The sequence below is a fragment of the Jidongwangia harbinensis genome (assembly GCF_020216025.1).
Lineage (GTDB): Bacteria > Actinomycetota > Actinomycetes > Mycobacteriales > Micromonosporaceae > Actinoplanes > Actinoplanes harbinensis.
In genome coordinates this window covers 457,017-514,687 of the sequence record NZ_JAIWNC010000001.1, presented here as the reverse complement: position 1 = coordinate 514,687, position 57,671 = coordinate 457,017, and the positions used below count along the sequence as shown (strand labels likewise).

Sequence of the window (57,671 nt, the reverse complement as noted above, 5' to 3'; positions counted from 1 at the left end):
ACGCGCTGAACGGGAAGTACGCCCCGCGTGGCTCGGCCGGCAAGTTCATCACCGTCTATCCGGGCGATGCCGGCGGCTGTGCCCGGACGGTGCGCGAACTGGGGGAGCGGCTCCGGGGGCAGCCGGGCCCGGACATCCCCGGCGACCTGCGCTGTGGCGACGCCCCGGTGTTCGTGCGCTTCGGCGGCTTCCGGCCGCGCTACTGCTGGCACCGCGGCCGGCGGGTCCGGGCGATCGAGGCGCCGGACGGGACGCTGGTCCCCGACGAGGCGGGCCCGCGGTTCCGTCCGCCGCCATGGGTGCAGCCGCCGGGGTTCCTGGCGCCGTTCCTGGCCGCGCGCGACCGCGAGGAGCGGGTGGACCTGCCCTACACCTGGGAGCGGGCCCTGCATCTGTCCAACGGGGCGGGCGTCTTCCTGGCGCGGGAGCCCGGCTCGGGGCGGCCGGTGGTGATCAAGGAGGCCCGGGCGTTCGCCGGCCTGGATGCCGGCGGCAATGACGCCCTTGCCCGGCTGCGCCGGGAGTGGGACCTGCTCACCGCCTGCCGCGGACTACCGGCGGTGCCGGCCGCCCACCGCTTCCTGGACCAGGAGCGGCGCGGCTTCCTGGTGCAGGAGTTCCTGGCCGGAGTGCCTCTCGACCGCGCGGTGGCCGCCCGGCATCCGCTCGCCACGCGGGACGCCTCCGGCGCCGACCGGGACAGGTACGCGGACTGGGCGCGCCGGATGTGCGAACAGGCCGAGGCCGCGGTCGCCTGCCTGCACGACCGGGGCATCGTCTTCGGCGACCTGCACCCGGGCAACCTGATCGCCGGCCCGGACGACCGGGTGCGCCTGGTCGACTTCGAGGCGGCCTTCCGGCTCGGTGAGCCCTGGCAGCCCGCCCTGGGGCACCCAGGCTTCGCGGCTCCGCCCGGCGTGTCCGGCGCCGACGTCGACCGGTACGCGCTGGCGGCGCTCCGCCTGTCGTTGTTCCTGCCGCTGACCGGCCTGGTGCCGTTCGCGCCGTCGAAGCCGGCCGAGCTGGCCCGCGCGGCCACCGAGCTGTTCCGGCTGCCGGCCGGGTACCTGGCGGAGGCAGCCGAGACGTTAATCGCCGCCCACCCCGGGCCGGCCGGGCGGACGCCTCGCCCTGCCGGCCCTGGATCCGCATTCACCGATCCGACACCTCACCCTGCCGGCCCTGGATCCGCATCGGCCGATTCGACGCCTCGCCGGGCCGGTCCCGGATCCGCACCGGCCGACCGGCCGCCGGCCGGCGACGTGGCCTCGATGGCCCGGGCGATCCTGGCCGGCGCGACGCCGGAGCGGGAGGACCGGCTCTTCCCCGGCGACATCGCGCAGTTCCATCCCGGCGGCGCCGGTCTGGCGTACGGCGCGGCCGGCGTCCTCTACGCGCTCTGGGCGGCCGGCGTCCCGCCCCACTCCGATCACGTCGCCTGGCTGGCCGGGGCCGCCCGGCGCCGGCGCGATGCCCGGCCCGGCCTGTACGACGGGCGGCACGGCGTCGCGTACACGCTGGCCTGCCTGGGCCTGCCGGACGAGGCCAGGACGGTCGCGGCCGAGCTGTCCCGAGAGGGCCTGCGGCGGCTGGACGTGGACCTGTTCGGCGGGCTCGCCGGGATCGGTCTGGCCCGGCTGGGGCTGGCGGAGATGACCGGCGACACCGCCTACCTCGCGGACGCCGCCGAGATCGCCGCGGCGATGACGGACCGGCCGGAGCCCGACCGGGCCGGCCTGATGCGCGGCGCGTCCGGCCCCGCCCTGTTCCTGGTGCGGTTGTTCGAGGCGACCGGCGACGCCGGCTACCTGGACCGGGCGGCTCGCGCGCTCCGGCGTGACCTGGCCGGATGCGTGACCGATCCGGACGGCCGCCGATACGTGCGGCGCGGCGCGAGCCGGCTCTCGCACCTCGCGGCGGGCGCCGCGGGTGTCGTGTGCGTGCTGGACGCGTACCTGGCGCAGCGCGACGACGAGGAGTTGCACACGGCTGCCGAGCAACTCGCGCGCGCCACCGACGCGCCGCTGTACGTGCAGTCGGGCCTGTTCAACGGCCGGGCCGGTGCGCTGCTCTGCCGCGCCGGCCGGTCCCGGGGGAGTCCGGCCGTGCCGCACGACCGGGTGGCGGCCGACCACCTGCGCAGGCTGAGCTGGCACGCGCTGTCCTACCGCGGCGAGGTGGCCTATCCGGGCGACCGCCTCCTGCGTCTGTCGATGGATCTGGCCACCGGCACCGCGGGCGTGCTGCTCGCGGTGGCGGCGGCGACCTCCGGCGACGCCGTGCACCTGCCCTTTCTGGCCGTTGATCGAGGGAAGTGAACCGTGCGGTTGAGCCCACGCCAGGAACAGATCCTCGAATTGGTGGCGCAGGGTTACTCCGACAAAGAGATCGCGCGCCGGCTGAATATGTCGGTGCGCACGGTCGGAACCCATTTGAGTCGACTGTACGCACGTTATCAGGTGCACAGCAGAAGCGCCGTCATCGCCATGTGGATCCGCTCCGGTAGGTAATTTCACGGACTCCTTTCGTCCCGCGCTTCTTGCCAGCATGGGAACAGGACACGGAGAACACGTGAGGAGGTGAATTGCGATGCAGAAGGAGGATCTGGAGCGGGCTCTCGAGATCGAGGAGGCCGACTTCGAGTTCGTCGGAACGCTCGAGGACGTGACCGCGGGCTGGAGCAGCTACACGTACGACGTCAGCTGGGGCGACCGCGACGACTGACCCCGGGTGAACGTGACGTGAGAGGTGGTGCGGGCGCGACGTCACAACCCCGCCCCCCCCGTGGGGGGGGGGGGGGGGCGCGCCCCCCCCCCCCCCCCCCCCCACCACTGTCACCGAGCTTGCGAGGGGGGTGAATGCGATGCAGGAGAAGGTGGAGCTGGAGCGCGCCTTCGAGACCGACGAGCCCGATTTCGAGTTCTTGGGAGCACTCGAGGACGTGACCTACGGCTGGGGCACGTACGTGTACGACGTCAGCTGGGGCGACTTCGAGGAATAACGCGGCTGACCATTCGAGGAGGGGGTTTCGATGACGGCGCGGTCGGACAGCAGTCGGCACCTTCGTCATTTCTTGTTGGGCGGCGTGCCGCTGACGCCAGGCGCCTGGGTACGGACGGCCGAGCTCGGCGCGGCGCTGGTCGCTGCGGTGCGGATCGGACGCGTCTTCGCCGCCAGCGGATTGGCCGCCGCCCTGGCCGAGATGCCGCCGGTGTCGTCACGAAAACCCGCGCGGCGCGACACCGGGCGGGCCGCGATCTTCTGCGCCCGCTCGGCGGGCTGGCGGTTGCAGGGCCTGCTGCGCACCGTCACCGGCTGGCACCGGTGCCTGCACGAGTCGCTGGCACTGGTCGCCGGCCTGCGCACGCTGGGCTTCCCGGTCGAGGTGGTGATCGGCTACCCGGTCATCGAGCGGCCGGACAACCGCGACGAGTTGCACGCCTGGCCGGCGCTGGGCGGCACGCCGCTGGTCGGGCGGCCCGACTCCAGCCGCACCAACTACCTGGAGCTGGCCCGCTATCCGGGGCCGGGGACCACGGCGGTGCGGCCATGATCGTCACCGGTTTCGGGATGTCCGGCTGGCTGGCGGCCGGCGGACCGGCGGACGGCGTGGTGCGGCGCCGGCACGGCGCTCCGGGCAATGCGTGGGACGGCTCCCGGCGGGGCGGGGCCGGGGCGGAGCGGCTCGCCGGCGAGTTCGTCCAGGGCCCGGCCGCCGCGGGCGGAACGCCGCCGCGGGTGCTGCTCACCGGCTGGGTCGACCTGGACGCCCCCGGCTCCGACCCGCTCGCGCACCTGCAGGATCTGGTGGACGCGAACGGGCCGGCGGCGGTCCGCCGGCTGCGCGGCGACTTCGTCCTCGCCCACCTGGCCCGCGACGGCGGCCTCGCGCTGTACCGGGGTGTCAGCTCGCTGATCCCGCTGTTCTGGCGCGCGGACGAGCACGCGCTGGCCTGGGCGACCGACCCGATGCACCTGGTGGCCGGGTCCCGGCCCGGTCTGTCCGACGTGGACGGAAGCCTGCTGCCGATGGTCGTCGCCGAGATGGGCATGCCCGCCGACCGGTCCTGGTTCGGCGCTGTCCGCCGGCTCCCCAACGGCCACCGGTTGACCTGGGAGGCCGGCGTCGGGCGTCCGGTGCTCTCCCGGTTCGACCAGTTCGAGCCCGTCTCGTCGATGCCGGCGACCCTGCCGGCGGCCGCGGACGCGCTGACCGACCGGCTGAGCCGCGCCTGCGGCCGGCTGCTGTCCGGCGACCGGCGTTCGGTGCTGCTGCTCAGCGGCGGCATCGACTCCGCCGTGGTGGCGTGCGAGGCCGGCCGGCGGGGCGCGGCCATGACCGGACTGCACTTCACGCTCGAGTCGTTCCCGGGCTTCGATGAGGACCGGGAGGCGGCGGCCGCGGTCGCCGCCGCCCACGGTCTGTCCTTCGTGCCGTACGACCTGACCAAGCACGTCCGTCACGACGGTGGCTACCTGGACCAGGCCACCGGCCGGGCACTCCCGCAGACCCACGTGCCGCAGCCGGGCCCCTGGGCGGCCGCCGAGCAGGCCGGGTCGGATCAGGCGACGTTCATCCTGTCCGGCCTGCTCTCCGACCAGATCCTCGCCGACGACCAGTTCCGGGAGAGGTTCGAGGTGGCCGGGCTGTCGATGCTCAACCCGCTGGTGGCCGGGGAGCCGTTCTGGCAGACCGCCAAGAGCCTGGCCGGCTCGACCTTCGCCGCGCCGGGCGGCGTCGGCGTGCTCCGCTACCTGCGTGACCGGCTGGTCGGCCGGTCGACGGTCGCGCTGCCCGGCCGCGACGCGATGGTGCGCCCGCTGGGCTTCACCGCCGCCGCGGCGGAACGGGTCGCGGCCGGCATCCAGGCATCGGTCGAGGCGGCCCGCGGTGACCTGCGCGACGCCGACCGGCGGCGCCGGCGACTGCCGCGCGGCATCACGCCGATGTTCCTCGTCAACGAGGCCTGCAACACGCCGAACCTGCAGGCCGCATGGCTCAACACCTACCTGCCGCGGCGGCAGCTCTTCGCCACCCCGTTCGCCGACCGGGACGTGATCGAGTTCGCCCTCGCGTTGCCGGCCCGCTACCGCACCGGCTTCGACTACGGGGTGACGGTCGACAAACTCGCGCTGCGGATCGGCTATGCCCGGCAGGGGATGCCGGAACAGGTGAACCAGCGGATGCACCAGGCCCGGATCGACGCCATCCCCGCCGTCTTCGTCCACCAGCACGTGCCCGTCTGGCGTGGCCTGCTGGGACCGGAATCGCTGCTGTGCGAGCTGGGTGTGATGGACCGCGACTTCGCCCGGACGCTGGCGCCCCGGCTGGCCTACCGCAACGGCGAGAAGATCGCCCGGCTCTGCGCGATGGAGCTGTGGCTGCGAAGGGTGGCGTCATGATTGTCCGGGCCCGGCTCACCCCCGGGATCACCTTTCACGAGATGCCCTTCTGCGGGGTGCTGCTGGACACCCGGGTCAACGTGGTGTTCCGGCTCTCCCCGGAACTGGCCGGCATCCTGCGCCGGGCGCTGCACGGGCGGCCGGCCGTCGGCCCGTACGAATCCTTGACCGGCCTCGAACCGGAGTCCGGCCGCGACGAGATGGCGGCGCTGCGGCCACTGGCCGAGCGGGGCCTGATCCAGCCGGTGACCGGCACCCGGGAGGGCCGGGACGATGGACGCTGACGTGGTGATCGTCGGCGCCGGCCCGGCCGGCCTCATGCTCGCCTGCGAGCTGCGCCGGTGGGGCGTCGCGACCGTGGTGCTGGAGAGCCGGCCGGAGCGCGACACCCGGCTGCGGGCCCAGGGCATCACCCGGCTGGCCGCTCAGGCGCTGGACCGGCACGGCCTGCTGGAGCGGGTGACCGCGGCCCCGCCCGCGCCGGATCTGCCCCCGGCGGGCGAACGCCTGCCGGCGGTCCTGCCCGGGGTGGCCCAGCAGGTCGTCGAGAAGGCCCTGGAGGAGCAGGCGCTCCGTCTCGGCGTCGTTCTGCTGCGCGGCACCGAGGTCAGCGGCGTGCGCGCCGGGGCCGATCAGGTCGTGGTGGCGACGAGCGCGACCGGCCGGGCGGGGGTGACCGGGCGCTATCTGGTCGGGTGCGACGGCAGCCACAGTGTGGTCCGCCGCGCCGCCGGCTTCCGCACCGACGGCACCACTCCGCGGATCACCGGCTATCAGGCGTTGGTGACCGTGGAGGCGCCCGCGACCCGGACCCTGCCGCCGGGCACCCACCGCACCGGCACCGGCATGGTGACCTGGCGCCCGGGACCGTGCCGGGTGGTGTCGATCGAGTTCGTCCCGCCGCCGGACCGGGACGGCGAGGTGACGCTGGGCGAGGTCGAGGCGAGCGTACGACGCACGACCGGCATGGCGCTGACCCTGACCGCGCCACGATCGCTCGCCCGCTTCACCGACGCCACCCGGCTGGCCGGCACGTACCGCCTCGGTCGTGTCCTGCTGGCCGGCGACGCCGCCCACGTGCACCCGCCGAACGGCGGGCAGGGACTCAACCTGGCCCTCACCGACGCGGTGAACCTCGGTTGGAAGCTGGCCGCCACCGTGCTCGGGTGGGCGCCGCCGGGGCTGCTGGACACGTACGAGGCGGAACGGCGGCCGGTCGCGGCGAAGGTCATCCGCAACGCGCTGGCCGACATGACGCTGATCGACCCGGATGAGCGGATCACTCCGGCGTACGAGTTCTACCGGGAGCTGAAGAACTCACCGGCGATCCGGCCGCTGCTGTTCGACCTGGTGTCCATGACGCATCTCGCCTACGACGTGGGCGCGGACCCGGAGAAGTCGCATCCGCTGCTCGGCCGGACCGTAGGCGACCTGACCGTCCGCTCCGGCGACGACGCCGTCCGTCTGGCCGTGTGCCAGCGCACCGGCCGCGGCCTGCTGCTCGACCTGACCGACCGCCCCGACCTGCGGGCCGTCGCCGCGCCGTGGGCGGACCGGCTCACCGTGCTCGGCGACGTGCGGGCCGATCGGGTGTCCGGCGCCGCGGCGCTGTTGGTCCGCCCGGACGGCTGCGTCGCCTGGGTGCAGCCGGCGGACGGGCCGCCGCAGCCGGCGAGCCTGGACACGGCGCTGCGAACGTGGTTCGGCGAGCCGGCCGGGGCAGTGCGATGAGTCGGGTGGTGCTGCTGAGCGGCGCGCCGTGTGCCGGCTCGCGGGTCGAGCGGATCGCCGCCTGGTGCGCCCGGCAGTGCCTGCGGTCGGGCGCCGAGGCGGAGGTGTTCACCGGCGACGACCTGGACTTCCCGTCGTTCCGGCCGGACCGCCCGGACCGGGACGTCCGGCAGCGCCGCTACCTGTCCGCGATGGCGGACTGCGACGGCGTCGTGCTGCTCTCACCCGCCTACCACGGCACCCTCTCCGGCCTGCTGAAGAACGCGCTCGATTACGTCAACGACCTGGCCGGCGACCACCGGCCGTACCTGGACGGCCGGGCGGTGGGCTGCGTCGCGGTGTCCGCGGGCGGGCAGGCGGCGACCACCACCCTGGCCACGCTGCGGGTCGTCGCCCACGCCCTGCGCGGCTGGCCCACCCCGATGGGGGTGGCGCTCGCCGGTCCGCGGGCCGCGCTGGACGCGGACGGCGACCCGGCCGACCCGGTCAGCCGGGACCGCCTGCGGCTGATGCTGGACCAGGTGCTCGACCTGGCCGAGTTCTCCCGCGGACGGCGCGGGTCCCGGACGGCGGGAATCCCGGCGCCCGCGGACCCGGCGGGGGTCTGAGATGGCCGTCGCCGAGCTGCTGGTGATGCCCCCGGCCGGGCCGGCCGTGCGCGTCCTGGCCGCCGTCGCGCTGGTCGTCGCCGGTTGCGCGGCGGCCGGCGCGGTGGCCCGGCGGCTCGGCCAGCCCCCGGTGATCGGGGAGATCGCGGCCGGCATCCTGCTGGGCCCGTCGGTGCTCGGCGCCGTTTGGCCGGCCGGCGAGCGGTGGCTGTTCGGCGCCGACCTGATGGCCGGGCTGTCGCTGCTCGCGCAGCTCGGCGCGATCCTGTTCGTGTTCCTCGCCGGTGCCGAACTGCGCCCGGCGGCGATCCGCGCCGAGGGACGGCTCACACTCGCGGTGAGCCAGGCCGCGTTCGCCGTGCCGTTGGGCGTCGGCGTGCTGCTGGCCCTGCCGGCGCACGCCACGCTGGCGCCGGCCGGGGTCGGCACGGCGCCCTTCGCGCTGTTCCTCGGCGTGGCGATGACGATCACCGCGGTGCCGGTGCTGGCTCGGATCCTGATGGACACCGGCATGTGCGGCAACCGGGTGGCGGTCGTCGCGATGACCTGCGCGACCACCGGCGACGCGCTCTGCTGGGTGGTGCTGGCCGCGGTGCCCGCGCTGCTGGCCGGCGCGGCGGTCCGCGCGGCCGCTACCACCGTGGTGCTGACCCTGGCGGTCGTCGCGGCGGTGCTGTTCGCCCTGGTGCAACCGGGGTTGCGGCGGATGTCCGCCGACGGCGGGCGGTACGGCGTACCGGTCGTGCTGGCCGGCCTGCTGCTGACCGCGGCGGTCACCGAGTGGGCCGGGGCGCACGCGATCGTCGGCGCGTTCCTGTTCGGGGTCGCGTTCCCCGGCGACTCGCCGCTCGGCCACCGGGTCCGGGGCGCGGTCGAGGGCCTGCTCTTCCCCCTGCTGCTCCCGTTGTTCTTCGTCCACTCCGGACTACGTACCGACCTGGGCGGGCTCACCTCGCCGGAACTGTGGCTCTGGTGCGCCGTGATCCTGCTCGTCGCGGTCGGCGTCAAGTCGGCCACCGTCTGGCTGACGGCACGTCTCGCGGGCGCCGACCGGTCCACCGCGGCCCAACTGGGCGTACTGCTCAACTGCCGCGGCATGACCGAGCTGGTGGTCCTGAGCATCGGCCTGGAGCTGGGCGTCATCCACGGCACCACGTACACCATCTTCGTGATCATGGCGCTGGTCTCCACCGCCATGACCGCGCCCCTGTTGCGCCGGATCCGCGGCACGGACGTGCCGCCGTACACCTGGGAGGATCACCATGACCAGAACGACGCCGCCGGAGTCGCTGATCGGCGCGCTTTCCGCGGATGAGGCGGAGGCGCTGCGTGCCTGGCTCGGCGGCCGGGACGGCGCCGTGAACCTGACCGGCGTACTCCGCGACCACGAACGGCCCGTCGACGATCCGGCGCGTCCGCGGGACGGCGATCCGCACGCCGTACGGTCGGTCGGCGTGATCGGCGGCGGCACCGCGGGCTATCTCACCGCGCTGGCGCTGCGCGCCCGCCGGCCGTGGCTGGACGTGACGCTGGTCGAGTCCTCGGCCATCCCGATCATCGGGGTGGGTGAGGCCACCGTGCCGTCGATGCTGCTGTTCCTGCACCACTATCTCGGCATCGACCCCGCCGACCTGTACAAGCAGGTGCGGCCGACGTGGAAACTGGGCATCCGCTTCGACTGGGGTCCGGACCCGCGGGGATTCATGGCCCCGTTCGACTGGGGCGCCAACTCGGTCGGCCTGCTCGGCTCGCTCGCCACCCAGCAGGACATCAACGCGGCGTCCCTGCTGTCGCTGATGATGGCCGCCGACCGCACGCCGGTGCTCCGGGCCGGCGGCGAGCTGATCTCGCTGCTGCCGTACCTGCCGTTCGCCTACCATCTGGACAACGCGACGTTCGTCGACTACCTCGTCCGGCTGGCGCGCGAGCGCGGGGTGCGGCACGTCGACGCCAAGCTGGCCACCGCGCGGCGCCGCGACTCGGACTGGATCGACCACCTGCTCACCGAGGACGGCGAACGGCTGGAGTTCGACCTCTACGTCGACTGCACCGGTTTCCGCTCCATGCTGCTCGGCGACGCGCTGGAGACCCCGTTCCAGAGCTTCGGCGACAGCCTCTGGACCGACTCGGCGGTGACCGGGAACCGGCCGCACGGCGGCCACCTCAAGCCGTACACCACGGCGACCACGATGTCCTCCGGCTGGTGCTGGACCATCCCCACCCCGGACAGCGACCACCACGGGTACGTGTACGCGTCGGGCGCCCTGTCCGACGACGAGGCAGCGGCCGAACTCGCCCGGCGTTTCCCCGGCGTCGGCACGCCCCGGCAGGTGCGCTTCCGGAGCGGGCGGCGGGAGCGGGCCTGGCGCGGCAACGTGATGGCGATCGGCAACTCCTACGGGTTCGTCGAGCCGCTGGAGTCCAGCGGCCTGCTGATGATCACGCTGTCCGCCATGTCACTGATCTCCGCCCTGCCCGCCTCCTGGTCGGACCCGATCAGCCGGGACGTGGTCAACGCCGCGCTGGCCGCGAAATGGGACGCGATCCGGTGGTTCCTGTCCATCCATTACAAGTTCAACACCAAGTTCGACACCCCCTTCTGGACCGACGTACGCGCCCGCGCCGACATCTCCGGCCTCCAGCCGCTCGTCGACGCCTATGCCGCCGGAGCGCCGCTGCGGTTCCGCGATCCGGTGATCCGGGGTTTCCTGCAGTCGACCTCACCGACGTTCTACGGCCTCCCCGGCATCGACTGCCTCCTGCTGGGCCAGCGGGTGCCCACCCGGCTGCTGCCGAGCCGGGAGCCGATCGAGCGCTGGCGGGCCCGCAAGGCCGCCGCGGACGCGCTGGTCGCCCACGCCCTGCCGCAGCACGAGGCGCTGGCGGCCGTGGAGTCCGAGGCGTGGCTCAACGCCGAGCTGTTCTCCGGCCGGGACAGCTGGGCCGGACCCAGCGCCCGTGTCCAGTTGGTCTAGGCCGGCGTGTCCGGGCTCGCGATCGAGGCCGTGGGGCTGGTCAAGCGGTTCGGGGCGACCACGGCGCTGGCCGGCCTCGACCTGTCGGCCCGGCCCGGCACCACGCTGGCAGTGCTCGGGCCCAACGGCTCCGGCAAGACCACCGCGGTGCGGATCATGTCGACGCTGCTGCTTCCCGACGGCGGCACCGCCTACATTCACGGCCACGACGTGCGGCGCCGGGCCGGGCAGGTCCGCGAGATGATCAGCCTGACCGGGCAGTATGCGTCGCTCGACCCGCGGCTGACCGGCTTCGAGAACCTGGTCCTCATCGCCCGGCTGCGCGAGCTGTCCCGTCGGACGGCCCGGCGCCGGGCGGACGACCTGGTGGACCGGTTCGGGTTGCGGGAGGCGGCAGGCCGGCTGGTCCGCACGTACTCCGGCGGGATGCGGCGCCGCCTCGACCTGGCGGCCTGCATGCTCGTGCCGCCGCGGGTGCTGTTCCTCGACGAGCCCACCACCGGCCTCGATCCACGCGGCCGGATCGCGCTGTGGGAACTGGTCCAGGAGTTGGCCGGCGACGGCGTCACGGTGCTGCTGACCACCCAGTACCTGGAGGAGGCCGACCGGCTGGCCGACGAGATCGCCATCCTCGACCGGGGCCGGGTGGTCGCCGTGGGCGGTCCGGACACCCTCAAGGCGAAGATCGGCGGGCGTACGGTTCGCCTGCGGCTGGCGGACCCGGCGGCCCGGGAGGCGGCCGCCCGGATCGTCGCGGCGGTCACCGGCGTCACCCCGGGACGGGATGCGGGCCAGGCGGGGCTGGTCGTGCCCGCGGCCGCTCCGCACGTCGCCCCGGAGCTGCTGCGCCGCCTCGACGAGGCGGGCATCGTCCCGTCCGAGCTGACCGTCCGGCTGCCGAGCCTGGAGGAGGTCTTCTTCACCCTGACCGGCGACCCGGAGGGCCGGCCGTGACCACGATGACGCCCGGGCGGGCCGCCCGGCACGGTGTCACCCTGGCGGCCCGGTGCCTGCTGCACCTGCGTCACTCACCCGGGCAGCTGCTCGACATGGTGGTACAGCCGATGCTGTTCCTGGTGCTGTTCGTGTTCCTGTTCGGCGGGGCGGTCGCCACCGACTGGCGGCTCTATCTGCAGTTCGTGCTTCCCGGCGTCCTCGTGCAGGCGGTCCTGCTGGCCACCGTCGCGGCCGGGGCGATGCTGAACGCCGACCTGACCACGGGCATCTTCGACCGATTCCGGTCACTGCCGATCGCCCGGTCCGCCCCGCTGGTCGGCGCCGTGCTCGGCGACTCGGTGCGCTATGTGCTCACCACGGGTGTGGTGCTGGCGTTCGGCGTGCTGCTCGGCTTCCGGGTGCGTACCTCGCCGCTCGCCGTGGTCGCCGCGTGCGCGCTGGTGCTGGTCGCCGCGTTCGCGGTGTGCTGGATCTCCACGCTGATCGGGGTCCTGGCCCGCACCCCGCAGCGACTGCAGATGCTCCTCGCACTGGTGATGTTCCCGCTGACCTTCGGCAGCAGCGTCTACGTGCCGACCGGCACACTGCCCGGCTGGCTGCGGGTCTGGGCCGAGCTGAATCCGGTGTCGGCCCTGGCGGACGCCGTCCGGGCCCTGTTGCTGGGCGGCCCGGCCGCCGGCCCGGCACTGCGTGCGCTCGTCGCCTCGGGGCTCGTGTTCGCCGTCTTCGCGCCGCTCACGGTGGCGGCGTACCTTCGTCGCATGCGACATTGATCGCCAGCTCGATCGGCTCCGCCATAGTCGGAACGCGGATCGACACCTGGACCCGCACCGCCGGCTCCCCGGCGTCCGCCCGGTCCCCACCGGCGGTGCCGGTCGGCGCCGTGGCGACGTGCACCACGGCGCCGTTGTGGCCGTCCGGGCGGGCCGAGATCCGACCGGCCCGTTCGGCGAGCGCCCGGCTGTGGAGATCGACCAGTTTCCCGGCCGGCAGCTGGAGCGCCCGCTCGTACCCGGAAACGATCTCCAACCCGGGCAACCGGCGCGCCCGCTCGTAGTCGGCCAGGTTGCTGTGCCCGCTGAGGTGCAGCCGCCGGGCCATGCCGCGCAGGGACAGCCCCTTGGCGATCCGGTGATACCGCATCGCGACGCCCAACTCCGCGGCGGCGCTGTGCCCGCCGCCGTCCTCGGTCGCCGATGACCGGAAGCCGGCCGTCACGACCATCCACCTTCTCCGATCACCGACCCCGGCCGGCGCTCGTTCATCCCCGTTGCTGTCATCCCTGCCGACCTCGTCACGAAACCCGATGGACCCCCGTCGTGCGCCCTGGTGTGGTGCGCACCTCCGCCGAGAAGCGGAACCGTTGCCTCCTGCCGTAGTTGTCAGACAGCCGTTGGCGGGCCTCCCGCGGGACACCTGCTCGGTGCGCGGACCGGCGGTGCGCCGAAGATCGTTTGTCTCGTCATGGTTTCTCCGTCCTCAAGGATTGCCGTGCGCACCCTGTCTAGCGGCTGGAGCGTTGTTTGACCCCTGCTCCGGGCCGTCAGACAACAACTTCGGACAACGAATGGACAACCGAAGGTCGACGATGGACGCGCGGCACCGGCGCTTGTCGAGAGTCCGAAGCGGAATCGGTGCGTGCCGGAGCGGCGTCGACCAGCATGTGCCGGCCGGTGGTGACGAGCGCGATCTCCGATCCGAACCTCACCCGCTTCTTCTCGATTGTTCGTTTTCGTCAGTGTCCGGAGCTGACACCCGGCAAGGGCGGAGTTCGGACGAATCCGGACGCGGGCCTTTCGGGCCGGCCTTCGGTCCCGGCGCGAGCCGGCAGCCGCCACGGCGGCAACGGCGGACACGCCGAGGCCCCGGTACTCCTGATGGTAGGAGCCCGAGGCGTGCACTCGGCGTGGCAGGCGGTCTTGTCGGTGGTGGCGACGAAAGCGACTAGGCAGCGCTTCCCGCCAGGGCCTTGGTCTTCAGCTGCTCGTACTCGCTCGCGTTGATGGCACCGGAGTCCAGCAGGGCCTTCGCCGACGCGATCTCATCGGCGACGCTGCCTTTGCTCCCGTTGGACGTCGCGACCTGCCTGATGTAGGCATCCTGCCGCTTCTGCGCCTCCGCGTGGGCGGCGAGCGCGCGCTCGGTCATGCCGCCGCCGCGGGCGATCAGGTAGATCAACATGCCGAGGATCGGCAGCACGATGAGGAACAGGGTCCACAGCGTCTTGGCCACCCCGCCCAGGTCCCTGCTCCGGAAGAGGTCCCCGAAGATCCAGAACAAGGACATGAACCAGGCGAAGAAGATGAAGAACTCGAACATCGCCAGCAGGAACGAACCATTGTCGTCAAACACGGAACTACCTCTCCGGGTCGGCGCCGACTGCCTCAGCGCGTCAGGGATCGATGTCTCCTCCAGTGCACCGCTCGCCGGCCGTCCCCGCCTCATCCGCCTGGGATCACTTCGGTGCCCGGACACGGCCTCGGGCGGCTCGGTCCGACCCGACGCTGCGGCCCGCAGACGTCGAAGATCACCCGGTCGACGGGTACGGTGCGGAGAAGTGCGGACCATCGAGGACAGGACCGGTGCCGCGTGAATCTCACTCGCGGTGACGTATACACGGTCGTCAGAAATGACCCCGCCGGGTGAGATGACGTCAACGGGTAACACCTCTCGGGGGACCCGCCGAGTCGGTGATTTCTCTTTCCGTCCCTGCCGCGCGGACCAACGAGAATCCGGTCTACTGAGGATGGAAAAGGCTCGCTGTCAGGTGCACCGCGCCGACGACCAGCAGCAGGAGGCCGGTGGTCACCACAAGAGCGCGGGTAAGGAAAATTGCTATCCGATACCCGTTCCCGTCCTCGCGGATCTTGATGCTGAGAAGCTGAAGGTTGCTGATGAGCACCGCACGTGCGAGTTGCTTGCTCGCCGTGGCGATGGCGATGCCGCCGAGGGCGACCAGGGCGAAGACCAGTCTACCCATCCTCAGAATGCGCCACGATAGTCGATCATGAGGGCGTCCAGCGTGCCAAGGATCAGCATGAGCGAACCTACGATCACTGCCAAAGTGCGTGAATACAATACCATCACGCGGTACTCGCGAGTTCCCTTTCGGATGTCCCTGCCGAAGATTTCGCGGCTGTTGGTGATGGCGACGCGACCGAATCGCCGATTCAGGATGACGATCGCGAGACCGGCAAGTGCGACTATGACTGACGTGGTGCGTTCCATTGCCTTCGCTTCCCAGATAAGCCAATCGTAGGGGCGACGTTCGTCGTCCTTGTGGTGGTGGTGGGTGCCGTCGCGGAACTCGCCCGGCGGGCGGCGGTCCGGTGGGAGCTGTGGCCATGGTTCCGGTCGCCGTCGTGGTCGGGAGCGACGCCGGCGCCGCGAGTCGGGACTACGACGGCGTCGCGGCACTGCCGCGCGTGAGCATGCGGTGCGGCGCCGCCGCGCCGGGCGGGGGTGTGGTGGGGATGGTGAGGACGAAGGTGGCGCCGCGGGGCTCGGTGGGCTGGTAGTCAATGGTGATGCCGCTGGCGTGGGCGAGCTGGCGGACGAAGTACAGGCCGAGTCCGGTTCCGGGTTTCGTGGTGGCCACGCCGGTCGCGGCCCGGGTGAACCGGTCGAACAGGTGCGGTACGAACTCGGCGGGGACGCCTTCGCCGTGGTCGCTGACGCGGACGTGTATCGCGCCCCGGCCGCGCTCGACCGTGACGTCGACCGGCGGGCGGCCGTACTTCACGGCGTTGCCCAGCAGATTGGCCAGGATCAGCTGCAGGTGTGCGGCGTCGGCGAATCCGCGCGCCTCGTCGGGTGCCGTCACAGTCACCGTGTGGTCCGTCCCGATGCCCGGCGCGGTGACCGCCTGCCGGACGGCCTCCCGCACGTCGAGGCGGGACGGCCGGACGGTGATCGCGCCGGCGTCGAGCTGAGCGAGGGTGAGGATCTCGGTGACGATGGCGTCGGCGCGGTACCCGGACGTGGTCATGCGTTGCACGTAGTGGTGTTTGGCGTGGTCGTCGATGTCGGCCCAGTCGCCGAGCAGCAACTCGCCGCCGGACACGATGTTCGCCAGCGGCTGGCGTACGTCGTGGGTCAGCATGGCGATGAAGTCGGTCATCTGGGTGTTGGCCCGCTGCAGTCTTTCCGCCCGGTCGGCCAGTTCCGCCTCGTGGCGGGTCCTGGCACGTTCCAGTGCCCGGCGTTCCGTGACGTCGATGATCTGGGTGGCGAAGTGCTGCGGCCGGCCCTGGTCGTCGTCGATCAGGACAGTGGTGACGGACGCTTCGACGGGGTGCCCGTCGGCGTGTCGGTAGCGTTTGTCGAGGTCGAATCCGTCGATCCGCCCGGCGAGGCAGTCCTGTAGCCGGTCCAGGCACACGGCCAGGTCGGCCGGATCGGTGAACCGGTCGAAATGGGTGCCCCGCAACTCGGATTCGGGGTAGCCGAGGATCTGGCACAGCGCCGGGTTGACCCGCACGAACCGGCCGTCCGGGTCGTTCAGGGCCATGCCGATGCGGGAGCTGTCGAACACCTTGCGGAAGCGTTCCTCGCTCACCTGCAGCTCGCGGCGGTTGCGCGCGGCCCGGCCGGCGGCGGCCACCACGAGCAGCCCGACCGCGGTGGCGGCGCCGAGCGCGGCCCGGCCGGCGATCTCGTTGTCGGCGATCGAGGCGAACAGCGCCTCCTCGGTCACCGTGGCCGACAACTGCCACGGCGTGCCCGCGATGGTGTACGACGCGTAGCGCCACCACCGGCCGTCGTCCTGATAGCGGCCCTTCGGCTGCTGCCGCAGCGCGTTGGCGAGTGCATGGTCATCGGTGTTCAGCGTCGGCACGGTGGCCTGGTGGGTGTGGTTCGCGGCCACGATGGCCCCGGAGGTGTCGACCACCCGGAGCCGCACCCCGGGCAACGAGATCGCGGTGGTCAGGTACGACGCCAGGGGACTGTCGCGGATCTCCACCGCCCCGGAGAACACCCGCCGCCCGCTTGCCGTCTCGAACGGCACCGCGAACGCCACCACCGGAACGCCCCGGGCGGCCGAGGGCACCACCACGGACACCGCCGGCTCACCCTCGACCACGGCGGTGCGCAGGTGGGCGTACCGCAGGGTCAGATCCCGGCCGATCACCGCCGGATCGGTCGGCGTCACGTGCAGGGCGCGGCCCGCGCTGTCGAGCAGCACCGCCGCCGGATAACCGAAGCCGCTGACCGAACGCGCGAAGTCCCGCTCCTGGACGACCGGATCGGTCAGGAACGCCTCGGCCTGTACCCGTTCCCGCGCGATCAGGTCGGCGACGTACGTGGTCACGAAGTCGGACGCCAGGCCGACCCGGAGCTGGAAACGCTGCGCCAGGGCGTCCCGGCTGCTGCGTTCCAGCCACCACAGCCCGGCGGTACCGGACATGGTCAACAGCAGCCACACCAGCAACGGCAGGGCGACGAACCGCAAACCGCCGGGCCGCAAGAACCGCATAACCCACTATGACTCAGGCGGCCCCGGCGTGTTGCACGATCCGCGCGCCGCCCCCGTCGCGCTTGGCCTCGTACATCGCGGTATCGCGGCGTGCAACAGGTCGGTGATCATGGTGTCCGGCGACTGCTTGGCGACGGTGCTGGCCGGCAGGGTGACCGCGCCGATGGAAACACCGACCGTGACCGGGCCGCGCGCGGTGTCGATGGGCTCACCGACCGCGCGCTCGATCCGGGCCAGTTCGTCCATCGGCCGCGCGCGGTTGGCCAGGCCGGTGAGCTGGTCGTGGGTCGCCTGCTGGCGGATGACGTGGCGCAGGGTTGAACGCGAGCCACGCATCCGGTCACGACCGGTTGCCGCCCGGGATCCGGGCCCGCACGAGGAAGCCACCGCCGGCCTGCGTGCCCGCGCTGAAGTCGCCGCCGAGGACGGTGACCCGTTCGCGGAGTCCGGCGAGGCCGCGCCCGCTGCCGCCCGGGGAGACGCGGCCGGATCCGGTGCCGTGGGTGCTGATCTGCACGGTCGTCTCCCGTTCCCCGTGGTGTACGTGAACCCGGGTCCGGCTGCCGTGCGCGTACTTCAGCGCGTTCGTCAGCGCCTCCTGCACGACCCGGTACGCCGCCACCTCGGCGCTGCCGGTGATGCCCTCCGGCGCGCCGTCCCGGACGAACTCCACCGGCTGTCCCGCCTGCCGGGTCTGGTCGACGAGGGTGTCCAGGTCGCCGACGGAGGGCGTACGCGGGTCGCCGGTGCTGTGGTCCGGGTTGAGCAGGTCGAGCAGCTGCCGCAGGTCGCCGACGGCCCGGCGGCCGGTGCCGGTGATCGCGGTCAGGGTCTGGTCCAGCTTGCCGGGGCTGCCCGTGAGGTAGCGCGCGGCCTCGGCCTGCACGACCATCGCGGTCACGTGGTGGGTGACGACGTCGTGCAGTTCCCGGGCGATGCGCGCGCGTTCCGCGGTACGGCCGGCCTCCTCGGCGTGGCGGCGGCGTCCCGCCTCGGCGGCCCGGCCCTGGCGCAGCCACGCCCCCGTGCCCCAGGCGAGCGTCAGCAGCAGGTAGAAGGTGATGAACCCGGCGAGGCCCTCACCCGAGCCGAGCCGGTCGAGGCCGATCGTCAGGGTCAGGTACGCGGCCGAGGCGAGACCCGCGACGACCCGGCGGCGCCGTTGCAGGTGGGCGCCGGTGCTGACCAGCGCGACGGCCAGGGCCGTACCCGCGACGGTGTGGTAGCTGCGCAGCTGGTCGATCGCGAAGCCGAGCGACACCAGCGCCAGGCAGACGGCCGGCCACCGGCGGCGTACGGCCAGCGGCAGGCACTCCAGGGCGACGACCCCGACGGTCAGCGCGTCGTACGGACGGTCCGGGAGGTCGCCGAGCTGCGTACCCTGGCGCTCCAGGGCCGGGACCACCGACGCGAGGGCGAGGGCCAGGGCCAACGGGAGGTCCCGGACCGTGACGGGCCACTGCCGCCACCGGTCCGGGAGCCTCCGGAGCCTGGTCACCGGGTGACCGCGGCGGTTGCCGGGGCCGGCGCGGTGCGGCGACGGCGCGGGACGATGTGCCCGCGGCGCTTGGCCAGCCACAGGAACGCCACGGTCAGCGCCACCCCGGCCAGTACCGCGTACAGGCTGCCCTCCGGCCCGAAGTCGCCGCCGCTGAGCGCGGCCGGTCCCGACGTCGAGGCCTCGAGCAGGCCCTTCGAGTCGCCGTTGCCGGAGACCACGACGCTGAAGATGCCGCCGGCGGCGAAGTTCCAGCCGAAGTGCAGGCCGATCGGGACCCACAGGTTGCGGGTGGCGGCGTAGCAGGCGGCCAGCATGAACCCGGCCTCGATCGCGATGGCGGTCGCACCCCACAGGGTGGCGTCCGGGTTCGCCAGGTGCATCGCGCCGAACACCAGGCCGGTCAGGGCGAGGGCGATCCAGGTGCCGGTACGCTCCTCGATGATCCGGAACAGTACGCCCCGGAACAGCAGTTCCTCGGTGACGGCGGCGGCGGCCATGAACCCGAGCAGGCCCAGCGCACCGGCCGGCGAGCCCCAGCCCTGGACGTCGTAACCGCCGAGGAACGCGATGTTGGCGATGACGGCCGCGAACATGGCGAGGCCGATGAGCGTCCCGCGGCCGAGCTTCCCGCGCCAGCCGTCCGGCCCGAGTTCGGCCGGTTCGCGGCGCTCGGTGCGCCGCACGACCCACCGGTAGACGACCACGGCCAGGACGGCCGTCGCGGCACCGATCACCAGGGTGAGGAAAGGGTTTCCCGCGACGGCGGTGGCGCCCAGCCCGCCGACGACGGTGACGGCGAGCACCGCGAGAAGCTGTTTGACGAACCGCATGATGACTCCTTCGCACGCCGCGACCGGAGCGCCGCGGACACGAAGAAATCTATGGATCTGCGCCGCCACAATCGTCACCGTGCGGTGGACACTTGCGGGTAGCTCGCACGGGGGACAAGACCCGGCCCGGCCGGCCGCGGCACTGGTTTCGATCCAGATCCCGCGGCCGGTCCGGGCCGGGTGAGCGGCGGATCAGTTCGTGGTGACCGTGCCCAACGGGCGCGTGCGCAGGGTCTCGGCCCGGCGCTGCTCGCCGTCGCGGTCCAGGTTCAGTCCGGACCGGGCGGAGGCCGCGCAGGTCGTGTCCGGCGGGAGTACACCGTCGACCAGCCAGGCGGTGCCGACGCCGAGGGCGCACGGGTTGTCGTCGAACACGTAGACGCCGTGCTGGTTCTCGTCGACCGTGACCAGGCGGGACCGGTGGGCGAACTTCGCCCGGATGAGCTGCCCGCCCCGCAGCGGCGTGCCGGCGTCCCGGCGGTTCTGCAGGATCAGGATGTTGGCCGGGCCGTCGTCGTTGACGGCGACCTGCGGCTCGGCCGGCCCGAGGGACCAGAAGGCGCACGGGTTGATGTTGGCCGACGCCGCGCCGAACATCGGGTACTTCTCACGGTCCTCGGCGACACTGCGCCGGTACCCACCGACGTTGCTCGGCCAGTCGCTGTCGTTGCAGGTCACGGCCAGGAACACGGTGAAGAAGTTGGAGTACGGGCTGGGCGCCGCGGCGGCCCGCGCGCCGGCCGTCACCGCACCGGCCCCCTTCACCTCCTGCCAGGCCCGGGCCAGTGCCGGGTACTGGGACTCGCCGTACAGCGAGGCGAAGGTGTTGACCCGGAACTCACGGCCGTTCATGAACGGGAGCGGCTGCTCGTCGAGCCGCTCGGCCAGCGCGAAGTAGGTGGCGCGGACCTGTTCGGGCGTGCGGCCCAGGCCGTACGAGGCGTGCCGGGCCGCGGCCCAGCGCGCGAAGTCCGGGAACGCCTGCTCGAAGCCCAGGCCGAAGCGGCGCACGCCGGCGCGGGTCAGGGCGGTGTCGCCGGCGTTGCTGTCGATGATGACCCGGTCGGTGGTGTCCGGGAACATCGAGGCGTACGCGGCGCCGAGCGCCGATCCGTACGAGTACCCCAGGAAGCTGGCCTTCCGCTCGCCCAGCGCGGCCCGGATCCGGTCCAGGTCGCGGGCCGTGTTGGCCGTCGAGATGTGCGCCATCCGGCCATCGGTGTCGTGGGCCGCGCACTGCTCGGCGACCGCCCGGGCGGCGGCGGCCTGCGCGAGGACCGCCGCGTCGTCCTCGGCCCACGGCGGCACGTTGCCCGGGTAGCCCTGGTCGGTGGTGAACCCGCAGTCGATCCGGGCCGAGTAGCCGACCCCCCGCGGGTCCATGCCGATCAGGTCGTACGCGTCCGTGACGCTCGCCGGAACACCCAGGTTGACCAGGTCGTGCGGCATCGTCAGCGCCGAGCCGCCCGGACCGCCCGGGTTCAGCAGCAGCACGCCGCGCCGCTTCTCCGGATTCGTGCTGGGAATCCGGGACACCATCAGGTCGATCCGCGTCCCGTCCGGATCCCGGTAGTCCAGCGGCACCGTCACGGTCCCGCACCGCACCGTCGGGGCGGCCGCCGCGATCGGATCCGGGCAGGCGCCCCACTCCACCTGCCCGGTGCTGCCGCCGCCGGCTGCGGCCGGGGCCGCCGCCAGTGACCCGAGGAGTCCGATCGTGACGGTCAGAGCCAGTCCTCGCCGTATGCCATGCCTTCGATTCATCCGTACAGTGCAGCCTGTGTTCCCGGCACACGGTCAAGCGACGGCGCGTTCGAGCCGGAGGCGGCGGGGCCCGCCGGGACCTGCCGCCCTCGCCGCGGGCGGCACCGCGGCGGTCATCCCGGCGGCGAGCCAGCACCGCCCGCGGGCGTCTGCCGCCACCGGAAGGGGTCGTCCTCCAGCGCGGAGCGGTCCCACTGTCCGAGGTTCGCGGCGGCCTCGTAGGTGGTGCGGAGGAACTCGGCGACCGCGCGGTCCGGGTCGGGTGCGGCGCGGGCGACCTCGTAGGGGAGCAGGAACTGCCGGAACTCGGTGCTGAAGTACGCCCCCGCGGGGCCGGCCGGCTGATCGGCGAACCCGTCGGGGGTGGGGTAGGCGTACGAGTAGAACGCGCCCTCCTCGCCACCGCCGGGCCAGAACCCGCAGCTGGACAACTCCCGCGAGTAGCCCTCGACCATGACCCAGTCCCCGCAGTTGGGTGCCCCGCCGGGGTGTGGCGGCGCCGGCCGCCCGGAGAAGCGGGTACAGGCGAGGTCCATCGCGCCCCAGAAGAAGTGCACCGGGCTGACCTTGCCGACGAAGCCTGACCGGAACTCGCCGATCACGCGGTTCGCCTGCAGCAGCTGCCGCCAGAACAGGGTCACCGCCGCACCGTCGTAGGAGGCGTGCTGGTAGTCCTCGGCGAACGGAATGGCCGGCTCGACCTCGTTGGGATGCGGCCGGATCGACGTCTCGATCCCGAGCTGGTCGAGCAGGCCCATGATCTGGGCGTAGAACTCGGCGACCGGCATCGGCCGGAGCGGGAAGCTCCGCGTGCCGCCGTCGCTGCTGCGGATCTCGAGCTGGTGGCCGACGACGTCCAGCTGGATCTCGAAGCAACCGGTGCGGTACGGGATGGTCGACGTCGTCAGTCCGCGCGAGTTCACGTACAGCGTCACCTGCCACCAGTGGTTGACCAGCGGAGCGTGGGCCATGCGGATCTTGCCCACGATCTGGGTCCACATGTGCAGGGTGTCGCGGGTGGGGCTCCAGTCCGCGACTCTGAGGCTCGGCCAGGTCGTCCTGGGGGAGGAGGTCATCGGTTCTCACGTCCTTCGCTGCGGCTGCCAGAGGGGCCGATCCGGGGGTCACCCGGGACTGGTGTCGTCGCCGGCCTCGGACGCGGGCCGCACCAGCCGGTGCGCGATGAGGCTGGCCCGGGTGAGCACGTCGACCTGAGCGGGGTTGTAGATCGCGACCACGGCGTCGACGAACGTCTGCATGGTGACGCTCTCACTCTTGGCGAGGTGCGCGCCAGGATCGGTCAGCCACGGGTACTCGGTGAGGTTCCGGGCGATGACCGGCGCGAGCCGTTCGGCGAGATCCTGCCGGGTGGCCTCGTCCGCGTCCGGGGACAGGGCATCCATCTCCGCGTTGACGGGATCGTTGTCGGTCTCCGTCATGCGCTGCAGGTCCTTCATGGCGTCGTCGTCGTACAGCCGGGTGTAGACGTGGATGAGCGAGGTGTCGGCGTCGGACAGGCGGGGCGCGACCGACGCGAAGCCCGCCGGGGCATCGGCCGGTGCGCCGTCGCGGAGGATCACGGCGATGTCGGAGCGGGCCTTGCTCAGGCGCTCGATCTCGGCGGCGAGTTGGGCGTCGACCTGGCGCAGGACCTCCGGGGGCACGTCGCCGTTGGTCCGTGCCACGCCGATCTCGGACAGTGGAACCCCGAGCTCCACGAGGCGCCGGATCCGCAGCAGGCAGACGAGATGCGGTACGCCGTACTGCTTGTAGCCGTTGCGCCGGCGGTCCGGCTCTTCGAGCAGACCGAGCCGGTGGTAGTGCCGGATGGTGTTCACCGTGGTGCCGGCGAACTCGGCGAGTTCCCGGGTGCTCCAGGCCACGTCCGGCCCCTTCGAATCGGTCCCCATGGGCACGCTAACACACAAGATCCGGTCGGTACGGCCGGTCCGGACCGGCTCTGCCGCGTGACCGGTACCGCGCGTCACCGGCGGGGTTCCCACCGGAACAACCGCAGCGCGAGCACGATCGCCACGACCACCCAGCCGAGCGTCGGCGCCAGCAGCGGCAGCGAATCCGCGAGCGGCACGCCGCCGTTCCAGGTGTGCACGATCAGTTCGGTCGCCGACCCGCCGGGCAGCAGCCGCTTGAGCAGGGCGAAGCTCTCCGTGCCGGTGATGCCGACCCAGCTGGCCACCGCGATGGTCAGCAGGCTGATCGGCAGTGTGGTGACCTGAGCCTGTTCCGGCGAGCCGGTCAGGCCGGCGGTGGCCATCGCCAGGGCGAGCATCATGCCGAACGTCGCCAGGACGGCCACGGCCAGGAGCGCGACGTTGGCCGGGCGGCCGCTCACCACGGCGAAGACGCCGAGGATGACCACGACCTGGACGACCGCGGTGAGGGCGACCGGCAGGGTCAGGCCGGACAGGATCGCCGGGTCGCCGGCGGTGGTGGAGCGCAGCCGCTTGAGGAACAGGTCCTGCCGGCGGGCGGACAGGGTGGTCACCGCCGTGGTGTAGAGGCTGAACGCGCCGACGGTGAAGACGAGGACCGCGGCGATGTAACCCAGGCTGCCGATCTGGGCGAACGTGTCGCGGCGGTAGATGAAGAAGGCGCTCGCCACCAACGGCATGACGAGGTTGGAGATCAGCACGGCGCGGTTGCGGAAGATCTGGGCGAATTCGGTGTACGCGATGGGGAGCATGTCGTTGCCTTCAGCGGGTCGGGGTGGGGGCCGGGTCGGTCTCGATGGCGCGGAAGACGTCGTCCAGCCGGGTCGGCGCGGCGGAGAGTCCGTGCAGGTCGACGTCGTGCAGGTCGGCCCAGTCGAGCAGCCGCTTGAGATCTGCCTGCAGTTCGGACGTCTCGATCCGGTACGCCGGGCCGGCCGGCTGGGCGGCACCGAGGGGCGGCACGGGGGCGCCGGGGGAGAGCGAGAACTGGATCGCCGCCGGCAGTGTCCGGGTCAGCTCGGGCACCGTTCCCTGGCTGCGGAGCGTGCCCCGGTGCATGAGCCCGATGCGGTCGGCGTACTGCTGCGCCTCTTCGAGGTAGTGCGTCGTCAGGATGACGGTCGAACCGTTGCCGCGCAGTTCCTTCACGGCCTCCCACAGAGCGTCCCGCGACTGGATGTCCAGTCCCGTGGTGGGCTCGTCCAGGAAGATCAGCTCGGGTCGCCCGTAGACCGCGGTGGCGAAGTCGAGTCGCCGCTTCTCGCCGCCGGACAGCTGCCCGACCCGGGTCGCGGCCTTGTGCGTGAGGTCGACGAGGCCCAGGACGCGATCGACCGAATCGGCGCGGCCGGACAGCCGGCCGACCAGCCGGACGGACTCCGCGACGGTGAGGTCGGCGGAGAACCCGCTCTCCTGCAACATGATTCCGGTCCGGGGCCGCACCGCCCGCCGGTTCGCCGGACTCTCACCGAAGACCCGCACGGTGCCCGAGGACGCCCTCCGATGTCCCTCGACGACCTCCAGAGCCGAGGTCTTGCCCGCTCCGTTCGTGCCGAGCAGGGCGTACAGCTCACCCCGCTCGACCCGGAAGGTCAGATCCTTGACGGCCGGAAAGTCGCCGTACGAGACGCTCAACCGGTCCACCTCGACAACCGGCCGGGACGGTGCGCCGGATGTCGTCTCCGCGTACCCCATGTCGGTCCTGCCTCCACTGACTGCTCGCCTGTGATCCGTGCGGGCACCAGTGCAAACCGTGTCCCCGGAACACAGTCAAGGCAGGAGTTGGGAAGCTCACGGTGCAGGTGCGCGCCGCCGGCGGCCGATGCCGTGCGTCAACGCCAGTCGAAATACTCGCGGTGGATGTGCCGGGAGGCGACGCCGGCCCGCCGCAGCTGCGTCTCGAAGGCGGACAACATCGCCGCCGGACCGCACATGAACACGGACAACTGGTCCGGGTGACCGCCGGCGCCGACGAGCACACGTTCCACCGTCAGGCGCCCTTCGAGGCTCGTATCGATGACGTGAGCGTGCAGGGCGTCGTGCCGGTCGGCGATCGCTCGGATCTCGTCGGCGAACGCCGGTGTACCGACTGCGGAATAGAAGAAGTCCACCCGGTACGGCAACGGGCCGTCAAGCGAGCGCAGCCAGCTGAGGAAGGGCGCTACGCCGACGCCGCCGGCGATCCAGACCTGCCGGTCGGTGCCACGCCGATGGTCGAAACGTCCGTGTGGGCCACCGATGACCGCGGGCATGCCCGGCTCGACGAGCTCGTGCAGACGCGACGTGTAGTCGCCCAGAGCCTTGATCGTGAAGCGGAGGTTCTGGTCGGTCGGGGCACTGGCGATCGTGAACGGGTGTCGATGCCAACCGTCCTTGGCCTCCAGGTACACCATGGCGAACTGACCCGGCACAAAGTCGACCCCGCGCCCGATCGGTCGCAGGGCAATCTCCACCAGTCGTGGCTCGATCTCCTTCACCGTGGCGACCTGATAGTCGTGCAACGCCCGGAAGAACCTGGCCAGCAGTTCGCGATAGAGGTAGAAACCGAGGCCGACGGCGCCGACCGCCAGGTAGGTCCAGTACCGCAGCGGTGAGGTGTCGAACGCCGTTCCGTCGAGCACGCCGTGGACGAAACCGGCCGCGACGAACAGCCCGGTCGTCCGGTGCAGTGCACGCCAGCGGTCGTAACCCCCGAAGATCCGACGGAACGCCTTGACGCCCCGAGCATTCCGGGCCGCCAGAAAAAGCGGGCGCAACGAACCCGGAACCACCGACTGCCACCTCGGCAGGATCGCCCACAGGGCGAGCCCGACCATGCCGGTGGCGCCGATCACGGCGAGGGCCCCGCCGAGCTGAGTGACGGTCGGGCTCGACGAGAGCAGGATGTGCGGCGCCAGCAGGGCCAGCCCGGTGATCGCGAGCCGGCGATGCCAGATGGCGGCCCGGTCGATGCCGTCGAACCACGCTTCCACCCACGGCAATGTGCTGATGAGCACCAGCGCCACCGACAGCAGCAGGACGGCCTCGGCTCCGAGGAACTGCCCGAGGTAACTCCCGAGACTGACATCGGACGGACGCGAGACGACCCATATCAGGCCCTGCACGAGAACGAGACCTGCGATTGTCGCCGGCCCGACGTGGCGGGCCGGCACCCCCGGCGAGGGTGACCTCATGTGATCAACTTCTTCCATCTCGTGGGCAGTTGGGCGCGGCGTCCGGAAACCCGGGCTCAGCCACGTGCGCGCGGACTCCGCACCCTGCGGAAGTACGTCGTGGCGAGCAGGAGCGCCAGGAGCGCCGTGAAGACGTTGAGGCGTACCCCGACGATGGTGTTGGCGGCATCGATGCGCAGGGTCTCGATCCACAGCCGACCGGCGGCATAGCCCATCACGTAGAGCGCGAACGCCCGTCCGCGACCGAATTCGTGCCGGCGGTCGAGCCGCCACACCAGCAGGGCGACACCCAGGTTCCAGATCGCCTCGTACGCGAAGGTGGGGTGATACAGCCCGGGCCGGACCGCTCCCGACCGCATGTCGTGGACCTCCAGGCCCCAGGGGAGCGTGGTGAGCCGGCCGTAGACCTCGTTGTTGAACCAGTTCCCGAGTCGCCCGATCGCCTGCGCCACCGGAAGTCCCGGGGCGAGGGCGTCGGCGACGAGGCCGAGAGGCAGACCGATGCGCCGGGCCGCGAGATAGGCGCCGATCGCGCCGCCGGCCACGGCACCCCAGATGCTGAGTCCACCCTCCCAGATCGCGAACACCCGCAGCGGGTCCCCGCCCGGGCCGACATAGCCCTGCGGGGACGTCACCACGTGATACACGCGCGCGCCGACGATGCCGGTCGGCACCGCCCAGATCGCGATGTCCAGCGACGTACCGTCCGTCACGCCACGCGCGCGCAGCCGCCTCTCCGTGATGAGCATCGCTACGCCGATGCCGGCGAGGATGCACAGGGCGTAGGCCCGGATCGGCACCGGGCCCAGGTGCCACACCGCCGTGGCGGGACTGGGAACAGCCGCCAGGGTCACGGCCGGGCCGTCCGACGGTGGAGCCGCCGGGCGGGGGCGCCGCGGCGAACCACCGGGCCCCGTCGCTCGATTCGGTCGAGCCGGCTCATCAGGGTGGTCTGGTCCAGGCTCAGGGCTCTGCCGAGTTCGCCCTGGGTGAGGCCGGGGGTCTTGTCGAGGGCGCTCAGCACGGTCCGTCCCCGTCAGGCGCGGGATTCGGCCGAGCGCCGCACGGCTTCCATCGCCAGCGAGGTGTACGGCTGACCGAGGTAGGCGGTGAGCAGGATCATCAGTTCGGTGAGGGCCTCGTCGTCCAGACCGGTGCGGCGGGCCAGCGCGAGGTACGTGGACAGGCGCCCGTCGGTCACGTTCTGGGCGACGAGCGCGGTGATGACGGCGATGCCGCGGTCGCGGTCGGTCAGGTTCCGGCCGTGCCAGCCGGGTCCGCCGGCGGCTTCGAGCGCTTCCCGGGTGTACGCCGCGCCGGCGTGGTCGCGCATGATGCGTTCGGCCTCGGCGGGCGCCACTCCGAAATTGCGGGCGTAGACCTCACGTCCGGCGGCGGCGCGGGCGCTCATCTCGGAGGGGTGGGTGGAGGTCATGTCGGGTGCCCGGACGACGGGGGCGTGACCGGGCCGTCCACCGGTGCCGGCAGCAGCGGGAGTCCTCGGTATGCGTCGAGGTCGTGGGCGGGGACGATGTGCATCAGCCCTTCGACGGCGATCACCCGGAGCAGGCCCTGCCGGAGCTGTTCGGGATCGCTGTCGGCGAGTTTGCTCAGCAGCCAGGGTCGTTCGACGCGGCGGCGGATGCCGTCGATCTGCCAGGTGAGGTCGCCGATGAAGGCGTATCTCCGGCCGGTGGGCAGGGTGACGAAGACGACGACCGAGCCGGTGGTGTGGCCACCGGCGAGGGCGACGACCACCGAGCCGTCGCCGTACACGTCGTAGCTCGACGGGAAGCCCAGGTAGGGCCCGTGGTCGAACCCGTACTCGTGGATCTCGTGACCCTCCGACACGCTGCGGTAGACCTTGCCGTCCGGGTCGCCGGCCGCATACCGGCGTTCGTGGGCGTTGATCCAGACGGGCGTGCCGTGCAGCCCGTCGAGCCCGCTGACGTGATCCCAGTGCGAGTGGGTCGGTAGCACACCCAGCAGCCGGCGCCGGTCGTAGCCGATGGCGTCCAGCTGCTCGCTGACGGTCAGGCCCGCTTCGAAGGGAGCGCGCACGAACCGGGGCAGCATCGCGATGTGCGCGGCGACGCCGGTGCCGAAGCCCGCGTCGATCAGCAGATCACCCTGCGGATGCCGGACCAGCACCGCCGACGAGGCGAAGTGCCGGACGTCGCGGAACGACCCGCCCTTGAAGGCGAACGCCGCGCGAGTCAGGTAGGTGCCGGTCGGCAGGTGGTGGATGGCCATCTCGGCCGGCGGAGAAGCCTCCGGCAGCGGGATCGGCCACGGGGTGGGTTCGGCGAGGGGCGGCATATCCAAGATCGTACGAGCCAAGAAGTTCTCAGTCAAGACGTTCTTGACTCAGACGACCTGCGGGTGCGGCGCGGGGGGAGCGCGGGTCGGGCGCCGGCCTTCCACAGTGGAGCGGATCACTGGTGGATTGGCGACAGAACCAACCGATCGACCGATCGGCATGTTTCGCTCCCGGAGTCATCTCACGGGGAGGTCGTCGTTCATGTCGTTCGCGCAGAGGTTCACGCGGGCCCGCTGGATAGCGGGTTTCACCGCGGTACTACTCGTCGGGACTCTGGCGCCGCCGGCCGATGTGCCGGCCCGGGCCGCGCCCGGTGACGTTCCGGCGGTCACCGCCGGGGCGGGTCCGCAGCAGCGGGGTCTCCCGTCCGGAGCCGCCAGGAACGTCGCGGTCGCCGAGAATCAGCGTCCGCCGGTCGTACCGCCGCCGGTGGAGGCCGGCGGCGAGGCCGAGCGGGTGGGCAGGACCGCGGTGGCCCGGGCGGCGGCCGCGGCGCCGGGCGAGACGTTCGTGGATGTCTTGCTGCGTCCCGGATTCGTGGTCGGCGACACCTCGCTGGTGACCTACTTCAACGTGCGGGATCAGGACTTCGACTCCTGGCGGGTGGACCTCTACGACGCCGCGTCGCAGACCAGGCAGGAATCGGTCGTGCTGGGCCGGGACAAGCTCGGCAACGACGGCTGCGGATCGCTGCGCACCTACTGCAAGTCGCTCGGCGCGGCCGAAGGGTGGCGGCTGGACGCGGCGAAGCGCTACTTCGTCACCATCACCGGGCTCTATCCGGACGGCGAGGTGCCGTCGGCGAACTCGGAGGAGGCGCAGCCGCGGACGACGATCGACCCGCCGGCCATCCCGGACCGGCAGGCGGCCGGTTGCGGTTGTTCCGCCGCGCTGGGCATGACCGACGCCGGCCAGGCGGTCCGGGCGACCGGCGTGAACACCGGCACCGGCGCCTTCACGCTCAGCGTGAGCGACCTCGCGATGACCTCGTTCGCCGTCCCGTTCTCCTCGGGCCGGGCGTACTCGTCGCTGAACACCGGTCCGTCGGCATTCGGTCCGGGCTGGGCCTGGGTCTACGACCTGAAGGTCACCGCCACCGCGGACGGTGCTCTGGTGCGGGCCGAGGACGGCTCGGACACGCAGTTCCGGGCCGACGGCGACGGCTATGCACGGCCGCCGGGTGTGCGGTCCACGCTGCGCAAGACCGGCGCCGGCTGGGAATTGGTGACCCGCGACAACCTCGTGTACGCCTTCGACGCCCAGGGCCGCCTCACCTCCATCGTGAACCCGCGCCAGGTGGGGTTGCGGTTCGCGCACACCGACACCGGCATCACGGTGACCGACGCGTCCGGGCGCACGGCGGTGGCCAAGCTGGCGGCCGGCCTGATCGAGTCGATCTCGCTGCCGGACGGCCGCAGGACGCAGTACTCCTACACCGGCGGTCTGCTGACCAAGGTGCGTGACGCGGCCGGGGAGGAGTGGCAGTACCGGTACAACGCGGCCCGCCTGCTCACCCAGGTGATCGACCCGCGCAAGGTCGTGACGCTGACCAACGAGTACGCCACGGACAACCGGATGGTGCGTCAGCGGGACGCGCTGGGCGCGGCCACGACGTTCGAGTGGAACGCGGCCGAGCAGGAGTCGAAGACCACCGACGCGGACAACGTCGTGGTCTGGGACGGCTACCGGGGCAACGTCCTGCTCTACTCGCAGCGCGGCAACGGCGACACCAACAACCACCGGTACGACGGCACGCTCAACCGTGATCTGGTGGTCAACGGCAACCAGAACCAGCACGAGTCCCGGTACGACCCGGCGGGCAACCTGATCGAGCAGTTCGCCCCCGGCCGCCGGTTCAGCGAGAAGACGCAGTACGACGCGCGCAACAACCCGACCACCCACGTGGACGCCGACGGGCAGACGTGGAAGGACGAGTACAACGAGTTCGACGAACTGGTCAAGAGCACCGACCCGGAGGGGCACTCGGTCAGCTACACCTACGACACCCGGGGCGCCCCGCTGACCGTCACCGACCAGCGGGGCAAGACGGCCCGGTACGAGAACATCCCGGACGGCGCGCCGAACGCCGGCCTGACCAGGAGCACCGTCTCGCCGGAGGGACGCCGGGTCGCCTACGGATACGACAAGGTCGGCCGGCAGACCGCCGTCACCGATCCGCGGGGCACGGTGGCCGGGGCCAGGCCGGAAACTTACACCACCCGGACCGTCTACGACGAGCTGGACCGGGTGGTGGCCGTCCACGCCCCGGGCAAGAGCAGGCCGGACACCAGCGAGTACGACGCGGCCGGCCGACTGCGGAAGACGACGAGCGCCGGCGGGGTCTCCGTCTCGTACACGTACTTCGACAACGGTCTGCCCAAGGCCACCTACGAGGCGCGCAAGACCCTGCTCTACACCTACACGGCGGCCGGGCGGCGAGCCACCGCCGCGGTCGACATGAAGCACGAGGCCGACCTGGTCACCAGCTGGGCGTACAACGTCAAGGGTCTGGTCGAGTCGGTCACCTCGCCGCGCGGCAACGTGCCCGGGGCGACCAAGGCCGACTTCACCACGTCCTATGTGTACGACCACAACGACAACCTGATCCAGATGCGCCGGCCGTACCCGGGCGGCAAGGTGGTCACCAGGGACTACAAGGTCGACGACCTCGACCGCAGCGTCGAGACGGTGGACGAGTTCGGCAAGTCGTCCACCTCCGGGCGGGCCAACAGCGGCCTGGTCACCCAGACCAAGGACAGCCTGGGCCGGACGGCGGCGATGTCCTACGACAAGGCCGGGCGGCAGACCGGCATCACCGACTCGGGCGGGGCGCAGACCAGGACCGAGTACGACGAGGCCGGCAACCGGATCAAGCAGATCTCCGCGACCGGCGGGATCACCACGTACACCTATACCGACGACGGCCTGATGTCCTCGGTGACCGAGCCGCGCGGCAACGTCGCGGGCGCGGACAAGGAACGGTTCACCACCCACTTCGCGTACGACCTGGCCGGCAACCCGACCAGGACCGTCGACGCGCTCGACCACGTCAGCACGACGGCGTACGACGCGCTGAACCGGGCGGTGTCCAGCACCGACGCCAACGGCCACGTCACCCGCTACACCTACAACGCCGACGACCAGCCGCGGACCGTCACCGCGCCGAACGCCGAGTACGACGCCGACGACCCGGAGGAGGAGTCGACCGTCTACTCCTACGGCGAGGACGGCTCGCTCGCCTCGGTCACCGACCCGCGGGGCAACCGGACGACGGTGTACTACGACGAGGCCGGCCGGGTGATCCGCAGCACCGACCCGATCGAGCGCAGCACGTACGCCAAGTACGACGCGGACGGCAACCGGATCCAGACCCTCACCCTCGACGAGGACGAGGAACTGGACGACCTCCACCAGAAGGAACTGGCCAAGCGGACCACCGTCGACGAGTACGACATCGTCAACCGCCTGGCCAAGCGCACCCTCGGCACCGGCGGACCGGTCTACGCCTTCGGGTACGACGCCAAGGACCGGGTCACCTCGTACGGCGACCCGCTCGGCGTGCGCGAGGTGGTCTACGACGACGAGGACCAGATCAGGTCGGTCACCCGCAAGGAGGCCGGCCGCCCGGACGAGACCTTCGGATACGACTACGACGCGAGGGGCAATGTCACCGACCGCCGGTACCCGGACGGTACCGCGGTTTCCTACGGCTACGACGCGGCGAGCCGGATCACCTCGCTGACCGCCCAGGGTGCCACCTGGAACTTCGGCTACGACGTGGCCGGCCGGCGGACCACCACCACGCTGCCGGAGCCGACCGGCCTGTCGGAGAAGCGCGTCTACGACGACGCCGGCCGGCTCACCTCGATCGGCACCGAACGCACCGGCGCGGCCGTGCCGGGCGTGCAGGACCCGGTCTCCCGGTACGACCTGACACTGGACCCGGTGGGCAACCCGAGCCGGGTGGTGACCACCCGCGGTGGCGTCGCCGAATCGGTCGCCTACGGCTACGACGAGGCGGATCAGCTCACCTCGGCCTGCTACGGCGTGGCCTCCTGCACCGACAGGACGGTCAAGCCGGTCGGCCGGATCGACTACCGGTACGACCTGTCCGGCAACCGGACCAAGCAGACCCGGACCGGCACCGTCGGCAACGACGTCACCGAGTACGAGTACGACGACGCCAACCAGTTGACCGAGGAGGAGATCGAGGGACCCGGTTACGAGCGGGAGATCGAGTACGCATACGACGCCCGGGGCAACCAGATCAAGGCCGGCGGCGACAGGTTCGAGTACCACCTGGACAACACGCTGGCCAAGGCCACGCTGTCGGCCGGTCAGTCCACCACGTTCAACTACGACGCCGCCGGGTTGCGGATCGCCTCGACCTCGGCCTTCCACCAGCAGACGCAGAGCCAGCGCTGGTCGTGGGACGTGGCCGGCACGCTGCCGCAGATCGCCCTCGACACCGTCGCGCAGGGCGGCTCGGTGGTCGAGAAGCGCGGCTTCACCTACGGGCCGGACGACGAACCGCTGGCGCTGCTGGACCCGGCGAGCGGGGTGCACCCGTACACCCACGACTGGCTGGGTGGCACGGCGAACATGCTGTCGCCGACCGGAACCCTGGAGGAGGGCTACGACTACGACCCGTTCGGCAAGCCGCGGGTCGGGCCCACCCTGGCCGGGCAGACCCTGCCCGAACAGAGCGTGGAGAACCCGCTGCAGTTCACCGGGGCGTACCAGGACTCCACGTCCGGCGAGGGCAACTACTTCCTGCGGGCCCGCAACTACGACCCGGGCACCGGCCGGTTCGCCAGCCGGGACCCGATGCCCACCGGGGCGGGCGCCACGTCGGCCTACACGTACGCCTCGAACAACCCGGTGGCGTACAGCGACCCGACCGGCATGGTCCCGGACGCCGGGCCCACCACCACCGGGACGACCCCCGCGGCCGTGCAGGGCCCGTCCCCGGAGGATCTGGCCAAGGCCAACCAGCTGCAGTCCAAGAGCACGCTGGACGTGATCCTGGAGGCCGGCGGCCAGATCCTGATGGAGTTCCTCGGGATCAACGACATCCTCAACTGCCTGAAGGGCGACCTGGTCGCCTGCGTCTCGCTGGTCGTCGGCGCCCTGCCCTGGGGCAAAATCTTCAAAGCCAAGAAGATCGCCGAGGCCATCTTCAAGGCCGGCAAGGCCGTGGTCACCTTCTTCCAGGAGCTGAAGTGGGCGCGGGCCATCATCCAGGGCGCCGAGGACGCGGCCAAGGCGGCGAAACAGGCGGCCGCCGCGGCGGCGAAGGCCGCGGCCGACAAAGCCGCGGCCGCGAAGGCCGCCGCCGAACAGGCGGCCAAGAAGGCGGCCGCGGAGGCGGCGGCCAAGGCCAAAGCCCTGGCGGCCAAGGCCAAGGCGAAAACCAAGAAGGACGCGGGGGACGGCGCGGCCTGCCCGATTCCGCACAGCTTCGTCGCCGGTACGACCGTGCTGATGGCGGACGGGACCAGCAAGCCGGTCGAGGAGGTCGAACCGGGGGACACCGTCCAGGCCACCGACCCGGAGACCGGTGAGTCCGGCGACCGGCAGGTCACCCACACCATCCGCACCGACGACGACAAGCAGTTCGTCGACCTGACCGTGACCGGCTCGGCCGACTCCGACGGCGAAGACCACACCGTCACCACCACCGAGACGCACCCGTTCTGGTCGGAGACCCGCAAGAAGTGGGTGGACGCGGGCGACCTCCGCGACGGTGAACTGCTGCGCACCTCGGCGGGCACCTACGTCCAGCTCTCCGCGGTCCGCTCGTACCCGCACCGGGAACGCACCTACGACCTCACCGTCGACGACCTGCACACGTACTATGTCGGCGCCGGCGACCAATCGCTGCTGGTGCACAACTGCGGTGGCAAGGGCACCACGAACGGCAGGCAGCACTCGACCAAGTGCGACTGCGCGAACGGCGCCCCGGAGCGGGTCCCGAACAACCCGTGGGGCGGGCGCGGCAAGCCGGCGACCCAGGCCCAGCACGACGACCTGCGGGACGAACTGATGGACGCCAACCCGGGGTGGAAGCACGTCGCCGGTGGCCGGGACCGCAACACCGGTGACATCCTCCCCGAGGTGGTGGAACCCAACGGGCGCCGAGCCGACCTGAAGTTCGAGATGGAGGACGGGTCGCCGGTCTTCGTGCAGACCGTGACCACGTACAAGAACGGTGCCATGATCATGGAGGAGTTCGAGGCCGCGCACGACCTCAGTAAGCTCGGACTGGTGATCACCGTGCCGAAGGTGGGCTGAGCACCCGCGGCGACGAAGGGAGTGAGCAGGTGGCAGGCGAGCGAACCAAGCAGATACAGCTCCTGCTCACTCCCGTCGACGAACAACGCATCGCCGGCCGCATCCGCGCCGACTTCCCGGAAGCCGTCTTCCTCGATCAGCGCGGCTGGGTCGATCCGGACCAGCCGCCGGTGCGACAGTCGATCGTGGAGTGCAGCTCCACGGCCGCAATCTGGGACCGGTCGATCTGGCCGGTGCTGACCGGCGCCCGGTACCCGAACGGAACCGTCGACGGGCCGACCATCGGGCCGGTCGTGCAGTGGCTGCGCAGCCTGGAACGGACGCCGGGGGTGCTGTCGCCCGGCCGATGGGCGGCGTCGTTCTCCGACCGGACACCGCCGGCGATGCGGACGTTCGTGAACCGGCTCTGGCGGATCGCCGGCCAGGAGACGTCGAACGACATGACGTGGGCCGACCAGGGTGGCGCCCAGGTGAAGACCTACCACGTGGGCCACGACGCGCTGCGGGCCTGCCGCGAGGGCTCACTCCGGCTGGTCGGGACCCCGCTGCTCGTCCCCCGATAGCGCGTCGGCGGGGCCGTAGGTTCGGGGTGGCACCGCACACGCAAGCGCCGGCACCTCGGCCGCCGCGAAGCCCGCGGCGCTGAGCGCCGAGACCTACCTGCCTCCGGGCGGCGACCAGCTCTTCTCCACCTGGTTCTGGGAACGACCCAGCTGTGCGCGACGAACTACGACGGCCGCACCGGCCGTCTGAAGGTCCAGTCCAGCAGTCCCGCGGCCGGCCCGGAGTACATCGACGTGCCCGCCGGCAGCACCTCCTGCATCGCGCGCTGGTGGTGGGGCGTCCCGGTCTGGGCGGTCAACGAGGGCGTCACCGACCTCTACGTCACCGCTTCCTGACCACCGAGCGGCGCCCCGGCGGGCCACACCTCCCGGGGCGCCGCGTCCCGCGTCGTTGGACACGAATGGACACCGAGGCCTACTGACTTCCGGCGACGACCTCGCCGGCCGTACTCGGCCGGTAGGGACCGGGGACGGCCGGCTCACCGCGGCGGCGAGCCCGGGTGCCGAGGTCGCGTAGGCCGGCGCGGCCCGCCTGGGAGCCGGCTCCTCGGGCATCGACCGCAGATCCGTGCACCTCACCTCGGCCGCCGCGCGGGTGGAATGATCGCCCGATGCCTTTCGTCGTCGACGTCTGCGTCGTCTTCCGCGCCCGTCAAGGCTTGCCGTCGCCGGTCAGGGCCGCTGCTGGGCAGCAACGGCTGGGTCCCGGCGAGGCCGTCGAGGTGGCCCTGCGCGCGGGTGTCGGTTTCGCGGACGCTGATCTCACCGAGCGCGGATGGTTCGTCGACACGGACGCGGTATCGGCGCGGCTGGCGGTGTGGGCGGGCCTGCTCGGGGACGGGCCGTGGACCGAACGGTTCCCGTTCCGCCCGACTTTCGAGCTGGTCGCCCGCCACCTGTACGGCGAACTCGTACCCGAGATCCCCGGCCTGGCCTTCGTGGAGTTCGAGGACCGGACGTACGGCAGCCGCACGCGCTACCTGCCGGGCCCTGATCCGGGGTCGGCATTCGGGCTCGCGGCGTCCGGACGTTCGTAGCGGCACACTCTGGTGGCGAATTCCGGTGGAGCGGGGCGGGCCTGGTCGGCGAGGATCGGGGGCGTGACCGTTGCCTCCCGCCAGATCCGCGCCCGCTACACCGCCGGGACCGTCACCGTCTACCAGGCGTACTCGCCGCACATCGCGGCGTCCGCGGTCGCCGCGGGCCGGTTCGTGACGCCGTTCAAACGTGACCGGATGACGTGGATCAAGCCGTCGTTCCTGTGGATGATGTACCGCTGCGGTTGGGCCACCAAGCCGGGACAGGAACGGGTGCTGGCGGTGGACATCACCCGGGACGGTTTCGAGTGGGCGCTCGAACGAGCCTGCCTGAGCCACTACGACCGGGAGACCTACCCGGATCGCGCCGCCTGGTCGCGGCGGCTGAAGACCAGCGCGGTGCGGGTGCAGTGGGATCCGGAGCGGTCCCTCCGGCTGGCCGCCCTGCCGTACCGGTCGCTGCAACTCGGCCTCGGCGGCGAGGCCGTCCACCGGTACGTCGACGAGTGGACCGTGGCGATCAGGGACATCACGTCCACCGTGGCCCGCATCCGCGCCCTCGTACGGGACGGCGAGCTCGACGCGGCGGCCGGCCACCTGCCCGCTGAACACCCGTACCCGTTGCCGGATCGCCTCCGCGCCCACCTCGGGTGAGGCCGGAATCCCGCCGGACCGGCGGGGCCGACGCCCGCAACGCCATGCCGGCAGGAACGGTCGGCGAACGTCCGACCGCCAGGGCCGGTCTAGGGCAGAGACGGTGCGGGCCGGTGTTCGGTGTCGCGCAGGCGGGCGGCGTCCTGGCTCGGCGGCGCCCCGAACTGTCGGCGGTACTCGCGGCTGAACTGTGACGGGCTGTCGTACCCGACGCGCTGGCTGACCCCGGTGACGTCGTTCGGATGGGCGGCCAGCAACAACCGGGCCTGCTGGAGCCTGATCTGTTTCTGGAACTGGATCGGGCTCATCGCGGTGACCGCGTGGAAGTTGCGATAGAACGCGGACACGCTGCTGCCGGACAGCCGCGCCACCTCCTGCACCTGGAACGATTCCTGGTAGTTGTCGCGGATCCACCGGACCGCGCGGGCGATGTGGGTCAGGCTGCTGTCGGCCAGGCCGAGCTGGCGCACGGCGGCCCCCTGCGGCCCGGTGACGACTCGCCAGAGGATCTCCTGTCTGATCAGAGGCGCAAGGACCGGGATGTCGCGCGGCCGTTCGAGCAGGCGGAGCATCCGTACGGCGGCGTCCACGAGTTCGGCCGGGGCGTCACTGACGGCCAGTGCCGACGGTACGCCGCCGCCGGGCCGCAACCCGCTGCCCGGCGGCGCGTCGAGCAGCAACTGCGCGATCGCCGTGGGTTCCAGCGTCAGTCCGAACCCGAGCGCCGGACACTCGGGGCGGGCCTCGGTGTAGTGGCCGGTGACCGGCAGGTCGACCGAGGCGATCAGGTACTGCCCGGCTCGGTACTCGTACACTCGATCGCCCATCGCGAGCGTCTTCGCGCCCTGCGCGATGAGTGCCAGCACCGTTCCGGACATCGACGCCGAGGACTGGTTCGCCCGCTCGGCCTTCCCGATCAGCACGCCGTCGATCGCGGTGGCCCAGTCGGGTCGAGCGTGGCGGGCCAGCAGGTGACGCAGTTCGGCGAGCGACATGCCCCTATTGAAGCACTGCCGTGTCTCGGCGATAAGAGGATCGTGCAAGCATACGCGAGCATGGTTCTACCGAACAGCGTCCCTGAGCTGGTCTGATTGATGCATCACCGGAGCGCCAGTCGCTCCAACACATGCAGAGACAGGCGGAATCATGCGAATCGCGATCGTCATCGGCGCAAGCTCCGGCATCGGGCAGAGTGCCGCCGTCCAGCTGGCCAAGCGGGGAACGGACGTCATCCTGACCTACAGCGGCAACCAGGCGGGCGCGCGGGACACCGTGGCCGCCGTCGAGAAGGTGGGCGGCACCGCCGTCGCGCTTCGGCTGGACGTCGGCCACAGCGAGACCTTTCCGGCCTTTCGCGAACAGGTCGTGGCTGCGCTGCGCGACAACTGGCAACGGGACACGTTCGACTGTCTGGTCAACAACGCCGGGTTCGGCGGGATGGCCCCGTTCGCGGACACCACCGAGGAACTGTTCGACAAGTTCATGCGGGTTCTGCTGAAAGGGCCGTACTTCCTGACCCAGACGCTGCTGCCGCTGCTGGCCGACGGCGGTGCCATCGTCAACGTCAGCAGCAGCTCGGCGTTGCCGGCCGGACCCGTGGACGCCGGCTTCTCCGCCTACGCCACCATGAAGGGCGGTCTCAATGTCATGACCCGCTACCTTGCCACGGAATTCGCCCCGCGCGGCATCCGGGTCAACGCCGTCTCGCCCGGCCCCACCCGAACCCGGCTCGCCGACGCCTCCGGCGTCGTGGGCTTCGAGGCGTACCCCGAGGCGATTCCGGCGCTGGCCGCGGAGACCGCCCTCGGCCGCATCGGCGAACCCGACGACATCGGTATGGTGATCGCGGCCCTGGCCGGCGAGGAGAGCCGGTGGATCACCGCGCAGAACATCGAAGTCTCCGGTGGATTCAAACTCTGACCCGCGCCACCGCCGAGCCGCGGCACGCCAACTGCCGGCAGTTCTACGGCGACCGTCGACGACTGAGGCCGTGGTGACGGAAGGTCGCGCCCGGACGGCTTCGACTTCGAGGGCGTCATCCGGCGCTGCGTGGGGGAGTGGGCGCGGTCCCGGGGCCGGGATCAGAAGGCGTACGGCCCGAACCGGCCCCATGCCACGATCGCGGCCAGAATCAGCAGCACGCCGCTCGGTCCCAGTGCCGGGAATTCGCGGCGCCGGACGTGCATCAGCACGGCGCCGGTCATCACCAGGGCCAGCCCGGTCACCGCCGCCCACGGTTGGGCGGCGACGAGCCCGGCGATGCCCCAAAGGGCGATGTTCACGGTTCTCCATGGGGCGAGATGACTTGAACAGGGAAGTCAAGCTAGCGGGCTAAGACTTAAACATGCAAGTCATATCGGGGTGCGGTGGTTCACCTCGCCGGCCCGCCTGCAACGGCGGCGATCAGTTAAAGATGCAAGTGGCGGGTACGATCGGCGGCGTGTCCGACGAGACCCCCTGGCTGGACCAGGACGAGCAGAACACCTGGCTGACGCTGTTCTCCGTGCTGACACGTCTGCCCGGCTCGCTTGACAACCAGCTCCAGCGCGACGCCGGGATCAACCTGTTCGAGTACATGATCCTGGCCGCGCTCTCGGTGCAGCCGGAGCGCCGGATGCGGATGAGCATGCTCGCGGCCATCTCCGAGGGGTCGCTGCCCCGGCTCTCCCAGGCCGTCGGCCGGTTGGAGAAGCGCGGCTGGGTGCTCCGCTCGCCCGACCCGGAGGACGGCCGCTACACGCTCGCCACCCTGACCGACGAGGGCTTCGAGAAGGTCGCCGCGACCGCGCCCGGCCACGTCGCCGAGGTCCGCCGGCTGGTCTTCGACCCGCTGACCAAGGCGCAACCGCGGCAGCTGCACGACATCTGCGGACGCATCATGCGCGCCGTCGACCCGGCCGGCCCGTACCCGGGTGCCCGCCCCTACTAGCTCCCGCCGCGGTCGGAAATCGTGGCCCGTCCCATGGCGCGGGCCGTATGCCGGGACGGCCGCCGAGTGCCGGCCGCCGCCGCCGGTGGCGATGCCAGGCTGGGCCCGTGGAGTACGTGTCCAGAACGCCGCGACCGCCGCTGGACGGGCTGATCGACGACCTCTATTACCTGGAGGGCACGCCGCCGTACGCCCGGCTGACGCTCCCGGCAAGTCCGGCGGCGTTGCTCATCGTCAACCTCGGGCCGCCGTTCCGGATCCGCGCCGGCGCCGACATCGAGACGGCCGAGTACGCCGACGGCTGCGTGGTCACCATGTCCACCCGCGCGTGGGACTTCGGCTACCCGGCCGGGACCCGGTCCGTCGGCGTGCACTTCAAGCCGTGGGGGCTGGCGCCGTTCCTGCCGATGCCCGCGGCCGAGCTGTGTGACCGGCCGGTGACGGTGGAGCAGGTCTGGGGCCGGCCGGCCGTCGCTGAGCTGCGCGACCGGCTGGCCACGGCGGACGGACCGCGCGAGATGCTGTCGCTGCTCGAGGAGGAGCTGATGCGGCGGCTCGGCGAGACCGCCGGGCTCGGGCTGATCCGCCACACGAGCCGGGTCCTCGCGGCGACCAGGGGAGCGGCGCCGATCGGCGACCTGAGCGTGGCGGCCGGGGTCAGCAGCACCCATCTGGCGCAGCGGTTCAAGGACCTGATCGGCGTCACGCCGAAGCGGCTGGCCCGCGCCTACCGCTTCACCGCCACCGTGTTGGCGATCGACCCCGCCGTTCCGATCGACTGGAGCGAGCTCGCCGGGGGCGCAGGCTACTTCGACCAGGCCCACTTCGGCCACGAGTTCCGGGCGTTCACCGGGCTCACGCCGACCCGGTACGTCGAGGTCCGGCGGCGGTTCCTGCGCGACCATCCCGGCCACCCGCTGGAGGGCTGGCCGTTGCCGGCCGATTGATTTCCTACAAGAACGGCGGCCCACGACACGCTAATTTGAGGGCATTCCGACAAGCAGAGGAGAGCCCCCGTGGGCAAGGTGGTCATGTACAGCTCGGTTTCGGTGGACGGCTTCATCGCGGACGAGCACGACCAGCCCGGACCGCTGTTCGACTGGCTGTCCAGCGGTGACGTCCCGTTGGACGAGAGCGGCGCGTTGACGGTGTCGCAGGCGTCCTACGACTACACCCGGGCGTACTGGGACCGGATCGGGGTGACGATCGCCGGCCGCCACGTGTTCGACATGACGGACGGCTGGGACGGGAAGCCGCCGAGCGGTATCGACCACGTGGTCGTCGTGACGCACCGGCCGGCGCCCGAGGGCTGGGACCCCGAGGCGCCGTTCCACTTCGTCGACGGCGTCGAGGCGGCCGTGGCCAGGGCACAGGAGCTCGCGGGTGACCGCATGGTCGAGGTCGCCGCCGGGAACGTCGGTGGCCAGGTGCTCGCCGCGGGTCTCGTCGACGAGGTGCGCATGGATGTCGTACCCGTGGTGTTCGGGTCCGGCAAGCGCTACTTCGGATCGGTCGACGCGCAGCACCTGTTGGCGGATCCCGACGTGGTGATTCACGGCAACCGGGTGCTCCACCTGCGCTATCAGGTGCGCCGCTGACTTCGGCATCGCGCCCGCGGCACGTGCCTTCAGCTTAGGTTCCTAGGACGGTTTACGCGGTGTGCCCGGAGCGGCAGCAGGATGACGTGCAGGACTTCGGCGCGCGGCACGGCATCCGCACCCAGGCGCCGGAGACGTTCGGCGGCCCATCCTCGAAGCCTGACCGCGCGACTGCCGGTCACCCCGATCCTGGCCATTGGCTGGTCGACTGGGCCGCCACCCGCCTGCGGACGGACCGCGATCGGCACCACGGTGGGCTACCGCAGTCGGCGAGGAGATCGCTAGCCTCGGACGCGGAGACATCGACCCGAATCGTGGGGTGGGTGATGCAGCTGTCGGAAGACCCGGTGACGGTACGGGCAGCGGTTTTCCACGCGCCGCCCGACCCCGGGCAGGCGAACAGCCTTGCCGATGTCGTCGAGCAGTTGCGCCGGTTGAAGGTGTGGGCCGGCGACCCCTCCTACGAGACGATCAAGGACCGGGTCAACGCGGCCTGGACCGCGGCGGGCCGGCCGGCCGGTGAGCTGACGCGCAAATCCACCGTCGCGTACTGCTTCCGGCCCGGCCGGCGACGCCTGGACACCGACCTGGTGCTCGCGGTGGTCCAGGCGCTGCACCCCGACGCCGGATACGTGGCGGCGTGGCGTCAGGCGTTGCGGGTGGTGGGCGGGGAGATCGAGGCGGTGTCCCAGGTGCGGGTGCAGGACGGCCTGCCGCGGGATCTGGCCGGGTTCACCGGGCGGGTGGGCGAACTCGACCGGCTCTGCCACGCCGCGCGGGGTGCGGACGCGGTGGTGATCTCCGCGATCGAGGGGATGGCCGGGGTCGGCAAGACCCAGCTCGCGGTGCATGCCGGGCATCTGCTTCACCGGCGGCGGCCGTTCGAGCGGGTGCTGTTCGTCAACCTGCGGGGTTTCGATCCTGATCCCGCGCAGCCGCCGGCCGATCCGGCCGCGGTTCTGGACGGGTTCCTGCGACTGCTCGGGATGCCCGGGCAGCAGATTCCGCACACCCTGCCGGCGCGCGCCGCCGCCTACCGTGATCGCCTCGCCGGTACGCGTGTGCTGGTGGTGCTGGACAACGCCGCCACCAGCGAGCAGGTTCGTCCGTTGCTGCCGAACGTCCCGGGCTGCCTCACCCTGATCACCAGCCGGCGCGGCCTGACCGACCTGTACCCGGCGACCCGGCTGTCCGTGGACGTGTTCACCCCCGACGAGGCCGACGAGTTCCTGACCCGGGCCGTGCCCGGCGTTCCGGTCGGCGCGGATCCGCACGCCGCGGCCCGGATCGCCCGGCGCTGCGGCTACCTGCCCCTGGCGCTCGGCCTGATCGCCGGGCACATCGACGGCACACCGGGTTGGACGCTCACCGACCACGCCGACCGGCTCGACGAACGCCACCGCGACCGGCGCCTGGACACCGGCATCGAACTCGCCCTCGACCTGTCCTACCGGCACCTGCCGGCCGACCAGCGGAGGCTGCTGCGACTGCTCGCGTTGCATCCCGGACAGGACTTCGACGCCTACGCCGCCGCGGCCCTGACCGGCACCGACCCCGCCGTCGTCCAGTCACTGCTGAGCCGCCTGGGCAGTGATCACCTGCTCCAGCCGGCCGGCCCGGGCCGGTACACCTTCCACGACCTGGTCCGGGCGTACGCCGCCAACCGCGCCGCCGACGAGGAACCCCCGGCGGAACGCCGGACGGCGCTGACTCGCCTGTTCGACCACTACCTCGCCGCCTGCGACACCGCCGTGGACGTGCTGTACCCCGCCGAGGCGGGACGCCGGCCCCGGATCCCGCCGGCGGCCACCCGCAAGCCACCCCTGACCGACCCGGACGCCGCCCTGGCCTGGCTGGACACCGAACGCCTGACCCTGATAGCCGTCACCGTGCACGCCGCCGGCCACGGCTGGCCCGTCCACGCCACCAGGTTCGCCCGGACCCTGTTCCGCTACCTCAGCGGCGGCCACACCAGGGACGCCCTGACCGTGCACGGCCGCGCCCACGACGCGGCCCGCCGCAGCGGCGATCCGATCGGACAGGCGCATGCCCTGAACGACCTGGGCATGGCCCGGCAGCGCCTGGGCGAGCCGGAGCTGGCCGCCGGGCACCTGCGCCAGGCGCTGACGCTGTTCCGGCAGGCCGGCGACCTCGGGGGACAGGCCCGTACCCTGCACCACCTCGGCGCGATGGAGGACTCGTCGGGCCGTTACCGCGCGGCCGCCGACCACTGCGCGCAGGCCCTGGCCCTGTATCAGCAGGTCGGCGACCGCATCGGCGAAGCTCACGCGCTCGGCGACCTCGGCGTGTTCCACCTGCGGCTGGGCCGGCCGGGCCCGGCCGCGGAGTACTGCGGGCGAGCCCTCGGCCTGTTCCGGCGGACCGGCAGCCGGGACGGCGAGGCCAAGGCGCTGATCACCCTGGGCGAGGTCGAGCTTCGCTCCGGCCGGCACGGTCCGGCCGGCGACCGTCTACGGCAGGCACTCGCCCTGTGCCGGCAACTCGGCGACCGGCACGGCGAAGCCTGGACACTGGACGTCCTCGGTACCCTCCATCGGTTTCTCGGCCAGCACGCCCAGGCCACCGGCCATCACCGCGAAGCCCTGGCAATCTTCACCGAGAGCGCCGAACGCGGAGGCGAAGCCTGCGCGCTCAACGGCCTCGGCGAGGCGGCCCACGCCGCCGGGCGCCCGACCGAGGCTCTCGCCCACCACACCGCGGCCCGGACCATCGCCGCGGACATCGACGACCGGGTGGAGCAGGCCCGGGCCCACGCCGGTCTCGGCCACGCCCACCGCCTCCTCGGCAGGCCGGTCCACGCGCGTTCGCATCACCGGCGGGCCCGGGCCCTCTATGCGGAACTCGGCCTGCCCGAACCAGAGGACCTCCACGACCTCACCGGCGCGAGCAGGCCAGGTGATCAGCGGAGGCAGGTTTCCGGATCAGCCCCGGGCGGACGCGGACGCAGGCGACGGACTCCCGTCACGCGGTCGGCAGGGCGCCGACGCAGATGAACGAGGCCCAGTAGAACGGGTCGGGGTGCCGGGCCCTCAGCGTTCGGCGCGCGGCGTCCAATGCCTCGACCGGCGCGCGGCCCGCCGCCAGTTCCGCATAGAACGCGGTCATGAAGCGAACCGTCGTGGAGTCCGGCACCGGCCAGAGGCTGACCACGACACACCGCGCACCCGCCGCGAGCAACGCCTGTGTCATGCCGATGACGCCTTCACCCGGCTCGAACCGGCCGACGCCGGTCTGGCAGGCGGAACAGACCACCACCTCCGCCCGCAGACGCAATCGGGCCATCTCGTACACCTGGAGGAAGGCGTCGTCCGGCGTGCCCGACGCCAGCGGACTGACCACGAGTCCCGAGTACAACGAGTCCACCGGATCAATCACGGAATGGGTGGCGAAGTGCAGATACCGGGCCTTGGGCGCCAGCTCTCGCACCGCCACCTCGGTGAAGTCCGCTCCGGTGACGACGGCGGCGCCCGGGAAGAGCTTGGCGATCTCGGCGACCTCCCGGGCCGTGCCGGGCAACGGGCTGAGCCGGCGGCTCTCCGAGGCCAGCCAACTGCCGAGGTCGCCGGTGTACTCGCGGACCTCGTCGGCCGGGACCATCACCGGATCGCCGAAACCCACGAAGTCGTGTTCCGGCGCCGGTTCGGGCGGCCGGGCCGCGAGCTTGGCCAGCACCGCCAGCGACGGGCCGTAGGTGGTGGGCCAGCGATCGGCGATCAGCGCATCCGGGTCCAGCGGCGAAGGCAACAGATCCAGGGGTACGAGGTGCAACGGGCCGTCCGGGATGACGAGCAGCCGGCGGGCCGCCACAAACACCGAAGGCGGCACCCGGCCGAACAACTCGTTCCCGAGCTGCCGAGCGGCCGCCCGCCGCGCATCGAACGAGCAGCGGCGTTCGGCGCCGGGGTCGTGCAGCGACCCGACCGTGTCCGTGCAGAGCACGGCGATCCGGTCCCGCGCCGCCTGGTCGAAGCGAATCACACATTCGGCTCCGTCGGGCGCGACGATCCACAACACGATGCCGTCGGTGACGTCGAGGAACGCCAGTAGCGCGGTGCCGTGCGTCGCGGCGATCAGGGACCGGGTCCCGGCGGGGGACGGCGGGACGGCGGCAACCAGCCGCCCGGCCGGCTCGGCACGCACCGACTCGCGCAGCCGCTCGGCGCGCTCCTCGAGGCTGGGCAGTTCCTTCAACAGTGCCGCGTGTTCGCTGAGCAGCCTGGTGACCAGTTCCTGACCACCGGTCAGGTGCGCCTGCGCGGCCGCCTGCACGACAAGGTCCACCGGGGCCGTGCGGGCGGCCTTCGCCGCCGCCAGCCGGATCTCGGTCGTCCGCAGGTCGGCCGCGAGCGGTCCGGGCAGCTCGTGCCAGCTGCCGCCGGTCTCGAGCTGATCGAGCAGCGCACGAGCCCGGCACAGCTCCGCATAGTGCAGGGCCGCATCATGGTCCCCGTCGGCGCCCCGGTCCAGCAGGAGGCCCACCAGGAGGCGGTACGGCTCGTGGCGCTCGGCGAACGAGGAGATCCGTACGCGCAGACTGTCGCTGACCTCGGCACGGGCGTACTCCACGATCTCGGTGGCACGCTGCAGGTCCACGATGGCCGCGTCGACATGCCCGGCGCGCCGATGGACGCGGGCGCGGACGGTCAGGGCCATCGCCAGGCCACGGGATTCTGGTGCGCGGCGCGTCAGCACATCAATTGCGTGATCCAGCAGGGCCATCGCTTCTGGTCCCGGCGCCGCGCCGGCGTCGGCCAGCAGCGTCGCGGCCAGGTGGACCCGAAGCTCCGCGGTGGCCGACGCGTCGGGTGCGATCCGGTGTCCGAGCGTCACACCGTCCCGGAGCAGGCGGATCGCTTCGTCGACGGCATCGCGCCGCAGCAGCGCCGTCGCGAGGTTGGCCCGCGCGGTCAGCCGTTCCGCCGGGTCGCCGGCCTCGAGCAGGTCACCGGCACGTCGTAAGCGTCGCAGGGTCTCGTCCGTGAAGTCGGCGCCCGGTTCGAGGTCGAGGCTGGCCAGGTTGCCGATGGCTCGGCCGGCGATCACATCGTCGAGGCCGAGTTCCTCCGCGAGCGCGACAGCGTCACCGAAGGCGACCGAGGCCCCCCACACATCACCCCGCGCCCGGCGTACCGCGCCGAGGGAGGAGAGGCAGACCACCATCCGCGCCGACTGCCGTTCCGCGCCGGGCATGGCCGACATGGCGTCGTCGAGCAGGCGAGCGGCCCTGCCGTGCTGTCCACGCTCGAAGGCGGTGGTGGCGAGGTTCTGCAGACAGATGGACACGTCCAGCTCGGCGCCGGCGGCGCGGGCGATCCACAGCGCGCGCTCACCCAGGTCCTGGGAGCGGTCGAGGTCACCCAGCTCGCGGCAGGTCGTGGCCACGTTGTCCATCGCGATGGCCAGCTCGCGGGAGTCTTCTGCGGAACACCGCTCGTGTAGGCGCAGGAGGTGCTCGCGGAAGCTCAGCGCCACCGTGGGGAGGCCGAGCCGGGCAGCCGTCCGAGCGGCGGCCGAGAACCGGCGATCGGCCTCACCGACATCCCCGCGTGATTCGGCTGCCTCCCCGAGAGCGCTGGACAGGTCGACCACGCTGGGCCATTTCTTACCCTGTACGTAGTGGTCCAGGGCCTCGGCCAAAACGGCCTCGCCTTCCGCGGACCGGCCGCACAGCACGAGCGCCTTGCCGCGGTTGGTCAGCGCCCACAGCCGCCGGGACTCCTGTTCCGGGTAGCGGGCGAAGATCCGCCCGGCCCGGACGAACCGCGAGATGGCCTGCGAGAAGTCGTCCCGCTCCATCCGGGCGTTGCCGGACCAGAGGTACAGCATGCCCGTTGCCGGCGCGTGCGGTGCCCGCATGTCGAGCCGGCGCAGGTTGCCGTCGATCAACCGTTCGGCCTCGGCGGACGGCAGCCGGTCCAGCGTCAGCGCACACCAGCGCTCCATCGCGTCGGCGGTCTCCGGGGCCGCCGGGCTGTCGTTGACGAGCCGCTGCACCTGTCCGATCAGGGCCTCGACGTCGACCGTCTCCCGGTTATCGACCATGGGCTGCCATCGCCGTGGGGGTACGCGCACCGAGCGGCACGACAGCCGCGCAGCCGGCCAGCACGAGCGCGGGCAGCAGGACCCAGGCGCCGGGTGCCACGTCGAGCAATCGGCATACCGTGAAGGCGGCTGCACCGGCCGTGACGGCCAGCGCGATCCGTACCGAGACCGGTTGCCGGGCCCGCAGCCAGTGCGCGACCATGAGCGGGGCCGTGACGAGCGCGCCGGCCAGGAGAAGGGCCAACGGCCACCGTGCCTGACCGGGCACGGTGAGGGAGGCGCGGAACGTGTTCAGCGCGCCGAGCCCGGCCAGCAGGCCGGCCACGATGGCGGTCTGGGCGAGGGTGTGCCGGCGCTGTCGGGCCGCGAGGATGCTCTGATCGAGCGTCAGCCGGGTACGCAGCAGGCCGAGCGTGGTCTCGCTGCGCTGCCGCGTCGCCTGGGCGCGGGTCAGCGACAGCGCCGCCTGGGCCACGAGCAGGTCGGCCCGGTTACGGTCGCCGGCGGGGGACCGGCAGTCCGCGAGGGCGCCCAGGCTTCCGGTCAGCCGGATCATGTTGCGGCCCAGCTCACCCGCGACCGCGTGGGTCTCCTCCAGGTCCGCCGCGGCGCAGGTCAACTCGGACACGCGCGCGGTCGTCTCCGCCAGCGTCGCCTCCGCCGCTTCCAGCGATTCGACGCTCCAGAGTCGAACGGGCCACCCTTGGGCGGTACGGGTCACCTGCTCGTCGAGCCGGGCGCAGGCCCGGCGCAGCCCTTCCTCCTGCGCCGTCACCGTCTCGGTGAGCCGGCGGATCAGCAGCTCGTTGATCCACTGGTAGGCGGCCGGGGGTGCGGCGAGGTCTCGCTGTCCCGGCAAGCCCCAGACCGGGGCGTCGAGTGCGGCGATCGCGGGTGGCCCGCCCAGCGCCACCAGCAGGCGGGGGCCGTCACCCGGGTTGTCCCATTCCCAGAACCACGGTTTCCCGTCGGCGGCGCGGACCCCCTGCCAGCAGTCGAGCCCGATACTGCGCAGCACCCGGCGCACCTGACCGCCGGCATCCTCCCCGGCGTCGCCCACCTCGCCGCCCTCCGCGGTCACGCCCAGGAACGTCAGCGATTCGTCGAGTTCGGAATCCGCCGCAATCGTGCGCCACCGCCGGTAAAGATCCGCCCACGAGTCGGCCTCGTGTTCACCCTTCCGGGCGAACGCCGCTACAATTCCGACACCTGCCGGATGGCGAATCCCCATCGCCTGCTCGAGGTTCTCGGCGCAGCCGCCGCGGGCCGCGGCGACAACCCGTGCCGGAGCACCGGAAAGAGGACGTGCCGCCGATTCGGCGGACCATCCGGTCGGTACGTCGGTGCGCAACTCCTCCGGCATGACAACGGTTAGCGCACCCCATACCTGTGGCACGTGAGCGGCCGCAGCCGAGTCACGGTGGGCGAACGCACAGACCACCATCGCCGGTTCCCGGACCCTCACGACGTCTCACCGGTAGAGGCGCCGATCGACCGCCGCAGATCGATCACCAGCTGGCGAACGTCGGCCGGTGGGGGCTGCGGCCGCTCGTCGGCGGGGGCGGTCTCGAGCGAACCGAGGCGGGCCGGGGCCCGCTCCTCGAGGGCAATCGTCAGGTCCAGAACGTCGGCCGGATCACCGCGGTCGGATGCGGCGACAAGTCGCTCGAGAAGCAATTTCACTTCGGCCCATTGCGCTTTCCGCATCGACCAGAACTCGATCATTTCGATGACCGGAAATATGCCTTCGGCACCGTCTTCACGCATCATCGTGAGCCTTTCTCTCGTCGGACGAACCGCAGCGCGAGGGAATAACGGGGAAGTGATAACGTGCCGTCGGGGTCGCGTTCCGTCCCGGCACGCGAAAGCATACCGAGACGGGAGATGTCGATGACCGGCAACCGAGTGGAGGCGGATAGGGCAGCAGAACGCGGAGAAGCATGCTTCCGGGCCGGCGACATCTATGGCACCTTGACGCATTACCAGCAAGCCCTCGCATTGCACGAAAAGGTGAATCCGGCCGGCGTGGAAGTGGCGTGGTGCCTCGACCGGGTCGGCGCTGCCCAGTTCCGTCTGGGGCGGATCGACGACGCTACCCGGACGCTGCAGCGGGCGGTCGCGCTGCGCCGCGCCCTGCACATGCCGGTGCATCTCGCCGAGGCCCTCACCTCGCTCGCCCTGTGCCGTCTCGGGACCGAACAGTTCGCGGCGGCGCACGCCGCCCTGCACGAAGCCCTCGACACGGTGCGGCGGCACCGGCCCAACTCCCTGATCGAGGGCCAGATTCTCACCCACCTGGCGATGATCAGCGCAGACCACGGCGATCCCACCGCCGCGATGGCGCAACTGCGGGCCGGGCTCGACATCATGGCGGCCATCGACCCGATGTCCCGGGACACGGCGATCACGCTGGGGAAGATGGGCACGGTCGCGCGCCAGACCGGTGACCTGGACGAGGCCGTCGAGATGCACGAGGCCGCCGTCGCGATCTCCCGCCGGGGCCCGTGGCCCAAGGACCTCGCGGACACACTCGCCAACCTCGCCGTCGCGCTGCTTGACGCCGGGCGCGTTGACGAGGCGCTGCAGTGCCTCTTCGAGGCCCAGGACATCTATGAGCGCGTAGCGCCGGAGTCGAGGACGTACGGCGGCTGCCTACGCACCCTCGGCATCGCCTACGAACTGGTGGGGGACTCGGCGCGGGCAGCCGCCTGCTTCGACCGCAGCGTGGCGATCCGCGACCCGGCGTAGAACGACCGGAAAGCCGGTGGTCGCGGCCACGATCGTCGCCGGCCTCGCCGGTCGGTGTGCGTTCAGCCCTGGAACATCCCGTAGACCCCCGTGATGGTGCCGACCAGCCCCGTGAGCGTCGCGAACCTCGCCGCCGGGCCCGCCCACGATCCGGTCCACCACAGGCTGCGACGTTTGTCGCCCGCGCGGCGGCACGGTGCAGCCGCCTGCCTTCCCCGGTGCCGTCCACTGCGGAGGGTGCCCGGCTCGGGCGGAGGCGCTCCGGCAACCCGGGACGCCCGGTGTCAGCGACGCGACCGAGGGACACCACGCCGGACCCGTGATGGCTAAGCTGACCTTCGCGACCGGGCGCAGGCAGTGGTCGGCGGCGGTCGCCGCCATCAACACGTGCCTAAGGAGCAACGAGTGGATGCGACGGGGGTGGCCGCTCGCGCGGCCGATCTGTGGAAGGTGTACGGCAGCGGCGAGGCCCAGGTCGTCGCGCTGCGCGGGGTGAACGTCGAACTGGAACGCGGTCACTTCACCGCGATCATGGGACCCTCGGGGTCCGGCAAGTCCACGCTCATGCACTGCCTGGCCGGGCTCGACTCGGTCACCCGCGGCCAGGTCTACATCGGCGACACCCAGGTCACCGGCCTCGGCGACCGCGGCCTGACCAAACTGCGCCGGGACAAGGTCGGCTTCGTCTTCCAGCAGTTCAACCTGTTGCCGACCCTCACGGCCGCGGAGAACATCCTGCTTCCGCTGTCCATCGCGGGCCGCAAACCCGACCAGCAGTGGTACGACACCGTCATCGACACCGTGAACCTGCGGGACCGCCTCGGCCATCGCCCCACGCAGCTCTCCGGCGGACAGCAGCAGCGCGTCGCCTGCGCCCGCGCCCTGGTCGCCCGGCCGGAGGTCGTGTTCGCCGACGAGCCCACCGGCAACCTCGACAGCCGCTCCGGCGCGGAGGTCCTGTCGTTCCTGGCCAGGTCCGTCCGCGAATACGGCCAGACGATCGTCATGGTGACCCACGACCCGAACGCCGCCAGCCACGCCGACCGGGTCATCTTCCTCGCCGACGGCCAGATCGTCGACGAGATGCGCGACCCCACCGCCGAGGCGGTGCTCGACCGGCTCAAGGGCCTCGACACTCCCGCCGCGGCGGTTCCGCCGGTGGGGAGCGAGCGCTGATGCTGCGCGCCAGTCTCCGCGGGCTGCTGTCCCGCAAGCTGCGGCTGACCCTGGCCGTGGTGGCCATCGTGCTGGGCACGGGCTTCCTGTCCGGGGCGTTCGTGCTCACCGACACGCTCGGCGCCCGCTTCTCCAAGCTGTTCGAGTCCATCAACCAGAACGTCGCGGTCCAGATCACGCCGACCGACGAGTCCACGGAGGACGGCGAACCGCCGCGGCTGACCCAGCAACAGGTGGAACGGCTGCGGGTGGACGGCGCCGCGGCGGTGCAGGGCGACGTGAGCGCGGAGGGCGTGGTCCCGTTCGACATGCGCGACGGCGACCCGGTGACCACGTCCGGCACGCCGCAGATCGGTGGCGGCGTCACCGGCGACGACCCGTTCTCGCTGGTCGGCGTCGCCGAAGGCCGGTGGCCCACGCGGGCCGGCGAGGTGGCGATCAGCCGGTTCACCGCCGAGCAGGCGCACGCCGCGGTCGGCGACCGGCTCAAGATCTACCTGCCCCGGGTCAACGAGGCCCGGGAGTTCTCGCTGGTCGGGGTGGTCACCTACAGCGGCGACCGGGACTCGCTGGCCGGCGAGACCCTCGTGCTGTTCCAGGAGGCGGAGGCCCAGCAGATCTTCTACGGCCGGACCGGGGTCTACTCCGGCGCGTTCGTGGCCGCCGACGAGGGGGTGTCGCCCGAGCAGCTGCGCGACCGGGTGGCGCCACTGCTGCCGGCCGAGTTCGAGGCGATGACCGGTGAGGAGGCGAATGAGGAGCAGGCGAACGCGGTCAACGAGGGACTGTCGCAGCTCAGCACGTACTTCTTCGGTCCGTTCGCGATCGTCGCGGTGCTCGTCGGCATCTTTCTGATCTTCAACACGTTCAACATCGTGGTCGCGCAGCGGGCGCGGGAGCTGGCGCTGATGCGCGCCATGGGCGCGAGCTGGACGCAGGTGGCGGGGTCGGTGCTGGTGGAGGCCGTGCTGGTGGGGGTGGTGGGCGCGACGCTCGGCCTGCTGGCCGGCATCGGGCTCGGGTACGCGGGCAGCGCGCTCCTGACCGGTCTGCTCGGCGTCGATCTGCCGGGCGCGGGCCTGACCGTCGGCGTGCTCCCGGTGGTGCTGGCGTACACGGTCGGCATCCTGGTGACGGTCTTCTCCGCGTTCGTGCCGGCGGTGAAGGCGTCGTCGGTGCCGCCGCTGGCGGCGATGCGCGAGGTGGCCCGGCCGGACAAGCCGTTGCGGACGTTGTCCATCGTGGGCGCGGCGCTGGCGGTGCCCGGCGTCGCGCTGGTCGGGCTGGGGCTGACCGGCGTCGGCGACCTGACGCTGCCCGCGCTGCTGCTCGGCGTCGGGATGGTCTTCCTCGGGGTGGCGCTGTTGTCGCCGCTGCTGACCCGCCCGCTGGCCGGTCTCATCGGCCGGTTGGTCGGCTGGGGGACGAGCGGCAAGCTGGGCGTGCGCAACGCGCTGCGTAACCCGCGCCGCACGGCGGTGACCGCGGCCGCGCTGATGATCGGCGTCACGCTGGTCAGCGCGGCCAGCGTGGTCGGCGCCTCGTTCAAGACCACGATCGACCAGGAGGTCAACTCGTCCATCGGCGCGGACGTCATCGTGCAGACCAACCAGACGCAGGCCGCGCCGACCGGTGAGACCGGATTCTCCGCGGCGGCGATGCAGGAGGTCCGCGAGGTTTCCGGGGTGGAGCGGGCGCTGTCGCTGTTCGTCACGGTCGACGCCGAGATCGAGGGACGGGCCAACCAGTCGCTGGGTTTCGGCGCCCTCGACCAGGACTTCCCGGTGGTGCGCGACATGTTCGGGATGACGCCGGTGGAGGGCGACCTGAGCGCGCTCGGCGAGGGCGAGTTCGTGACCGACGAGAACACCGCGGACGGGCGCGGCTGGGAGGTCGGCGACCAGGTGGCGATCGCGCTCAGCAAGGGCGGTGAGCGACAGTACCGGCTGGTGGGCACGTTCGAGAGCACACCGATCCTGACCGGCACGGTGTTCCTGCCGCCGTCGGCGGTGCAGAACTTCGCCGGGCCGCTGGCCAGTCAGGGGTACGTGGACCTCGCCGAGGGCGCCGACGCGGCCGCCGTCACCGCGCGGGTCGAGCAGATCATGTCGGACTTCCCGCTGGTCACCGTCGGGGACCGGTCCAGCCTGGTGGAGCAGTTCAACTCGTTCGTCGACATCGCCCTGGCGATCGTGGTCGTGCTGCTCGGCCTGGCGATCCTCGTCGCGCTCCTGGGCATCCTGAACACGCTGCTGCTGAGCATCTACGAGCGGACCCGGGAACTCGGCATGCTGCGAGCGGTCGGGCTCAGCAGGTTCGGCGTCATGCGCATGGTCGGCACGGAGTCGGTCGTGATGGCGGTCTTCGGGTGTCTGCTGGGGATCGCGGTCGGGGTCGGCCTCGGGGCCGCCCTGTCGGCGGCCCTGATCGACATCGACTTCCTCAGCACGATCTCCGTGCCGTGGCTCAGCCTCGCGGGCTTCGTGCTGCTCGCGGCGCTCGCCGGGGTCGCCGCCGCGCTGTGGCCGGCCTGGCGGGCCGCCAGGCTCAACGTGCTGGACGCCATCGCCTACGAGTGACCGCCGCCGGGCATTCGCAGGCTGCGGCAAATGACGGGATGCCGACAGCACTGGTCGTCCGCATCCGCGACGCTCGTTGCCCGTGACCGGCAAGACGGAGGACCGCAGTGTCGAACGAAATGATGAAGATCGAGGCGGCCGACGGCACCGAGGTGCTGATCGAGGTCGACCCCCCGGGCGGATTCACCGATGTCAAGTTCGAGGGCAATGTGCTGCGGGCCCAGGAGACCCTGGAGAAATCGCTGACCAACATCCGGGACATGGCGGTCAAGGCGATCGAGGCGTTCGAGGCGGCGGGCCCCGACCATGTCGAGCTGGAGTTCGGGGTGAAGTTCAAGGCGGAGGCGAGCGCGGCGGTGTTCGCCAAGACGGCCGCCGAGGGCCACATGATCGTCCGGATGTCCTGGTCCGCCGCCGCCTCCGCCGCCGGTGCCGAGGACGACGACGAATGACGGATACGGCCTGGCGGGCGCGGATCGCGGCACCGGTCGGCGGGGGCAGCGGGTTTCTCGTCGACGACCGCCACGTGGTGACCTGCGACCACGTCGTCCGGGGACACTCTGCGGTGCGGGTGTTCCTGGACGACGGCGCCGTCCGGGCCGAGGGCACTGTCCTCGGCCCGGGGGAATGGTGTGCGGAAACCGCCGCCGCCGGTGATGTGGCGGTCGTGGAACTCACCGAACCGGTGACCGGGATCGCGCCGGCCCGACTGGCGTCGTTCGCCGCGCTCACCTTCGCGCCGGACGAGGAGCTGTCGGCCTTCGCGGTGGTGCAGGACTACCCGGACGGCGTGAACGTCAAATTCACCGCGAACCCGGCACAGAAGATCGGCCGGAATCTCCAGGTCGAACCGGTGGACAACCGTCCCGTCTGGATCAAACACGGCTTCAGCGGCGCCGCGGCCTGCCGCAGGGACGCCACGGTGGCCGGAATGGTGAAGGCCACCGCGGCCAAGGACCAGGTCGGCATGATCATTCCGACCAGGGAGCTGGTGCGGCACAGCCCGAAACTGGACGACCTGATCGGGCTGGGTCTGCTCGGCCCTCCCGCCTATCAGGCCCTGCGCCGCACGATAGCGGCGTGCCGGCTGTCCCCGGACCAGGTCAGTCAGTTACGCCACGGGCTCCGGCAGAAGGTGCCGGATCTGCCCGGCCACCTCGATTCGCTGCTGGACCTCGTCGAGAGTCTCGTCGTGCAGACCGGCAACCAGTCCCAGCAGGAGATGGAGTACCACCTGGCCGGGCTGCTCCTCTGGCTGGGCACGCCGGAGGCGCACGAGTGGGGGAGCCGGTGGCTCTGGGAGGGACTGGTCGCGCGGACGCCGGGCGAGGCCGAGGCCACCGATCGGATGCCCGAGGTGCAGACCGTCATCGAGGCGATCGAGCGCGCGGTGCCGGAACCGCCTCCGCTGCCGCCTCCGGCGCCGCCCGTGGAGGTGTCGTGGCCCGGTGACGGCCTGGCCGCCCGGGCGCTTCGGCTGCCGGCGGACGGTGTGTCGGGGGCGGCGGTCTACGGGTTCGCGGTCGACCGGGACACCGCCTTCGTACCCGGGGGTGCCGTGCGGGAGAGCCCGGTCCGGTTCGTCACGGCGACCGGCGAGCAGGTGGTCGCGGACGTCCTGGCCATACCGGAGGGTGAGGTGGCCGTCCTCGGTCTGCGCCACCCGGTGCCGGCGGCGGAGCCGCTGCGGTGGGGCCGGTTCGTCGTGCACGGCAGCGAGGTCGCCGGTGACGTCCTGGGGCTGCCGGGCAACGGCTCGCCGCCGGTCACCATGACGAGCACCGTTCGAGGAAGTCACGACCGTCGTGACCGCTACTGGCTCGGTCCCGGCCGGGCGCCGATCTGCCCCGGTTCGCCGGTCCGGTGCGCCGGCCGCTGGGTCGGCTTCGTGGCCGCGGACGGTCAGTCCGTCGTCCCCGCCGCCGTCGCGGTGCGGCAGGCCTGGGAGGCCGGCGCGTTGCCGGCGTTGCCGGCGATCGAGGCTATCGAGTTCGTCGACCACGAGATGTCCCTGCCGCCGCTGCCGGAACCCGGCCGGAAGCTCGACGCGACCGCGTCCGGCCTGCGGGAGTGGACGGCCGGTGTCGGCGGGGAGCTGCGGCGCCTCGAGCACGTTCCGGCCGCCGCCCTCGCGCCGTTGCTGCACCGCCTGCGCGGCGCCGGCTGGACGGTGCTGGCGATGACCCCGGCCGAGGTACGGCAGCACTGGTCGCGGATCAGCACGGCGATCGCCAACGTGATGGTCGTGGTGGACGGCCGGAACGGCGACGCCGACGCCCTTCCGCCCATGCCGGTGACCGAGCGACCGAGCGCGCCCGTCCTCAGGCTGCTCGTCCTGACCTGACCGGTTCCCGGCACCTGCCGGGCAGCCGATAGACACGTGGCCATCGATACGCCACCCTGGGCGGCAGCTGTCGTCACCGAGAGGGATCGCGGTGTTGGGGCTGGTGATGGAGGAGAGCCGGTGCCGGAGCAGGATTCAGCGTGGAGCGCCGGCGATTACACCCGCCGAGTCATCCGGCCGCACCTGCGGAACGCCAACGACGTGGCGGTGAGCGTCCGCTACGACCTGGAGAGCCTGCGTGCCGATGAGCTGACGTCGGACGACGTGGTGCTCCAGCGGGTCGCCGACGTGGTGGCGTTCTGGCACCGGCAGTTGCAGGGCACGTCCACCCCGATCGGCCCGGTCTGCCGCCGCTGGGTGGCGCTCGACGGCACGCTCCGCGAGGAGGTGGGCCCGTCCTACCAGGACGCGAGCTGGTGGCGTGCGCAGGTGCCGTCCCTTGCCCGGCCGCCGGACGCCGGCATCAGGCCGTTGCGGCGGCTGCTCGCTGAGATCGTCGACGAGGAGGAGCCCGGCGAACCTGCCCCGGCACCCCCTCCGTTCGAGGTGAAGGTCGAGATCAGCGCCGGCGGCGTCGACCTTTCCTGGACCCCGCCGCCCGAGGTACGGCACGGCACCAGGTACCTGGTGGAGCGCTCGACGGCGGGCGGCCACCGCGCGGTCATCACCGCATGGCTGGCCACCACCCGTTTCCGGGACGAGGACCCGCCGGTGGCCGAACAGGTGTGGTACTCCGTCACCGCGGAGGGGTCGGACCGGACGGGCCGGCAGACCGCGTGGTTCGACCCGCCGGTCACCGGTTTCGACGTCTACTGCGGACCACCGGGCGTGGTGCGGGGCGCCTGGAAGCAGCATCGTGACTGCGTCGGCGTGCTGGTCTGGCGAACGACCGGTCGGGAGACCTCGGGCACGGACGACGGCGTGCCCGTCCGTACCGGCCCCGGCGCCACCGAGTTCACCGACGATCCGGGACTTCTCGGCAAGGTCCAGTACCAC

Annotated in this window: 50 protein-coding genes and 1 pseudogene (2 of these 51 cut by a window edge); 28 read left to right on the top strand and 23 right to left on the bottom strand. The window is 71.9% G+C overall.

Annotation, left to right across the window (positions count from 1 at the left end; genetic code table 11):
* The 13 genes from lanKC to LDL48_RS02210 form a co-directional block, all read left to right on the top strand.
* Positions 1 to 2,318: the 3' portion of a class III lanthionine synthetase LanKC gene (gene lanKC / locus LDL48_RS02265; RefSeq protein WP_225253250.1), read on the top strand. The gene continues 307 nt to the left of window position 1, outside the view; 2,318 of the gene's 2,625 nt are visible here — the last part of the coding sequence; the start codon falls outside the window, past its left edge; its stop codon occupies positions 2,316 to 2,318.
* Between the two features lie 3 nt (positions 2,319 to 2,321).
* Entirely contained in the window at positions 2,322 to 2,510 is a 189-nt protein-coding gene (locus tag LDL48_RS44950) for a response regulator transcription factor (protein WP_225253249.1), read from the top strand.
* A 79-nt stretch (positions 2,511 to 2,589) separates the two neighbouring features.
* The gene (locus LDL48_RS43305; protein WP_255627030.1) at positions 2,590 to 2,724 is read left to right on the top strand and encodes a hypothetical protein; all 135 of its coding nucleotides are present in this window, start codon (positions 2,590 to 2,592) and stop codon (positions 2,722 to 2,724) included.
* A gap of 139 nt (positions 2,725 to 2,863) precedes the next feature.
* A complete protein-coding gene (locus LDL48_RS02255; protein ID WP_225253248.1) occupies positions 2,864 to 3,001 on the top strand; it encodes a hypothetical protein in 138 nt (45 codons plus the stop codon).
* A gap of 84 nt (positions 3,002 to 3,085) precedes the next feature.
* On the top strand, positions 3,086 to 3,553 hold the full coding sequence (locus LDL48_RS02250; protein ID WP_225253247.1) for a lasso peptide biosynthesis protein: 468 nt from the start codon (positions 3,086 to 3,088) through the stop codon (positions 3,551 to 3,553).
* Positions 3,550 to 5,403, top strand: a complete 1,854-nt coding sequence (locus LDL48_RS02245; protein WP_225253246.1) for an asparagine synthase-related protein — start codon at positions 3,550 to 3,552, stop codon at positions 5,401 to 5,403. Before LDL48_RS02250 ends, LDL48_RS02245 begins: the two co-directional genes overlap by 4 nt.
* Positions 5,400 to 5,687 (top strand): hypothetical protein, encoded by a 288-nt coding sequence (locus LDL48_RS02240; RefSeq protein WP_225253245.1) that lies wholly within the window; start codon positions 5,400 to 5,402, stop codon positions 5,685 to 5,687. The genes LDL48_RS02245 and LDL48_RS02240 overlap by 4 nt, the downstream gene beginning before the upstream one ends.
* Positions 5,677 to 7,134 carry an FAD-dependent monooxygenase gene (locus tag LDL48_RS02235; RefSeq protein WP_225253244.1) on the top strand — a complete coding sequence of 486 codons (1,458 nt, stop codon included), beginning with the start codon at positions 5,677 to 5,679 and terminating at the stop codon, positions 7,132 to 7,134. Before LDL48_RS02240 ends, LDL48_RS02235 begins: the two co-directional genes overlap by 11 nt.
* On the top strand, positions 7,131 to 7,742 hold the full coding sequence (locus LDL48_RS02230) for an NADPH-dependent FMN reductase (RefSeq protein WP_225253243.1): 612 nt from the start codon (positions 7,131 to 7,133) through the stop codon (positions 7,740 to 7,742). The genes LDL48_RS02235 and LDL48_RS02230 overlap by 4 nt, the downstream gene beginning before the upstream one ends.
* 1 nt (position 7,743) lies before the next feature.
* The gene (locus LDL48_RS02225) at positions 7,744 to 9,057 is read left to right on the top strand and encodes a cation:proton antiporter (protein ID WP_225253242.1); all 1,314 of its coding nucleotides are present in this window, start codon (positions 7,744 to 7,746) and stop codon (positions 9,055 to 9,057) included.
* Positions 9,005 to 10,717 carry a tryptophan halogenase family protein gene (locus LDL48_RS02220; protein WP_225253241.1) on the top strand — a complete coding sequence of 571 codons (1,713 nt, stop codon included), beginning with the start codon at positions 9,005 to 9,007 and terminating at the stop codon, positions 10,715 to 10,717. The genes LDL48_RS02225 and LDL48_RS02220 overlap by 53 nt, the downstream gene beginning before the upstream one ends.
* 6 nt (positions 10,718 to 10,723) lie before the next feature.
* Positions 10,724 to 11,671 (top strand): ATP-binding cassette domain-containing protein, encoded by a 948-nt coding sequence (locus tag LDL48_RS02215; protein ID WP_225253240.1) that lies wholly within the window; start codon positions 10,724 to 10,726, stop codon positions 11,669 to 11,671.
* 5 nt (positions 11,672 to 11,676) lie between these two features.
* Complete coding sequence (locus LDL48_RS02210; protein WP_225253319.1) at positions 11,677 to 12,447, top strand: ABC transporter permease; 771 nt, start codon at positions 11,677 to 11,679, stop codon at positions 12,445 to 12,447.
* Here LDL48_RS02210 and LDL48_RS02205 read toward each other — a convergent pair.
* The 18 genes and pseudogenes from LDL48_RS02205 to LDL48_RS02120 form a co-directional block, all read right to left on the bottom strand.
* Entirely contained in the window at positions 12,410 to 12,892 is a 483-nt protein-coding gene (locus LDL48_RS02205) for a helix-turn-helix domain-containing protein (RefSeq protein WP_225253239.1), read from the bottom strand. The two genes, LDL48_RS02210 and LDL48_RS02205, sit on opposite strands and share 38 nt — an antisense overlap.
* Positions 12,893 to 13,618: 726 nt before the next feature.
* Positions 13,619 to 14,026, bottom strand: coding sequence for an SHOCT domain-containing protein (locus LDL48_RS02200; RefSeq protein WP_225253238.1), 408 nt, complete (start codon positions 14,024 to 14,026; stop codon positions 13,619 to 13,621).
* Between the two features lie 385 nt (positions 14,027 to 14,411).
* Positions 14,412 to 14,654, bottom strand: coding sequence for a hypothetical protein (locus LDL48_RS02195; protein WP_225253237.1), 243 nt, complete (start codon positions 14,652 to 14,654; stop codon positions 14,412 to 14,414).
* A 2-nt stretch (positions 14,655 to 14,656) separates the two neighbouring features.
* Complete coding sequence (locus LDL48_RS02190) at positions 14,657 to 14,902, bottom strand: hypothetical protein (RefSeq protein WP_225253236.1); 246 nt, start codon at positions 14,900 to 14,902, stop codon at positions 14,657 to 14,659.
* A 169-nt stretch (positions 14,903 to 15,071) separates the two neighbouring features.
* Positions 15,072 to 17,150 carry a sensor histidine kinase gene (locus tag LDL48_RS02185; protein WP_225253235.1) on the bottom strand — a complete coding sequence of 693 codons (2,079 nt, stop codon included), beginning with the start codon at positions 17,148 to 17,150 and terminating at the stop codon, positions 15,072 to 15,074.
* Between the two features lie 6 nt (positions 17,151 to 17,156).
* Positions 17,157 to 17,486 carry a hypothetical protein gene (locus tag LDL48_RS02180; protein ID WP_225253234.1) on the bottom strand — a complete coding sequence of 110 codons (330 nt, stop codon included), beginning with the start codon at positions 17,484 to 17,486 and terminating at the stop codon, positions 17,157 to 17,159.
* Positions 17,487 to 17,490: 4 nt separating this feature from the next.
* Positions 17,491 to 18,648, bottom strand: a complete 1,158-nt coding sequence (locus LDL48_RS02175) for a sensor histidine kinase (RefSeq protein ID WP_225253233.1) — start codon at positions 18,646 to 18,648, stop codon at positions 17,491 to 17,493.
* Complete coding sequence (locus LDL48_RS02170; RefSeq protein ID WP_225253232.1) at positions 18,645 to 19,481, bottom strand: CPBP family intramembrane glutamic endopeptidase; 837 nt, start codon at positions 19,479 to 19,481, stop codon at positions 18,645 to 18,647. Before LDL48_RS02170 ends, LDL48_RS02175 begins: the two co-directional genes overlap by 4 nt.
* Before the next feature lie 192 nt (positions 19,482 to 19,673).
* Complete coding sequence (locus LDL48_RS02165) at positions 19,674 to 21,245, bottom strand: alpha/beta fold hydrolase (protein ID WP_225253231.1); 1,572 nt, start codon at positions 21,243 to 21,245, stop codon at positions 19,674 to 19,676.
* A gap of 113 nt (positions 21,246 to 21,358) precedes the next feature.
* On the bottom strand, positions 21,359 to 22,321 hold the full coding sequence (locus LDL48_RS02160) for a DUF5996 family protein (RefSeq protein WP_225253230.1): 963 nt from the start codon (positions 22,319 to 22,321) through the stop codon (positions 21,359 to 21,361).
* Between the two features lie 48 nt (positions 22,322 to 22,369).
* The gene (locus LDL48_RS02155) at positions 22,370 to 23,155 is read right to left on the bottom strand and encodes a helix-turn-helix domain-containing protein (protein WP_225253229.1); all 786 of its coding nucleotides are present in this window, start codon (positions 23,153 to 23,155) and stop codon (positions 22,370 to 22,372) included.
* 74 nt (positions 23,156 to 23,229) lie between these two features.
* Entirely contained in the window at positions 23,230 to 23,949 is a 720-nt protein-coding gene (locus LDL48_RS02150) for an ABC transporter permease (RefSeq protein ID WP_225253228.1), read from the bottom strand.
* 10 nt (positions 23,950 to 23,959) lie between these two features.
* Complete coding sequence (locus tag LDL48_RS02145) at positions 23,960 to 24,892, bottom strand: ABC transporter ATP-binding protein (protein WP_225253227.1); 933 nt, start codon at positions 24,890 to 24,892, stop codon at positions 23,960 to 23,962.
* A 137-nt stretch (positions 24,893 to 25,029) separates the two neighbouring features.
* Positions 25,030 to 26,349 carry a ferredoxin reductase family protein gene (locus tag LDL48_RS02140; RefSeq protein WP_225253318.1) on the bottom strand — a complete coding sequence of 440 codons (1,320 nt, stop codon included), beginning with the start codon at positions 26,347 to 26,349 and terminating at the stop codon, positions 25,030 to 25,032.
* An 89-nt stretch (positions 26,350 to 26,438) separates the two neighbouring features.
* Positions 26,439 to 27,224: pseudogene (gene lgt, locus LDL48_RS02135) on the bottom strand (prolipoprotein diacylglyceryl transferase); the annotation flags it as partial.
* Positions 27,221 to 27,394 carry a MarR family transcriptional regulator gene (locus LDL48_RS02130; protein ID WP_225253226.1) on the bottom strand — a complete coding sequence of 58 codons (174 nt, stop codon included), beginning with the start codon at positions 27,392 to 27,394 and terminating at the stop codon, positions 27,221 to 27,223. The pseudogene lgt and the gene LDL48_RS02130, both read right to left, overlap by 4 nt.
* Before the next feature lie 12 nt (positions 27,395 to 27,406).
* Positions 27,407 to 27,805, bottom strand: coding sequence for a carboxymuconolactone decarboxylase family protein (locus tag LDL48_RS02125; RefSeq protein WP_225253225.1), 399 nt, complete (start codon positions 27,803 to 27,805; stop codon positions 27,407 to 27,409).
* The gene (locus LDL48_RS02120) at positions 27,802 to 28,689 is read right to left on the bottom strand and encodes an MBL fold metallo-hydrolase (protein WP_225253224.1); all 888 of its coding nucleotides are present in this window, start codon (positions 28,687 to 28,689) and stop codon (positions 27,802 to 27,804) included. The genes LDL48_RS02125 and LDL48_RS02120 overlap by 4 nt, the downstream gene beginning before the upstream one ends.
* Positions 28,690 to 28,891: 202 nt before the next feature.
* On the opposite strand from LDL48_RS02120, the gene LDL48_RS02115 reads away from it, so the two are divergent.
* The 4 genes from LDL48_RS02115 to LDL48_RS02100 all read left to right on the top strand — a co-directional run bounded on the left by LDL48_RS02115 (position 28,892) and on the right by LDL48_RS02100 (position 37,238).
* Positions 28,892 to 34,984: an RHS repeat-associated core domain-containing protein gene (locus tag LDL48_RS02115; RefSeq protein ID WP_225253223.1), complete on the top strand. Its 6,093-nt coding sequence runs from the start codon at positions 28,892 to 28,894 to the stop codon at positions 34,982 to 34,984.
* A 29-nt stretch (positions 34,985 to 35,013) separates the two neighbouring features.
* On the top strand, positions 35,014 to 35,547 hold the full coding sequence (locus LDL48_RS02110; RefSeq protein ID WP_225253222.1) for a DUF8467 domain-containing protein: 534 nt from the start codon (positions 35,014 to 35,016) through the stop codon (positions 35,545 to 35,547).
* Positions 35,548 to 36,158: 611 nt separating this feature from the next.
* Positions 36,159 to 36,584 carry a hypothetical protein gene (locus LDL48_RS02105; RefSeq protein ID WP_225253221.1) on the top strand — a complete coding sequence of 142 codons (426 nt, stop codon included), beginning with the start codon at positions 36,159 to 36,161 and terminating at the stop codon, positions 36,582 to 36,584.
* Between the two features lie 63 nt (positions 36,585 to 36,647).
* On the top strand, positions 36,648 to 37,238 hold the full coding sequence (locus LDL48_RS02100) for a DUF4291 domain-containing protein (RefSeq protein WP_225253220.1): 591 nt from the start codon (positions 36,648 to 36,650) through the stop codon (positions 37,236 to 37,238).
* An 89-nt stretch (positions 37,239 to 37,327) separates the two neighbouring features.
* Here LDL48_RS02100 and LDL48_RS02095 read toward each other — a convergent pair whose 3' ends face one another.
* Positions 37,328 to 38,233 carry an AraC family transcriptional regulator gene (locus tag LDL48_RS02095; protein WP_225253219.1) on the bottom strand — a complete coding sequence of 302 codons (906 nt, stop codon included), beginning with the start codon at positions 38,231 to 38,233 and terminating at the stop codon, positions 37,328 to 37,330.
* Between the two features lie 151 nt (positions 38,234 to 38,384).
* Between LDL48_RS02095 and LDL48_RS02090 the strand changes: the two genes are divergently transcribed.
* Positions 38,385 to 39,158 carry an SDR family NAD(P)-dependent oxidoreductase gene (locus LDL48_RS02090; RefSeq protein WP_225253218.1) on the top strand — a complete coding sequence of 258 codons (774 nt, stop codon included), beginning with the start codon at positions 38,385 to 38,387 and terminating at the stop codon, positions 39,156 to 39,158.
* Positions 39,159 to 39,319: 161 nt separating this feature from the next.
* Here the strand turns inward: LDL48_RS02090 and LDL48_RS02085 are convergent, their stop codons facing one another.
* Positions 39,320 to 39,520, bottom strand: coding sequence for a DoxX family protein (locus LDL48_RS02085; RefSeq protein WP_225253217.1), 201 nt, complete (start codon positions 39,518 to 39,520; stop codon positions 39,320 to 39,322).
* 158 nt (positions 39,521 to 39,678) lie between these two features.
* Here LDL48_RS02085 and LDL48_RS02080 point away from each other — a divergent pair, with 158 nt between their 5' ends.
* The 4 genes from LDL48_RS02080 (at position 39,679) to LDL48_RS02065 (ending at position 44,779) form a co-directional block, all read left to right on the top strand.
* On the top strand, positions 39,679 to 40,167 hold the full coding sequence (locus LDL48_RS02080; RefSeq protein ID WP_225253216.1) for a MarR family winged helix-turn-helix transcriptional regulator: 489 nt from the start codon (positions 39,679 to 39,681) through the stop codon (positions 40,165 to 40,167).
* A 107-nt stretch (positions 40,168 to 40,274) separates the two neighbouring features.
* On the top strand, positions 40,275 to 41,114 hold the full coding sequence (locus LDL48_RS02075; RefSeq protein WP_225253215.1) for a helix-turn-helix domain-containing protein: 840 nt from the start codon (positions 40,275 to 40,277) through the stop codon (positions 41,112 to 41,114).
* Between the two features lie 69 nt (positions 41,115 to 41,183).
* The gene (locus tag LDL48_RS02070; RefSeq protein ID WP_225253214.1) at positions 41,184 to 41,765 is read left to right on the top strand and encodes a dihydrofolate reductase family protein; all 582 of its coding nucleotides are present in this window, start codon (positions 41,184 to 41,186) and stop codon (positions 41,763 to 41,765) included.
* A 326-nt stretch (positions 41,766 to 42,091) separates the two neighbouring features.
* Positions 42,092 to 44,779, top strand: a complete 2,688-nt coding sequence (locus LDL48_RS02065; RefSeq protein ID WP_225253213.1) for a tetratricopeptide repeat protein — start codon at positions 42,092 to 42,094, stop codon at positions 44,777 to 44,779.
* Here the strand turns inward: LDL48_RS02065 and LDL48_RS02060 are convergent.
* From LDL48_RS02060 to LDL48_RS02050, 3 genes are all read right to left on the bottom strand, one after another.
* Positions 44,748 to 47,828 carry a CHAT domain-containing tetratricopeptide repeat protein gene (locus LDL48_RS02060; RefSeq protein WP_225253212.1) on the bottom strand — a complete coding sequence of 1,027 codons (3,081 nt, stop codon included), beginning with the start codon at positions 47,826 to 47,828 and terminating at the stop codon, positions 44,748 to 44,750. The two genes, LDL48_RS02065 and LDL48_RS02060, sit on opposite strands and share 32 nt — an antisense overlap.
* Positions 47,818 to 49,191: a hypothetical protein gene (locus tag LDL48_RS02055; RefSeq protein ID WP_225253211.1), complete on the bottom strand. Its 1,374-nt coding sequence runs from the start codon at positions 49,189 to 49,191 to the stop codon at positions 47,818 to 47,820. The genes LDL48_RS02060 and LDL48_RS02055 overlap by 11 nt, the downstream gene beginning before the upstream one ends.
* Before the next feature lie 98 nt (positions 49,192 to 49,289).
* Positions 49,290 to 49,598, bottom strand: a complete 309-nt coding sequence (locus LDL48_RS02050; RefSeq protein ID WP_225253210.1) for a CATRA system-associated protein — start codon at positions 49,596 to 49,598, stop codon at positions 49,290 to 49,292.
* A 120-nt stretch (positions 49,599 to 49,718) separates the two neighbouring features.
* On the opposite strand from LDL48_RS02050, the gene LDL48_RS02045 reads away from it, so the two are divergent.
* The 6 genes from LDL48_RS02045 to LDL48_RS02020 form a co-directional block, all read left to right on the top strand.
* Entirely contained in the window at positions 49,719 to 50,576 is an 858-nt protein-coding gene (locus LDL48_RS02045; RefSeq protein WP_225253209.1) for a tetratricopeptide repeat protein, read from the top strand.
* A 405-nt stretch (positions 50,577 to 50,981) separates the two neighbouring features.
* The gene (locus LDL48_RS02040) at positions 50,982 to 51,752 is read left to right on the top strand and encodes an ABC transporter ATP-binding protein (RefSeq protein WP_225253208.1); all 771 of its coding nucleotides are present in this window, start codon (positions 50,982 to 50,984) and stop codon (positions 51,750 to 51,752) included.
* Positions 51,752 to 54,331, top strand: a complete 2,580-nt coding sequence (locus LDL48_RS02035) for an ABC transporter permease (RefSeq protein WP_225253207.1) — start codon at positions 51,752 to 51,754, stop codon at positions 54,329 to 54,331. Before LDL48_RS02040 ends, LDL48_RS02035 begins: the two co-directional genes overlap by 1 nt.
* A 107-nt stretch (positions 54,332 to 54,438) precedes the next feature.
* Complete coding sequence (locus LDL48_RS02030; RefSeq protein ID WP_225253206.1) at positions 54,439 to 54,783, top strand: CU044_2847 family protein; 345 nt, start codon at positions 54,439 to 54,441, stop codon at positions 54,781 to 54,783.
* Entirely contained in the window at positions 54,780 to 56,675 is a 1,896-nt protein-coding gene (locus tag LDL48_RS02025; RefSeq protein ID WP_225253205.1) for a S1 family peptidase, read from the top strand. Before LDL48_RS02030 ends, LDL48_RS02025 begins: the two co-directional genes overlap by 4 nt.
* A gap of 120 nt (positions 56,676 to 56,795) precedes the next feature.
* On the top strand, positions 56,796 to 57,671 hold the 5' portion of the coding sequence (locus LDL48_RS02020) for a hypothetical protein (RefSeq protein WP_225253204.1). 990 nt of this gene lie beyond the right edge of the window; only the first 876 of its 1,866 coding nucleotides appear in the window; its start codon is at positions 56,796 to 56,798; the stop codon falls past the right edge of the window.

Coding starts and splice junctions, on each gene's coding strand:
- LDL48_RS02245 (WP_225253246.1), top strand. CDS start 3,550: ATGATCGTCACCGGTTTCGGGATGTCCGGCTGGCTGGCGGCCGGCGGA.
- LDL48_RS02255 (WP_225253248.1), top strand. CDS start 2,864: ATGCAGGAGAAGGTGGAGCTGGAGCGCGCCTTCGAGACCGACGAGCCC.
- LDL48_RS02210 (WP_225253319.1), top strand. CDS start 11,677: ATGACGCCCGGGCGGGCCGCCCGGCACGGTGTCACCCTGGCGGCCCGG.
- LDL48_RS02095 (WP_225253219.1), bottom strand. CDS start 38,233: ATGTCGCTCGCCGAACTGCGTCACCTGCTGGCCCGCCACGCTCGACCC.
- LDL48_RS43305 (WP_255627030.1), top strand. CDS start 2,590: ATGCAGAAGGAGGATCTGGAGCGGGCTCTCGAGATCGAGGAGGCCGAC.
- LDL48_RS02125 (WP_225253225.1), bottom strand. CDS start 27,805: ATGACCTCCACCCACCCCTCCGAGATGAGCGCCCGCGCCGCCGCCGGA.
- LDL48_RS02155 (WP_225253229.1), bottom strand. CDS start 23,155: ATGGGGACCGATTCGAAGGGGCCGGACGTGGCCTGGAGCACCCGGGAA.
- LDL48_RS02065 (WP_225253213.1), top strand. CDS start 42,092: ATGCAGCTGTCGGAAGACCCGGTGACGGTACGGGCAGCGGTTTTCCAC.
- LDL48_RS02045 (WP_225253209.1), top strand. CDS start 49,719: ATGACCGGCAACCGAGTGGAGGCGGATAGGGCAGCAGAACGCGGAGAA.
- LDL48_RS02115 (WP_225253223.1), top strand. CDS start 28,892: ATGTCGTTCGCGCAGAGGTTCACGCGGGCCCGCTGGATAGCGGGTTTC.
- LDL48_RS02195 (WP_225253237.1), bottom strand. CDS start 14,654: ATGGGTAGACTGGTCTTCGCCCTGGTCGCCCTCGGCGGCATCGCCATC.
- LDL48_RS02120 (WP_225253224.1), bottom strand. CDS start 28,689: ATGCCGCCCCTCGCCGAACCCACCCCGTGGCCGATCCCGCTGCCGGAG.
- LDL48_RS02170 (WP_225253232.1), bottom strand. CDS start 19,481: ATGCGGTTCGTCAAACAGCTTCTCGCGGTGCTCGCCGTCACCGTCGTC.
- LDL48_RS02180 (WP_225253234.1), bottom strand. CDS start 17,486: ATGCGTGGCTCGCGTTCAACCCTGCGCCACGTCATCCGCCAGCAGGCG.
- LDL48_RS02090 (WP_225253218.1), top strand. CDS start 38,385: ATGCGAATCGCGATCGTCATCGGCGCAAGCTCCGGCATCGGGCAGAGT.
- LDL48_RS02230 (WP_225253243.1), top strand. CDS start 7,131: ATGAGTCGGGTGGTGCTGCTGAGCGGCGCGCCGTGTGCCGGCTCGCGG.
- LDL48_RS02225 (WP_225253242.1), top strand. CDS start 7,744: ATGGCCGTCGCCGAGCTGCTGGTGATGCCCCCGGCCGGGCCGGCCGTG.
- LDL48_RS02105 (WP_225253221.1), top strand. CDS start 36,159: ATGCCTTTCGTCGTCGACGTCTGCGTCGTCTTCCGCGCCCGTCAAGGC.
- LDL48_RS02035 (WP_225253207.1), top strand. CDS start 51,752: ATGCTGCGCGCCAGTCTCCGCGGGCTGCTGTCCCGCAAGCTGCGGCTG.
- LDL48_RS02145 (WP_225253227.1), bottom strand. CDS start 24,892: ATGGGGTACGCGGAGACGACATCCGGCGCACCGTCCCGGCCGGTTGTC.
- LDL48_RS02185 (WP_225253235.1), bottom strand. CDS start 17,150: ATGCGGTTCTTGCGGCCCGGCGGTTTGCGGTTCGTCGCCCTGCCGTTG.
- LDL48_RS02235 (WP_225253244.1), top strand. CDS start 5,677: ATGGACGCTGACGTGGTGATCGTCGGCGCCGGCCCGGCCGGCCTCATG.
- LDL48_RS02190 (WP_225253236.1), bottom strand. CDS start 14,902: ATGGAACGCACCACGTCAGTCATAGTCGCACTTGCCGGTCTCGCGATC.
- LDL48_RS02150 (WP_225253228.1), bottom strand. CDS start 23,949: ATGCTCCCCATCGCGTACACCGAATTCGCCCAGATCTTCCGCAACCGC.
- LDL48_RS02160 (WP_225253230.1), bottom strand. CDS start 22,321: ATGACCTCCTCCCCCAGGACGACCTGGCCGAGCCTCAGAGTCGCGGAC.
- LDL48_RS02055 (WP_225253211.1), bottom strand. CDS start 49,191: ATGCCGGAGGAGTTGCGCACCGACGTACCGACCGGATGGTCCGCCGAA.
- LDL48_RS02060 (WP_225253212.1), bottom strand. CDS start 47,828: ATGGTCGATAACCGGGAGACGGTCGACGTCGAGGCCCTGATCGGACAG.
- LDL48_RS02240 (WP_225253245.1), top strand. CDS start 5,400: ATGATTGTCCGGGCCCGGCTCACCCCCGGGATCACCTTTCACGAGATG.
- LDL48_RS02220 (WP_225253241.1), top strand. CDS start 9,005: ATGACCAGAACGACGCCGCCGGAGTCGCTGATCGGCGCGCTTTCCGCG.
- LDL48_RS02025 (WP_225253205.1), top strand. CDS start 54,780: ATGACGGATACGGCCTGGCGGGCGCGGATCGCGGCACCGGTCGGCGGG.
- LDL48_RS02165 (WP_225253231.1), bottom strand. CDS start 21,245: ATGAATCGAAGGCATGGCATACGGCGAGGACTGGCTCTGACCGTCACG.
- LDL48_RS02050 (WP_225253210.1), bottom strand. CDS start 49,598: ATGATGCGTGAAGACGGTGCCGAAGGCATATTTCCGGTCATCGAAATG.